This window comes from Streptomyces sp. NPDC079020 (genome assembly GCF_044542225.1).
In the GTDB taxonomy this organism is placed as follows: Bacteria; Actinomycetota; Actinomycetes; order Streptomycetales; family Streptomycetaceae; genus Streptomyces.
In genome coordinates this window covers 1-55,028 of the sequence record NZ_JBITUB010000001.1, presented here as the reverse complement: position 1 = coordinate 55,028, position 55,028 = coordinate 1, and the positions used below count along the sequence as shown (strand labels likewise).

General features: G+C 71.1%; 58 protein-coding genes, 1 pseudogene and 1 riboswitch (1 of these 60 running past the window's edge). Of the genes and pseudogenes, 36 read left to right on the top strand and 23 right to left on the bottom strand.

Annotated elements, in window-relative coordinates:
- From ACIGJO_RS00295 to ACIGJO_RS00285, 3 genes are all read right to left on the bottom strand, one after another.
- A protein-coding gene (locus tag ACIGJO_RS00295) for a cobalamin biosynthesis protein (protein ID WP_266929580.1) crosses the window boundary here: on the bottom strand, positions 1–469 show its beginning. Its footprint begins 476 nt before the window's first position; 469 of the gene's 945 nt are visible here — the first part of the coding sequence; the start codon lies at positions 467–469; its stop codon lies off the left edge, out of view.
- A 125-nt stretch (positions 470–594) separates the two neighbouring features.
- Positions 595–724, bottom strand: a riboswitch (cobalamin riboswitch).
- Between the two features lie 148 nt (positions 725–872).
- Positions 873–1,103 carry a hypothetical protein gene (locus tag ACIGJO_RS00290; RefSeq protein WP_266929578.1) on the bottom strand — a complete coding sequence of 77 codons (231 nt, stop codon included), beginning with the start codon at positions 1,101–1,103 and terminating at the stop codon, positions 873–875.
- 12 nt (positions 1,104–1,115) lie between these two features.
- Positions 1,116–2,375, bottom strand: coding sequence for an inorganic phosphate transporter (locus ACIGJO_RS00285; protein WP_266929576.1), 1,260 nt, complete (start codon positions 2,373–2,375; stop codon positions 1,116–1,118).
- A gap of 282 nt (positions 2,376–2,657) precedes the next feature.
- On the opposite strand from ACIGJO_RS00285, the gene ACIGJO_RS00280 reads away from it, so the two are divergent.
- From ACIGJO_RS00280 to ACIGJO_RS00270, 3 genes are all read left to right on the top strand, one after another.
- Positions 2,658–3,326 carry a class II aldolase/adducin family protein gene (locus ACIGJO_RS00280; RefSeq protein ID WP_399949746.1) on the top strand — a complete coding sequence of 223 codons (669 nt, stop codon included), beginning with the start codon at positions 2,658–2,660 and terminating at the stop codon, positions 3,324–3,326.
- A gap of 108 nt (positions 3,327–3,434) precedes the next feature.
- Entirely contained in the window at positions 3,435–4,562 is a 1,128-nt protein-coding gene (locus ACIGJO_RS00275; RefSeq protein WP_399949743.1) for an alpha/beta hydrolase, read from the top strand.
- A 185-nt stretch (positions 4,563–4,747) separates the two neighbouring features.
- Entirely contained in the window at positions 4,748–6,070 is a 1,323-nt protein-coding gene (locus ACIGJO_RS00270) for a hypothetical protein (protein ID WP_399951631.1), read from the top strand.
- Positions 6,071–6,286: 216 nt separating this feature from the next.
- On the opposite strand, the gene ACIGJO_RS00265 is transcribed toward ACIGJO_RS00270, so the two are convergent.
- A complete protein-coding gene (locus ACIGJO_RS00265; protein WP_399949740.1) occupies positions 6,287–6,700 on the bottom strand; it encodes a VOC family protein in 414 nt (137 codons plus the stop codon).
- Positions 6,701–7,025: 325 nt separating this feature from the next.
- On the opposite strand from ACIGJO_RS00265, the gene ACIGJO_RS00260 reads away from it, so the two are divergent.
- The 3 genes from ACIGJO_RS00260 (at position 7,026) to ACIGJO_RS00250 (ending at position 10,107) form a co-directional block, all read left to right on the top strand.
- Positions 7,026–8,624 (top strand): ABC-F family ATP-binding cassette domain-containing protein, encoded by a 1,599-nt coding sequence (locus ACIGJO_RS00260; protein ID WP_266929572.1) that lies wholly within the window; start codon positions 7,026–7,028, stop codon positions 8,622–8,624.
- A 319-nt stretch (positions 8,625–8,943) separates the two neighbouring features.
- A complete protein-coding gene (locus tag ACIGJO_RS00255) occupies positions 8,944–9,165 on the top strand; it encodes a helix-turn-helix domain-containing protein (RefSeq protein WP_007263382.1) in 222 nt (73 codons plus the stop codon).
- A gap of 150 nt (positions 9,166–9,315) precedes the next feature.
- Positions 9,316–10,107 (top strand): enoyl-CoA hydratase/isomerase family protein, encoded by a 792-nt coding sequence (locus ACIGJO_RS00250; protein WP_399949736.1) that lies wholly within the window; start codon positions 9,316–9,318, stop codon positions 10,105–10,107.
- 102 nt (positions 10,108–10,209) lie between these two features.
- Here the strand turns inward: ACIGJO_RS00250 and ACIGJO_RS00245 are convergent, their stop codons facing one another.
- Positions 10,210–10,974 (bottom strand): hypothetical protein, encoded by a 765-nt coding sequence (locus tag ACIGJO_RS00245; protein ID WP_399949733.1) that lies wholly within the window; start codon positions 10,972–10,974, stop codon positions 10,210–10,212.
- A 94-nt stretch (positions 10,975–11,068) separates the two neighbouring features.
- Here ACIGJO_RS00245 and ACIGJO_RS00240 point away from each other — a divergent pair, with 94 nt between their 5' ends.
- The 5 genes from ACIGJO_RS00240 to amaP are packed head-to-tail and all read left to right on the top strand — an operon-like array spanning position 11,069 to position 13,400.
- Complete coding sequence (locus tag ACIGJO_RS00240) at positions 11,069–11,560, top strand: Asp23/Gls24 family envelope stress response protein (protein WP_329942375.1); 492 nt, start codon at positions 11,069–11,071, stop codon at positions 11,558–11,560.
- Positions 11,561–11,591: 31 nt separating this feature from the next.
- On the top strand, positions 11,592–11,783 hold the full coding sequence (locus tag ACIGJO_RS00235; protein ID WP_266929565.1) for a hypothetical protein: 192 nt from the start codon (positions 11,592–11,594) through the stop codon (positions 11,781–11,783).
- Positions 11,780–12,133 carry a hypothetical protein gene (locus ACIGJO_RS00230; RefSeq protein WP_399949728.1) on the top strand — a complete coding sequence of 118 codons (354 nt, stop codon included), beginning with the start codon at positions 11,780–11,782 and terminating at the stop codon, positions 12,131–12,133. The genes ACIGJO_RS00235 and ACIGJO_RS00230 overlap by 4 nt, the downstream gene beginning before the upstream one ends.
- Positions 12,130–12,816, top strand: a complete 687-nt coding sequence (locus ACIGJO_RS00225) for a DUF6286 domain-containing protein (RefSeq protein ID WP_399949725.1) — start codon at positions 12,130–12,132, stop codon at positions 12,814–12,816. Before ACIGJO_RS00230 ends, ACIGJO_RS00225 begins: the two co-directional genes overlap by 4 nt.
- A 5-nt stretch (positions 12,817–12,821) precedes the next feature.
- Positions 12,822–13,400, top strand: coding sequence for an alkaline shock response membrane anchor protein AmaP (amaP, locus tag ACIGJO_RS00220; RefSeq protein ID WP_399949721.1), 579 nt, complete (start codon positions 12,822–12,824; stop codon positions 13,398–13,400).
- A 79-nt stretch (positions 13,401–13,479) separates the two neighbouring features.
- Here the strand turns inward: amaP and ACIGJO_RS00215 are convergent, their stop codons facing one another.
- From ACIGJO_RS00215 to ACIGJO_RS00195, 5 genes are all read right to left on the bottom strand, one after another.
- Complete coding sequence (locus tag ACIGJO_RS00215) at positions 13,480–14,235, bottom strand: SDR family oxidoreductase (RefSeq protein WP_399949718.1); 756 nt, start codon at positions 14,233–14,235, stop codon at positions 13,480–13,482.
- 4 nt (positions 14,236–14,239) lie between these two features.
- Entirely contained in the window at positions 14,240–16,033 is a 1,794-nt protein-coding gene (locus ACIGJO_RS00210; protein WP_399949715.1) for a glycoside hydrolase family 15 protein, read from the bottom strand.
- A gap of 94 nt (positions 16,034–16,127) precedes the next feature.
- Entirely contained in the window at positions 16,128–16,931 is an 804-nt protein-coding gene (locus ACIGJO_RS00205; protein WP_399949712.1) for an SURF1 family protein, read from the bottom strand.
- 78 nt (positions 16,932–17,009) lie between these two features.
- A complete protein-coding gene (locus ACIGJO_RS00200) occupies positions 17,010–17,243 on the bottom strand; it encodes a hypothetical protein (RefSeq protein WP_399949709.1) in 234 nt (77 codons plus the stop codon).
- A gap of 63 nt (positions 17,244–17,306) precedes the next feature.
- The gene (locus ACIGJO_RS00195) at positions 17,307–18,353 is read right to left on the bottom strand and encodes a DEDDh family exonuclease (RefSeq protein WP_399949706.1); all 1,047 of its coding nucleotides are present in this window, start codon (positions 18,351–18,353) and stop codon (positions 17,307–17,309) included.
- 138 nt (positions 18,354–18,491) lie between these two features.
- Here ACIGJO_RS00195 and ACIGJO_RS00190 point away from each other — a divergent pair, with 138 nt between their 5' ends.
- The 4 genes from ACIGJO_RS00190 to ACIGJO_RS00175 all read left to right on the top strand — a co-directional run bounded on the left by ACIGJO_RS00190 (position 18,492) and on the right by ACIGJO_RS00175 (position 22,191).
- Complete coding sequence (locus ACIGJO_RS00190) at positions 18,492–19,205, top strand: VIT family protein (protein WP_399949704.1); 714 nt, start codon at positions 18,492–18,494, stop codon at positions 19,203–19,205.
- 281 nt (positions 19,206–19,486) lie between these two features.
- The gene (locus ACIGJO_RS00185) at positions 19,487–20,431 is read left to right on the top strand and encodes a sterol desaturase family protein (RefSeq protein ID WP_399949701.1); all 945 of its coding nucleotides are present in this window, start codon (positions 19,487–19,489) and stop codon (positions 20,429–20,431) included.
- Complete coding sequence (locus ACIGJO_RS00180; protein ID WP_399949698.1) at positions 20,428–21,126, top strand: lysoplasmalogenase; 699 nt, start codon at positions 20,428–20,430, stop codon at positions 21,124–21,126. The genes ACIGJO_RS00185 and ACIGJO_RS00180 overlap by 4 nt, the downstream gene beginning before the upstream one ends.
- Positions 21,127–21,147: 21 nt before the next feature.
- Positions 21,148–22,191 carry a zinc-dependent alcohol dehydrogenase family protein gene (locus ACIGJO_RS00175; protein ID WP_399949695.1) on the top strand — a complete coding sequence of 348 codons (1,044 nt, stop codon included), beginning with the start codon at positions 21,148–21,150 and terminating at the stop codon, positions 22,189–22,191.
- Between the two features lie 114 nt (positions 22,192–22,305).
- Here ACIGJO_RS00175 and ACIGJO_RS00170 read toward each other — a convergent pair whose 3' ends face one another.
- Entirely contained in the window at positions 22,306–23,841 is a 1,536-nt protein-coding gene (locus tag ACIGJO_RS00170; RefSeq protein ID WP_399949692.1) for a S8 family peptidase, read from the bottom strand.
- A gap of 304 nt (positions 23,842–24,145) precedes the next feature.
- Here ACIGJO_RS00170 and ACIGJO_RS00165 point away from each other — a divergent pair, with 304 nt between their 5' ends.
- The 3 genes from ACIGJO_RS00165 (at position 24,146) to moaA (ending at position 27,324) form a co-directional block, all read left to right on the top strand.
- A complete protein-coding gene (locus ACIGJO_RS00165) occupies positions 24,146–24,511 on the top strand; it encodes a DUF485 domain-containing protein (protein WP_399949689.1) in 366 nt (121 codons plus the stop codon).
- Positions 24,508–26,148, top strand: coding sequence for a cation acetate symporter (locus tag ACIGJO_RS00160; RefSeq protein ID WP_399949686.1), 1,641 nt, complete (start codon positions 24,508–24,510; stop codon positions 26,146–26,148). Before ACIGJO_RS00165 ends, ACIGJO_RS00160 begins: the two co-directional genes overlap by 4 nt.
- Before the next feature lie 186 nt (positions 26,149–26,334).
- Entirely contained in the window at positions 26,335–27,324 is a 990-nt protein-coding gene (moaA, locus tag ACIGJO_RS00155; protein WP_399949684.1) for a GTP 3',8-cyclase MoaA, read from the top strand.
- A 26-nt stretch (positions 27,325–27,350) separates the two neighbouring features.
- On the opposite strand, the gene ACIGJO_RS00150 is transcribed toward moaA, so the two are convergent.
- Both ACIGJO_RS00150 and ACIGJO_RS00145 read right to left on the bottom strand, forming a co-directional pair.
- Positions 27,351–27,599 carry a hypothetical protein gene (locus ACIGJO_RS00150; protein ID WP_329942390.1) on the bottom strand — a complete coding sequence of 83 codons (249 nt, stop codon included), beginning with the start codon at positions 27,597–27,599 and terminating at the stop codon, positions 27,351–27,353.
- 238 nt (positions 27,600–27,837) lie between these two features.
- Positions 27,838–28,212: a DUF3099 domain-containing protein gene (locus ACIGJO_RS00145; protein ID WP_399949680.1), complete on the bottom strand. Its 375-nt coding sequence runs from the start codon at positions 28,210–28,212 to the stop codon at positions 27,838–27,840.
- Between the two features lie 252 nt (positions 28,213–28,464).
- Here ACIGJO_RS00145 and ACIGJO_RS00140 point away from each other — a divergent pair, with 252 nt between their 5' ends.
- Entirely contained in the window at positions 28,465–28,740 is a 276-nt protein-coding gene (locus ACIGJO_RS00140; RefSeq protein WP_399949677.1) for a GlsB/YeaQ/YmgE family stress response membrane protein, read from the top strand.
- A gap of 119 nt (positions 28,741–28,859) precedes the next feature.
- Here ACIGJO_RS00140 and tyrS read toward each other — a convergent pair whose 3' ends face one another.
- From tyrS to ACIGJO_RS00125, 3 genes are all read right to left on the bottom strand, one after another.
- Positions 28,860–30,128 (bottom strand): tyrosine--tRNA ligase, encoded by a 1,269-nt coding sequence (gene tyrS, locus ACIGJO_RS00135; RefSeq protein ID WP_399949674.1) that lies wholly within the window; start codon positions 30,126–30,128, stop codon positions 28,860–28,862.
- 88 nt (positions 30,129–30,216) lie between these two features.
- Positions 30,217–31,611: a metallopeptidase TldD-related protein gene (locus ACIGJO_RS00130; RefSeq protein WP_399949670.1), complete on the bottom strand. Its 1,395-nt coding sequence runs from the start codon at positions 31,609–31,611 to the stop codon at positions 30,217–30,219.
- An 82-nt stretch (positions 31,612–31,693) separates the two neighbouring features.
- The gene (locus tag ACIGJO_RS00125) at positions 31,694–33,217 is read right to left on the bottom strand and encodes a TldD/PmbA family protein (RefSeq protein ID WP_399949667.1); all 1,524 of its coding nucleotides are present in this window, start codon (positions 33,215–33,217) and stop codon (positions 31,694–31,696) included.
- A gap of 228 nt (positions 33,218–33,445) precedes the next feature.
- Here ACIGJO_RS00125 and fabG point away from each other — a divergent pair, with 228 nt between their 5' ends.
- The 3 genes from fabG (at position 33,446) to ACIGJO_RS00110 (ending at position 35,556) form a co-directional block, all read left to right on the top strand.
- The gene (gene fabG / locus ACIGJO_RS00120) at positions 33,446–34,165 is read left to right on the top strand and encodes a 3-oxoacyl-[acyl-carrier-protein] reductase (RefSeq protein WP_399949663.1); all 720 of its coding nucleotides are present in this window, start codon (positions 33,446–33,448) and stop codon (positions 34,163–34,165) included.
- Positions 34,166–34,170: 5 nt separating this feature from the next.
- Entirely contained in the window at positions 34,171–34,938 is a 768-nt protein-coding gene (fabI, locus tag ACIGJO_RS00115) for an enoyl-ACP reductase FabI (RefSeq protein ID WP_329942397.1), read from the top strand.
- A gap of 201 nt (positions 34,939–35,139) precedes the next feature.
- Positions 35,140–35,556, top strand: a complete 417-nt coding sequence (locus tag ACIGJO_RS00110) for a hypothetical protein (protein WP_399949659.1) — start codon at positions 35,140–35,142, stop codon at positions 35,554–35,556.
- A 52-nt stretch (positions 35,557–35,608) separates the two neighbouring features.
- On the opposite strand, the gene ACIGJO_RS00105 is transcribed toward ACIGJO_RS00110, so the two are convergent.
- Positions 35,609–36,283, bottom strand: a complete 675-nt coding sequence (locus ACIGJO_RS00105) for a FadR/GntR family transcriptional regulator (RefSeq protein WP_399949656.1) — start codon at positions 36,281–36,283, stop codon at positions 35,609–35,611.
- A gap of 121 nt (positions 36,284–36,404) precedes the next feature.
- Here ACIGJO_RS00105 and ACIGJO_RS00100 point away from each other — a divergent pair, with 121 nt between their 5' ends.
- From ACIGJO_RS00100 to ACIGJO_RS00085, 4 genes are all read left to right on the top strand, one after another.
- Positions 36,405–37,691: a CynX/NimT family MFS transporter gene (locus ACIGJO_RS00100; protein ID WP_399949653.1), complete on the top strand. Its 1,287-nt coding sequence runs from the start codon at positions 36,405–36,407 to the stop codon at positions 37,689–37,691.
- A gap of 17 nt (positions 37,692–37,708) precedes the next feature.
- A complete protein-coding gene (locus tag ACIGJO_RS00095) occupies positions 37,709–37,825 on the top strand; it encodes an SGM_5486 family transporter-associated protein (protein WP_266929518.1) in 117 nt (38 codons plus the stop codon).
- 213 nt (positions 37,826–38,038) lie between these two features.
- Entirely contained in the window at positions 38,039–38,245 is a 207-nt protein-coding gene (locus ACIGJO_RS00090) for a hypothetical protein (RefSeq protein ID WP_399949650.1), read from the top strand.
- 90 nt (positions 38,246–38,335) lie between these two features.
- Positions 38,336–38,854: a SixA phosphatase family protein gene (locus ACIGJO_RS00085; protein WP_399949646.1), complete on the top strand. Its 519-nt coding sequence runs from the start codon at positions 38,336–38,338 to the stop codon at positions 38,852–38,854.
- 146 nt (positions 38,855–39,000) lie between these two features.
- Here the strand turns inward: ACIGJO_RS00085 and serB are convergent, their stop codons facing one another.
- Entirely contained in the window at positions 39,001–40,257 is a 1,257-nt protein-coding gene (gene serB / locus ACIGJO_RS00080) for a phosphoserine phosphatase SerB (RefSeq protein ID WP_399949643.1), read from the bottom strand.
- A gap of 406 nt (positions 40,258–40,663) precedes the next feature.
- Between serB and ACIGJO_RS00075 the strand changes: the two genes are divergently transcribed.
- Positions 40,664–43,207 carry an FHA domain-containing protein gene (locus ACIGJO_RS00075; protein WP_399949640.1) on the top strand — a complete coding sequence of 848 codons (2,544 nt, stop codon included), beginning with the start codon at positions 40,664–40,666 and terminating at the stop codon, positions 43,205–43,207.
- Between the two features lie 100 nt (positions 43,208–43,307).
- On the opposite strand, the gene ACIGJO_RS00070 is transcribed toward ACIGJO_RS00075, so the two are convergent.
- Positions 43,308–44,093 carry a transglycosylase SLT domain-containing protein gene (locus ACIGJO_RS00070; RefSeq protein WP_399949636.1) on the bottom strand — a complete coding sequence of 262 codons (786 nt, stop codon included), beginning with the start codon at positions 44,091–44,093 and terminating at the stop codon, positions 43,308–43,310.
- A 651-nt stretch (positions 44,094–44,744) separates the two neighbouring features.
- On the opposite strand from ACIGJO_RS00070, the gene ACIGJO_RS00065 reads away from it, so the two are divergent.
- The 3 genes from ACIGJO_RS00065 (at position 44,745) to ACIGJO_RS00055 (ending at position 46,928) form a co-directional block, all read left to right on the top strand.
- Complete coding sequence (locus ACIGJO_RS00065) at positions 44,745–45,890, top strand: GAF domain-containing sensor histidine kinase (RefSeq protein ID WP_399949633.1); 1,146 nt, start codon at positions 44,745–44,747, stop codon at positions 45,888–45,890.
- Positions 45,883–46,527 carry a response regulator transcription factor gene (locus ACIGJO_RS00060; RefSeq protein ID WP_266929505.1) on the top strand — a complete coding sequence of 215 codons (645 nt, stop codon included), beginning with the start codon at positions 45,883–45,885 and terminating at the stop codon, positions 46,525–46,527. Before ACIGJO_RS00065 ends, ACIGJO_RS00060 begins: the two co-directional genes overlap by 8 nt.
- A gap of 149 nt (positions 46,528–46,676) precedes the next feature.
- Complete coding sequence (locus ACIGJO_RS00055) at positions 46,677–46,928, top strand: chaplin (RefSeq protein ID WP_399949630.1); 252 nt, start codon at positions 46,677–46,679, stop codon at positions 46,926–46,928.
- 137 nt (positions 46,929–47,065) lie between these two features.
- Here ACIGJO_RS00055 and ACIGJO_RS00050 read toward each other — a convergent pair whose 3' ends face one another.
- Positions 47,066–47,854, bottom strand: a complete 789-nt coding sequence (locus ACIGJO_RS00050; protein WP_399949627.1) for a hypothetical protein — start codon at positions 47,852–47,854, stop codon at positions 47,066–47,068.
- A 123-nt stretch (positions 47,855–47,977) separates the two neighbouring features.
- Between ACIGJO_RS00050 and ACIGJO_RS00045 the strand changes: the two genes are divergently transcribed.
- The 4 genes from ACIGJO_RS00045 to ACIGJO_RS00030 all read left to right on the top strand — a co-directional run bounded on the left by ACIGJO_RS00045 (position 47,978) and on the right by ACIGJO_RS00030 (position 51,285).
- On the top strand, positions 47,978–48,775 hold the full coding sequence (locus ACIGJO_RS00045; protein ID WP_399949624.1) for an ABC transporter ATP-binding protein: 798 nt from the start codon (positions 47,978–47,980) through the stop codon (positions 48,773–48,775).
- A 122-nt stretch (positions 48,776–48,897) separates the two neighbouring features.
- Positions 48,898–49,326: an NfeD family protein gene (locus tag ACIGJO_RS00040; protein WP_399949620.1), complete on the top strand. Its 429-nt coding sequence runs from the start codon at positions 48,898–48,900 to the stop codon at positions 49,324–49,326.
- 150 nt (positions 49,327–49,476) lie between these two features.
- A complete protein-coding gene (locus tag ACIGJO_RS00035) occupies positions 49,477–50,409 on the top strand; it encodes an SPFH domain-containing protein (RefSeq protein WP_399949617.1) in 933 nt (310 codons plus the stop codon).
- Positions 50,410–50,511: 102 nt separating this feature from the next.
- Positions 50,512–51,285 (top strand): sulfite exporter TauE/SafE family protein, encoded by a 774-nt coding sequence (locus tag ACIGJO_RS00030; RefSeq protein ID WP_399949614.1) that lies wholly within the window; start codon positions 50,512–50,514, stop codon positions 51,283–51,285.
- A gap of 61 nt (positions 51,286–51,346) precedes the next feature.
- Here the strand turns inward: ACIGJO_RS00030 and ACIGJO_RS00025 are convergent, their stop codons facing one another.
- The 3 genes from ACIGJO_RS00025 to ACIGJO_RS00015 all read right to left on the bottom strand — a co-directional run bounded on the left by ACIGJO_RS00025 (position 51,347) and on the right by ACIGJO_RS00015 (position 53,385).
- Positions 51,347–51,853 (bottom strand): HNH endonuclease, encoded by a 507-nt coding sequence (locus tag ACIGJO_RS00025; protein WP_329942411.1) that lies wholly within the window; start codon positions 51,851–51,853, stop codon positions 51,347–51,349.
- Positions 51,854–51,999: 146 nt separating this feature from the next.
- Positions 52,000–52,527 carry a YbhB/YbcL family Raf kinase inhibitor-like protein gene (locus ACIGJO_RS00020; RefSeq protein ID WP_399949610.1) on the bottom strand — a complete coding sequence of 176 codons (528 nt, stop codon included), beginning with the start codon at positions 52,525–52,527 and terminating at the stop codon, positions 52,000–52,002.
- A 75-nt stretch (positions 52,528–52,602) separates the two neighbouring features.
- Positions 52,603–53,385 carry a sporulation protein gene (locus ACIGJO_RS00015; RefSeq protein ID WP_399949607.1) on the bottom strand — a complete coding sequence of 261 codons (783 nt, stop codon included), beginning with the start codon at positions 53,383–53,385 and terminating at the stop codon, positions 52,603–52,605.
- Positions 53,386–53,600: 215 nt separating this feature from the next.
- On the opposite strand from ACIGJO_RS00015, the gene ACIGJO_RS00010 reads away from it, so the two are divergent.
- Positions 53,601–54,212, top strand: a complete 612-nt coding sequence (locus ACIGJO_RS00010; RefSeq protein ID WP_399949603.1) for a DNA-3-methyladenine glycosylase — start codon at positions 53,601–53,603, stop codon at positions 54,210–54,212.
- A gap of 195 nt (positions 54,213–54,407) precedes the next feature.
- Positions 54,408–54,579 (top strand): annotated as a pseudogene (locus ACIGJO_RS00005) (3-methyladenine DNA glycosylase); the annotation flags it as partial.
- Positions 54,580–55,028: the final 449 nt, after the last annotated feature.

Genomic DNA, 55,028 nt, shown 5'->3' with positions numbered 1-55,028 from the left:
GGGCGCCGACGACGGCGTCCGAGGTGTTCTCGGCGACGGACTCGACCACGGCGCGGGCGATCTGCTGCCCGTCCAGCGAGTGGGGGTCGCGGCCGCACAGATGGGGCAGCCGTTCCCGGGCCACGTCGAGGTCCCCGGCGGCGAGCGCACCGGAGACGGCGCGCGCCTCACGGCCCAGCGACGTACCGCCGATCACGGACCAGGTGGTGGCGGCGGTCAGCGCGACGGCCAGGGCGGGGCGGTCCCGTACGGCGCGGGCGGCCAGCGCGGCGGCCCCCACGGCGCCGCCGGCGCAGACGAGGGTGTGCAGGGCGCCCCATCCGCGGTGGTCGCGCCAGAGCAGGCGTTCGGCCCTTGCCGCGGCCCGGCCGAATCCGGCCACGGGATGTCCCCGGCGGGGGTCACCGAGCAGGGAGTCGGCGATCAGGCCGGCCGTGGCGCCGTACGCGAAGATGCGGTCGGCACGCATGGCTCAGCCGGCCGGGGTACGGGAGGTTCCCGCAAGGGGTGACACAGGTTCCGGCGCACGGCAGCCAGGCATGGCGTATGTCCTCACTCAGGGTCCGCGCCCTGGTTCGACGTGACCGGCGACGAGAGTCTCCTGGCTTCCGGATCCGCAGTTCCCCCGGCCTTCCAGTCCGCGTGGGCGGACCGTGACTTCCGATGGGGGACTGCTCCCCGGTGACAGTGGCGGGACCGCGCCGGATTCGCACCGGCTTCCTCTGCTGTCGCCGTAAACGGCTCCGGCAGTCCACCACGCTGTGAGAACGCCCGTCAACTTGCCGTTGACCTGCGGAGCCGCAGTGTGCGCAGACGCACACCGGGCCGGACACACAGTGTGTGTCCGGCCCGGTGGAGGTGCGGTGTTCCGGTCAGGCGACGATCAGATAGATCCCGTACGTGACCGCCGCCGCGCACAGCGCGAAGCAGAGGTACGCGCCGGCGCGGGCCGGGGTGAACGAGCCGCCGGAGGCGCCGTTCCGCGCCGTCGACGCCTGCTTGGAGAGGCCGACGATGCCGAGGGTGAAGAGGCCGACCAGCGCCACGGTGACCACGAGGCTGACGCCGAAGACGGAGGCGAGAGCTGCCCAGTCGATGTTCATACGGATCTGTCCTTACACCGTGGCGGGCCGCGCCGGATCGGCGGGCGTACCGGCCGGAGCCGGGATGGTGGACGTGAGGTCGGGACCCGTGGTGCCGACGGGCGGCGGGGTGACGGCGGCGATGGCCGTGGTGACGACGCCCGCAGGCTCGTCCTCCGGGCCGCCGCCGGTGACGTTGGTGTGGTCGACCGGCTTGCGGCGCGACAGCAGCCAGATGGCGCCGGAGCCCGCGACGAGCAGGACGGCGACGACGCCGACGCCCCAGCCGCCCTGCTTGGTCAGGAACTCCGCGCCCGCGCCGACCAGGCCCGCGGCCGGCAGGGTCAGTCCCCAGGCGACGAACATCCGGGTGGCCGTGGACCAGCGGACCACGCCCCCCTGACGGCCGAGGCCCGCGCCCATCACGGCGCCGGAGCAGGACTGGGTGGTGGAGAGCGAGAAGCCGAGGTGGGAGGAGGCCAGGATGACGGTGGCCGCACTGGTCTGGGCGGCGAAGCCCTGCGGCGGCTTGAGGTCGGTCAGGCCGCTGCCCATGGTGCGGATGATGCGCCAGCCGCCGAGGTACGTGCCCAGGGCGATGGCGACACCGGCGGAGACGATGACCCAGACCGGCGGGTTGGAGCCGGGGGCGAGGACGCCGCCGGTGACCAGGGCCAGGGTGATGATGCCCATCGTCTTCTGCGCGTCGTTGGTGCCGTGGGCGAGCGAGACGAGACCGGCCGAGGCGATCTGCCCGGCCCGGTAGCCCTTGGCGGTCGACTTCAGCTGTCCCTCATCGGTGACCTTGCGCCCGATGCGGTACGTCAGCTTCGTGGCCAGCAGCGCGGCGAGACCGGCGACGACCGGCGCGGCGATGGCGGGCAGCAGCACCTTGGTGACGACGGTGCCGCCATTGATCGAGGACCAGCCCGCCGACATGACCGCGGCGCCGATGAGGCCGCCGAACAGGGCGTGCGAGGAACTGGAGGGCAGGCCGACCAGCCAGGTCAGCAGATTCCACAGGATGGCGCCGACGAGCGCCGCGAAGATGACCTCGGTTCTGAGGCCGTCCTCGTTGACGATCCCGCCGGAGATCGTCTTGGCGACCTCCACCGACAGGAACGCGCCGATCAGGTTGAGAACGGCGGACATCGCCACCGCTGTCTTGGGCTTCAGGGCGCCGGTCGAGATGGTGGTGGCCATCGCGTTGGCGGTGTCGTGGAAACCGTTCGTGAAATCGAACACGAGAGCTGTCACGATCACAATCGCGAGCAGCAGCGTGATGTGTTCCATTTACCCAGGCAATCGTTCGACGTCAGTGGCTCGTGGACCGTAGGCAACCTGGGTGAACGGAAGATGAACTGGGCGGGGCGCTGTGGTGACTCCAAGCGGATTGGATCCCCTCCGCTTGTCTGCTCGCGAGGTGGAACGACGCACCTGGGGCGGTACGAGGACTGCGCTTTGCCGGGCCTTGGTGAACATTTGAGGACGCGTTTTTTCACCCGGAAGAGATTCCGGTCACCCGGCGCCCGGTATCACCCCCGCCGCCCCGGCGCAGCCCTTAGGGTGCCCCGCATGAGCGTGAGCGGTCAGCCTCGGGAAGAAGCGATCGAACGGGCCTGGCGGGGCGTGGTCGACACCGCCCGCCGGTCCGCGGCCGACGGGCTGGTCGTCGGGACCTCGGGCAATGTCTCGGCACGTGTCGGCGGGACCGTCCTGGTCACCCCCAGCGGGGTGCCCTACGACCGGCTCGGCCCGACGGACGTGGTCGGCGTCGACCTCGAAGGGCGCCGGGTCCTCGGCGATCTCGCCCCGACCAGCGAACTCCCCCTCCACCTGGCGGTCTACCGCAACAGCGACGCGGCAGCCGTCGTGCACACCCACGCGGTGCACGCCACCGCCGTCTCCACCCTGGTCGAGGAGGTCCCGCTGGTGCACTACGCGGCGGCCATGCTCGGCGGCCCCGTCCGCACCGCTCCCTACGCGCGCTACGGAACGCGGGAGCTGGCCGACAACATGCTCGCGGCCCTGCGCGACCGCACCGGCTGCCTCCTGCGGAACCACGGCACCGTCACCTACGGCGACAGCCTCGACCAGGCGTACGACCGCACCGCGCAGCTCGAATGGCTGTGCAGGCTCTGGCTCACCGCGAGCTCCGTGCCGGGCCGGAGCCCGGCCCTGCTCTCCCCGGCCCAGCTGCGCGAGGTGACCGAGGCCCTGAAGGGATACGGCCAGCCCGGCTGACCCTCCCGCGCCCGCACCGGACCACGCCGGGCCCGCCCGCCGCCGCGCCCCGCACCGGACGGCCCCCGCCCGCTGGCACCGGACCGGGCCCGCCACGACACTGAAGCAGTGCGCCCGGCAACAGCGACGGCAGCGGCCGTCACCACGATTCTCGGCGTCGGCGCGGCTGCGGTCGCGGCCGGCCGGTACGCCAGCGACGCCGCCCTCAAGGTGCCGTCCGGCCGTGCCCTCCCCGCCGACCGCAGACTCACCGTGCACGCCACGGCGGCCGGACAGGTCACCCTGACCCGCTCGTTCGCCGCGCTCCGGCCCGGCACGTACGGGCTGAGGGGCCCCGGTGTCCACGCCGTCGTCGGACCGGTCGTCGAGCAGGCGCCGCACGCCCCCGACACCGTCGTCCGCAGACTGGAACGGGTCGGCCAGGGGGTCCTGGAACCGGGCGCCAGGGTCCGCATCACCCCCGAGCTGTACAGCGGCGACCCGGGCAGCGCCCTCGGCCTCGGCCACAAGGAGGTCGAGATCCCCGGCGAACTCGGTCTCCTGCCCGCCTGGTTCGTCCCCGGCGCCCGCGACACCTGGGTGATCACCGTGCACGGCCTCGGCACCACCCGGGAACACCCCATGAACCTGATGGGCTTCCTGCACGCCCAGCGGCTGCCCGTGCTCGGCCTGGCCTACCGCGGCGACGCGGGCGCCCCCCGCCCCACCGACGGCCTCGGCCACCTCGGCGCGTCCGAATGGCGCGACCTGGACGCCGCCATCCGCTACGCCGTGCGCTACGGCGCCCAGAACGTCATCCTGTACGGCTGGTCGACCGGCGCCTCGATGGCGCTGCACGCCGCCGTCAACTCCGCGCTCCGCGACCGCGTCAGCGGCCTCGTCCTGGACTCCCCGGTCATGGACTGGCAGGCCACCCTGAGCGCCCTGGCCGTGGCCCGCGGCGTACCGGCCGCCCTGCTGCCGCTCGCCGTCCGGGCCGCCCAGGGCCAGACCGGGCTGCGCGACGCCCCGCTCCTGGACACCTCGCTGCCGGCCGCCCTGCGCGCCCCGACACTGATCTTCCACGGCCCGGACGACACCCTGGCCCCCTGGCAGCCGACGCGCGAACTCGCCGCGCGCCGCCCCGACCTGGTCAGCCTGCACCCCGTACCGCAGGCTCCGCATGCGGCGATGTGGAACGCCGGTCCGGCACGGTACGAGGAGGCCCTGCGGCGCTTCCTCACGCCCCTGATGTGAGGCTATGGGCGGAACCCGCCCGGTCGCCGGCGGGCGGACGAGCGCCCGCGCGGACCGGTGAACGTGCTTCCGTTTGGGCTTTCGGGCCGTCAGAGGCAAGACTGCTCCCCGTGACGTCCCGTACCCCGCGCGACTCCAGGCTGCGACTTGTCCGCCCGCGACCCCTTGCCACCGCCCGCAAGGCCGTGACCACCCGGCGCACCAGGCCGGCTCCCCGGCCTCCCGAGGGCACCCCGCCACGGACGGAGCTGGCCCGCCAGGCCAGGGCGGTCCTCGCCGATTCCGTACGGATCGCCCACTGGGCCGCCGACGGCGCGAGCCCCGGCGCCGCCCCGCTCGCCGCCCAGGCCCTGGAACGGGCCGCGGCCGCACTGGAACTCTCCCCGGCCCAGGTGCGCACGGGCTGGGACCGCGCCAGGCTGGCCGGACTCGTCGAACTCCACGGCGACACCGCGCGCCCCGGCTGGCGGCTGCGCGCCTGGGACCGCGACGACTCCGCCGTGCTCCGCGGCTGGGTGGCGCTCTTCGACGCCTGGTCGCTCGTCCACGCCGCACCGGAGGGCATCGAGGCCACCGCTGTCGCCGAGGCCGTCGAGGCCGTACCCCAGGTGCTCTCCCTCCTCCAGCTCTCGGCGGGCCCGGTCACCGTGCCCGCACTCCTGGACCTCCTGGGCCAGCGCGTCGCGGAACTCCACGAGGAGCGGTGCGAGGTGCCCTACGGCCCCGAACAGCCGCCCGCGCGGAGCGCCCCGGCCATCGAGCACACCGACCCGGCACAGGACGCGGATCTCAACGCGCTCCTGCTCGACTGGGCGCTGGAGGGGCTGGCCGAGGTCGGGGCCCTCACCCTCGGCGCCGGGCACGCCACCCTGACCCCGCTCGGCAACTGGGCGGTCTGGGTCAAGCTGGAACAGATCTGCGTCGCCGCCCAGAGCCCCGCCGGGAACATCGAGCAGTCCGCCGCGGACATGCTGCTCGGCTGCGCCCGGCTCACCCCGGGACCGGCCCGCGACGAATACCGGGCCTGGCTCGCCGCCCGCCCGGTCGGCAGCGCCGTCACCGAACTGCTGGCCGTCGCCCGCGGCGAGGACGCGCTGCTGCGCGGCCTGGCCTTCGAGGCGCTCCGTGTCGTCGGCGCCCCCGCCGAACCCGTGGTGCGCTCCGTGGCCACCGACACGGCGCTGCGGCCCTACGCGCTCCTCTGGCTCGCCGAGTACGAGGGCGCCGACCCGGACGACGCCCAGGAGGTGCTGAGCCGGGAGGAAGCCACCTGGCTCTGGATCGACACCGCCGCGGCCGTCGCCGACCACGGGGAGACGGGGCTGCTGGTCCGCCACCTCGACTCCGCCGTCCAGGGCACCGTCCCCGCCCTGCTCGACGAGGTCAGGGCCGTCGGCCACCCGCGCACTGTCCAGGTCCTGGTCGCCCTGGCCGCCGCCCACCCCGACCCGGCCCTGGCCAAGGCGGTACGCCGCGCGGCCTTCCAGGTCCACACGGGCGGCGCGTAGACGTATCGGGCCGGACGAGTCCCGCCCGCCGTCCGGAGGCCCGGACCGCACCGTCGCCGGAGCGGTCCGGGCCTCGGGGCGTCAGGGAACCCGCGAGTCCGGGCGTCGGGGAGGCGGGGGTCTCCGGACGCAGCTCCCGCCCGGCCTCCGGCCCCGTACGCCCGACGTCCTGTGCCCCAACGCCGGTGTGTCCGAGGGCCCCCGACGCCCGAGGAGTCAGTCGGCGGATCCCGGGGCGTACGTCCCGAAGCTCCAGATGTTGCCCTCCCCGTCGCGCGCCATGTAGTCCCGCGAGCCGTAGTCCTGGTCCGTGGGCGGCATCAGGATCTCCACACCGTGCGCCACCGCCCGCGCATGGTGCTCGTCCACCTCGTCCACGACCACGTACACCCCGGCCGGGCCCGCGCCCGCCATCGCCTTGGCGAAGACGCCCTCGCGGCCCTTGGAGCCGAGCATCACCCGGCCGTTGCCGCAGGACAGCTCGGCATGCAGCACGCTGCCGTTCTCCCCCTCGTACACCGCTTCCTCGGTGAAGCCGAGCCCCTGCGTCAGTGTCCTGATCGCGGTCTTCGCGTCGTCGTACAGAATCGTCGGATAGATCGTCGGTACGCCCTTCGGCACGCCTGCCATCACGCTCACCCACTTCTGCCGTTCACATCGCATCGTTGTGATCTGCGTCTCAGTCTTTCATCGACCACTGACAACGCCCTCCCGGAGGGCATCCGTGCAGGTGGCGTCGCCGAACTGACGGGATGCCCCACCCCCGGCCCCGGCGGGCGAGGACCGTGCCGTTCCGGGCCCGGCGCCGGGCGGTTCGTCCCCACGAGCACGCGGAAAAGCAGTTGCACACCACCAGTAGAATGGGCCGTATGGCCATTCTCCTTGTGCATTAGCGGCGTCGAGAGACCTCCGCCCTCGTCCCTCCGCCGTCCATCACTGCCCTGGAGTTTTTCCCGTGATCACCGCTTCCGGCATCGAGCTGCGCGCCGGCGCCCGCATCCTCATCGAGTCCGCCTCCTTCCGTATCGCCAAGGGGGACCGCATCGGCCTGGTCGGCCGCAACGGGGCGGGCAAGACCACCCTCACCAAGTGCCTCGCGGGCGAGGGCACCCCCGCGGGCGGCACCATCACCACGTCCGGCGAGGTCGGCTACCTCCCGCAGGACCCGCGCACCGGCGACCTCGACATCCTCGCCCGGGACCGCATCCTCTCCGCCCGCGGTCTCGACGAGATCCTGCGCAGGATGCACGAGAACGAGGACCGGATGGCGAACGGCAAGGGCGCCACCCGCGAGAAGGCGATGAAGCGGTACGAGCGCCTGGAGACGGAGTTCCTCACCAAGGGCGGGTACGCCGCCGAGGCCGAGGCCGCCACCATCGCCGCCGCGCTCAACCTGCCCGACCGGGTGCTCGGCCAGCCGCTGCATACGCTCTCCGGCGGTCAGCGCCGCCGTGTGGAGCTCGCCCGCATCCTCTTCTCGGACGCGGACACCTTGCTCCTCGACGAGCCCACCAACCACCTGGACGCGGACTCGGTCGTCTGGCTGCGTGACTACCTCAAGTCCTACCGCGGCGGCTTCATCGTGATCTCCCACGACGTCGAGCTCGTCGAGACTGTCGTCAACAAGGTGTTCCTCCTCGACGCCAACCGTGCGCAGATCGACATCTACAACATGGGCTGGAAGCTCTACCAGCAGCAGCGAGAGGCCGACGAGAAGCGCCGCAGGCGCGAGCGCCAGAACGCCGAGAAGAAGGCCGCGACCCTCAACGCCCAGGCCGACAAGATGCGCGCCAAGGCCACCAAGACCGTCGCCGCCCAGAACATGGCCAAGCGCGCCGAGCGCCTGCTGTCCGGCCTGGAGGCCGTCCGGGTCTCCGACAAGGTCGCCAAGCTGCGCTTCCCCGAGCCCTCCCCGTGCGGCAGGACCCCGCTCATGGCGGAGGGCCTGTCCAAGTCGTACGGCTCGCTGGAGATCTTCACCGACGTCGACCTCGCCATCGACAAGGGCTCCCGCGTCGTCATCCTCGGACTCAACGGCGCGGGCAAGACCACGCTCCTGCGCCTCCTCGGCGGTGCCGAGAAGCCCGACACCGGCGAGATCATCGAGGGCCACGGCCTCAAGCTCGGCTACTACGCCCAGGAGCACGAGACCCTGGACCCCGAGCGCACCGTCCTGGAGAACATGCGCTCCGCCGCGCCGGACCTCGACCTGGTCGAGGTCCGCAAGACCCTCGGCTCGTTCCTCTTCTCCGGCGACGACGTCGACAAGCCCGCCGGGGTGCTCTCCGGTGGCGAGAAGACCCGGCTCGCCCTCGCGACCCTGGTCGTCTCCTCGGCCAACGTCCTGCTCCTCGACGAGCCCACGAACAACCTCGACCCGGCCAGCCGCGAGGAGATCCTCGGCGCGCTGCGCACGTACAAGGGCGCCGTCGTCCTCGTCACCCACGACGAGGGCGCGGTCGAGGCGCTCCAGCCTGAGCGGATCATCCTGCTCCCGGACGGGGTCGAGGACCTGTGGGGTGCGGACTACCGGGACCTCGTCGCCCTGGCCTGATCCACCGGGGATAGATCATTCGGCCTAGGCGTGATCCATCATCTGAGTGAGTGCGTCTCATACCCCGGCGTGGCGCCCGGCAGATAGCTGCCGGGCGCACCCATTTCACCTTCATCTTCCCGTACGGCCCTGACCTGGCAGTTCTTTCGGGCGGTGCTCCCAGAGGCCGCCACGGCCGCAGGGAATTCGCGATTCCGATTGTGTCGGCCGCCTCCCGGGCGGGGAATCCGCTCGCACCGACCTTGCCGAATGGCTGGCCAGGAAGCGCGGGAGGGGTGATCATGAGAGTCCAGAGCGCACTTCCCATGAGGAGGCACGGGTGGCCGAGACTCTGAAGAAGGGCAGCCGGGTGACCGGCGCCGCGCGCGACAAGCTCGCGGCAGACCTGAAGAAGAAGTACGACTCCGGTGCGAGCATCCGGGCGTTGGCCGAAGAGACCGGCCGCTCCTACGGATTCGTCCACCGGATGCTCAGCGAGTCCGGAGTGACGCTGCGGGGACGCGGCGGAGCTACGCGCGGCAAGAAGGCCGCTGCGGCCTGAGGGCCGGAAGCGGTCGGGGCAGCCGCGGGGCAGGCCTCGGGGCTCACCGGAATACGTGGTGGCCACCCGGCCGGTCGTACGGCCGACCGGGTGGTTACTGTTCAGTCACTTAACTGTGAGTGCTGACTGCACCCGATCCGGAGGCGCCCCATGACCTCGCTCGACTCTGTGCTCGACAAGGATGGCGTACGGCTCACCGTCGATGACGCGGTTGCCACGGTGACTCTCACCAACCCGGCCAAGCGCAACGCTCAGTCTCCCGCTCTGTGGCGGGCGTTGACAGAGGCCGGACGGGGACTCCCCGGCAACGTGCGGGTCGTGGTGCTCCGCGGCGAGGGCAAGTCCTTCTCCGCGGGCCTCGACCGGCAGGCGTTCACCCCGGAAGGGTTCGACGGTGAGCCGTCCTTCCTCGACATGGCGCGCGGCCCGGACGACGAGCTCGACGCGATCATCGCCGAGTACCAGGAGGCGTTCACCTGGTGGCGCCGCAACGACATCGTGTCGATCGCGGCCGTCCAGGGCCATGCCATCGGTGCCGGTTTCCAGCTCGCCCTCGCCTGTGACCTGCGGATCGCCGCCGAGGACGTGCAGTTCGCCATGCGCGAGACCAGCCTCGGTCTCGTCCCCGACCTCACGGGCACCCACCCTCTGGTGAGCCTCGTGGGGTACGCCCGCGCGCTCGAAATCTGCGCCACCGGGCGCTTCGTGCACGCCGAGGAGGCCGAGCGCACCGGCCTCGCCAATCTCGTCGTCCCGGCCGACCAGCTCGACGCGGCCGCACGCGACCTGGCCGCCGCCCTGCTGGCCGCCCCGCGCGACGCCGTCATCGAGACCAAGGCCCTGCTGGGCGGCGCCGTCTCCCGCGGTTACGAGGAGCAGCGCACGGCCGAGCGGGCCGCCCAGGGCCGCAGGCTGCGCGATCTGGCAGGCCTCAGCGACTGAACCGGCGCGGACCCGGGCACGGGCGCGGACCCGGACACGCGCACGCGCACCGGCAACCGGCACAGACCCGGGCACCGGCGCCGACCCCGGCCGGTGCCCGGGTCAGTCCCGCTCCACCACGGCTGTGACCAGTACGGCGACCGGCGGGTGGCCCTCCACGGCCGCCGCCACCGCCGTGCGCACCGCCCGCGCCACATCGAGGGCCCGGTGGTCCCCGGCCGTCGCCACCTCGACCCGGAGATGATCCGCGCCGCTGTGCACCGCACTTCCCAGCTCCCGGGTCAGCGCGACGACACCGGGCACTGCGGCGGCGGCGTCCGCCGCCGCCCCGTCCGCCTTCGCGGCCCGTACCTCGTCCGCCGGGACGCTCACCCGGTCGGGCGCACCGTCCTCCAGCAGTGCTGTGACCCGTAGGTCCACCTCACCGACCACCAGGCCGAGCCGGGCGGAGGCCGCGCTCAGCAGTGCGGCGCGCAGGGTGTGGGCGGTGTCGGGCAGCGGCCGGTCCGCGGAGGCCGAGAACTCCGCCTCGATCCGCAGCGGTCCGGACGGCAGCGCACTCGGCGGCGCCGGAACGGCCTCGTGCGCGGGGGACGCGTGTGATCCCGAGGGCGGCGCGTCCGCTTCCGGCCCTGCCCCGGCCGTGTCGCGGCCCGGCCCGTCCGGGTCCGCCGCGCCGATCCTGAGCCTGCCCAGGACCGTGCCGGGGCCGGCCGCGGCGCTCCGCAGCACCGAGGCCGCCGCCCGCTCCGCGATCCATGCCCCGTCGGCCGGATCCCCCAGGGGGAGCAGCCGGCCGAGGCCGAGCCGTTGCCGTACCGCCGCGGTCCATCCGTCGGCCTGCTGCGGGCTGTGCGACGTTGTCATTGCTCCACCCTGCAGCATTCATGGCGCGAGTCGGGGCAAGCGCACCTAATGTGGGCAACGAAGTCCAACCCTGCCCCCGAAGGGAAGAGTGGCGATGACTGACACCCCACAGCGGAACCGGCCCGAGAACCCCGGCAAGGATGCGGGTGACGACCGGGGCAGGAATCCGCTCACCAAGCGCGGCGGGGGAGACCCCGCCACCCGTGGCCGCACCACCATCGCCGATGGTGTGGTCGAGAAGATCGCCGGAATGGCCGCACGTGACGTGGTCGGTGTCCACGCGATGGGCAGCGGGCTGTCCCGGACGTTCGGGGCGGTGCGCGACCGGGTCCCCGGCGGCGGCAAGTCCGTCACCCGCGGGGTCAAGGCCGAGGTCGGCGAATCGCAGACCGCGCTGGATCTGGAGATCGTCGTCGACTACGGCGTGTCGATCTCCGATGTCGCCCGCGATGTACGGGAGAACGTCGTCGCGGCGGTCGAACGCATGACCGGGCTCGAAGTCGTCGAGGTCAACATCGCGGTGAGCGACGTCAAGCTGCCCGATGAGGACGACGACGAGGACGAGCCCGAGCCACGTCTCCAGTAGGTCTCCGCCGAAAGGCAGTTGAGGAGTCACGATGAGCATGGCTGTGGCCGGTCTGTTGGCCGGCATGGCGCTCGGTTTCGCCGGGTACTTCGGCGGGTTCGGGGCCTTTCTGCTGGTGGCAGCCCTGGGGGCGGTCGGCTTCGTCGTCGGCCGCTTCCTGGACGGCGACCTGGAGCCCGGCGACTTCTTCCGGAGTCGCGAGCGCGGCGACCGGCGACGGTGACGGCGGTGACCGGCCGGGTCGCCGCCGCCGAGCGCGGGGAGACCCGGATCGCCGACCGGGTCGTCGCGAAGATCGCCGCGCAGGCGGCCAGGGAAGCGGTCGACGAGCCGCCCGAGGACGGTTCCTCGCCGCGCGCCACGGTCACCGTGCGCCGGGACAGCGCCCGGGTACGGGTCACCCTGGAGCTCGGATATCCCAGTGATATCGGCCGCCAGTGCGGCGCGGTGCGTCGCCATGTCGCGGAGCGGGTGAGGACATTGGCGGGCATGGAGGTGCCCGAAGTGGCGGTGCGGGTCGAAAAGCTGCACCCCGCGGGACCGGGCGCCGCGGCACAGGGGAGGATCCGATGACCGAGCCCCAGGAACCGACGGGCAGCACCCGGCATCTGTCCCGGGCCGGCGGACCGGACGCGCCGGATGCGCTCGAACTCGACCAGAGCGCGTCGTCCGCCGCGTACGACCCCGTGCCCACCCAGGGCAAGGACGGCGGCCGGGCGGGCAGATTCTGGTCCGCGCGCCGCGTCCCCGCCGCGCTGCTCGCCCTGGTGGTCCTCGGCGGCGCCGGTCTGCTGCTCTACGACATCGCCGCGGTACGGGCCGACCACCCGGCGATGCGGTGGCGGCGTTCACTGGCCGACGAGCTGGCCGAGCGGCCGCTGGACGACGTCTGGGTCCTGGCCGGGGCCGCTCTCGCGGCCGCGATCGGCCTCTGGCTGATCCTGCTCGCCCTCACCCCGGGACTGCGCGATCTGCTGCCGATGCGCCGCGACCGCGCGGAGGTACGGGCCGCGCTCGACCGGACCGCGGCGGCACTCGTACTGCGCGACCGGGCCGTGGAGGTGTCCGGGGTGCAGTCCGTGCGGGTCCGGATGGGCCGCGGCAAGGCCGCCGTGCGCGCGGTCTCCCACTTCCGGGAACTCGACGACGTACGCGCCGACCTGGACACCGCACTGGGGGCGGGAATCAAGGAACTGGGCCTGACCAGGCCGCCGAGCCTGTCCGTCCATGTCCGCCGTCCGACGAAGAAGGGGTGAACGGTGTGCTCAGGACCGTCAACCGGGTACTGCTGGGCCTTGCCGGGCTGGTGCTGATCGCCGTCGGCGGCGCCGTACTGGCCGTCGGCCTCGGCGTGTCTCTGCCTTCCTGGTGGCCATGGGACGGACAGCACGACGTGCTGCTCAGCGAGGCCGACCGGGACCGCTGGCGGGACGACGGCTGGTGGTGGCCGACCGTCATCGCGGTCCTCGCCGTCCTGGTCGTCCTCGCTCTGTGGTGGCTGCTGGCCCAACTGCGCCGCGGCCGGCTGGCCGAGGTGCTGGTCGACAGCGGTGACGGCGAGGGGGCGCTGCTGCGGGGCCGGGCGCTGGAAGGCGTCCTCTCCGAGGAGGCGGGCACCCTGGACGGGGTGGCCCGCGCCCAGGTCGCGCTGCGCGGCCGCCGTTCCGCGCCACGGGCCGGGCTCCGGCTGCTGATGGAGCCGCACGCCGCCCCCGAGCAGACGTTGCGGGGTCTGGCCGACGAGGCGCTGGCCCACGCCCGGGACTCGGCCGGGCTGGCCGAACTGCCCGCCGAGGTCCGGCTGAAGGCAGTCAAGCACCGCGCGGAACGCGTCTCCTGACGGCTTCACGGGCCCCGCGCCCCTTCATGACCCCCGCGCCCTTCATGGACCCCAGGGGGCCCTTCACGGACCCCCGGCTTCAGAAGCCGTGCCGTGAGCCTCCGTCGACCGGCACCATGATGCCCGTCAGATACGACGCGGCGGGGGAGAGCAGGAAGGCCGCGGTCTTCCCGAATTCGTCCGGCGTGCCGTAGCGCCGCAGCGGGATGCGCGCCTCACCGGCCCTGCGGGCGGCCTCCGCGTCGCCGGACAGGGCGTCCAGTTCGCGCACCCGGTCCGTGTCGATCCGGGCGGGCAGCACCCCGACGACCCGGATGCCGCGCGGGCCCAGCTCGTCGGCGAGGGACTTGGCGAAGCCGGCCAGGCCGGGGCGCAGTCCGTTGGAAATGGTCAGTCCGGGGATCGGCTCATGGACCGAGCCGGAGAGCACGAAGCCGATCACCCCGCCCTCGCCGAGTACGGCGGCCGCCGTCCGGGCCAGCCGTACCGCACCCAGGAAGACCGAATCGAAGGCCGTCTGCCACTGGTCGTCCGTGTTGTCCGCGACGAAGCCGGGTGCCGGGCCGCCGACGCTGATGAGGATGCCGTCCAGCCGGCCGAACCGTTCGACCGCTGTGTCCACCAGGTGCCGCGCCGCACTCGGATCGGCGTTGTCGGCGGCGATTCCCACCGCGTCCGGCCCCAGCGCGGCGGCGGCCTCCACGGCCCCCTTCTCGTCCCGGCCGCTGATGACCACCTTCGCGCCGTCGGCGGTCAGGGCGCGCGCCGTGGCGTTGCCCAGGCCGCGGGTGGCGCCGGTGACGATGTACACACGGTCCTTCAGTCCAAGATCCATAGCCCTATCCTGCCGCGTCCTGGGCGGAGAGGGCGACAGCGGTGTTCACCAGCCCGATATGACTGAAAGCCTGCGGGAAGTTGCCCAGCTGGCGCCCCGCGGCCGAGTCGTACTCCTCGGCCAGCAGCCCCACGTCGTTGCGGAGCGCCAGCAGCCGCTCGAACAGCTCCTCGGCCTCGGCCCTGCGCCCCGTCAGGAAGAGCGAGTCGGCCAGCCAGAACGAGCAGACGATGAAGGCGCCCTCGTCCCCCGGCAGGCCGTCGACCGCGGTGCCGTCGGTGCTGTAGCGGCGGACCAGCCCGCCGTTGCCCAGCTCGGCGCGCACCGCGTCGACGGTGCCGATGACCCGGGGGTCGTCCGGCGGCAGGAAGCCGGTCCGGAGGATCAGCAGCGTCGCGGCGTCCAGCTCCCGTGAACCGTAGGACTGGGTGAAGGTGTTCCGTTCGGGGTCGTACCCCTTGGCGCAGACCTCGGCGTGCACCGCCGACCGCATCGCCCGCCAGCGCTCCGCGTCGCCCGGCAGCGTGGGGTTCTCCTCCAGGGTGCGCACCGCGCGGTCGGCGGCGACCCAGGCCATCACCTTGGAGTGCACGAAGTGGCGGCGCGCCCCGCGGATCTCCCACAGCCCCTCGTCCGGTTCGCGCCAGGTGGACTCCAGGAAGCCCAGCAGACTGAGCTGGAGCTTCCAGGCGTGCGGCTTGTCGTCCAGGCCCGCCTCCCGGGCCAGCCGGAGCGAATCGATGACCTCGCCGTACACATCGAGCTGGCGCTGGCGGACCGCGGCGTTGCCGGAGCGGACCGGCCGGGAGTTCTCGTATCCGGCCAGCCACGGCAGCTCCGCCTCCGGGAGCCTGCGCTCGCCGGCCAGGCCGTACATGATCTGGAGATCGGCGGGATCACCGGCGACCGCCCGCAGCAGCCAGTCCCGCCAGGCGGCCGCCTCCTTGAGGTAGCCGGCCGACAGCAGGGCGCCGAGCGTCAGGGTGGCGTCCCGCAGCCAGCAGAAGCGGTAGTCCCAGTTCCGTACGCCGCCGATCTCCTCCGGCAGCGAGGTGGTCGGGGCCGCCACGATGCCGCCGGTCGGTCCGTAGGTGAGGGCCTTCAGGGTGATCAGCGAGCGGAGCACGGCGTCCCGGTGCCTGCCCCGGTACGTGCATCTCGCCGCCCACTTCTCCCAGTCGGCCAGGGCGTGCTTCAGCGCCTTGTACGGGTCGATCAGCTTCGGGCGCGGCGAGTGCGAGGGGTGCCAGGTGAGGACGAAGGCCACCTTCTCGCCCTCCGCGACGGTGAAGGAGGAACAGGTGCTGAACTGCTGCCCCCATGTCTTGACCGGCGGATCGCTGCGCAGCCAGACGGAGTCGGGACCCGCGACGGCCACCCGGTGGCCGTGCGAGCGGCGCATCCAGGGCACGACCGATCCGAAGTCGAAGCGCAGCCGCAGTACGGAACTCATGTCGACGCTGCCGCTGACGCCCTCGATGATCCGCATGACGTCGGGCGACTTGTCGCGCTGCGGCATGAAGTCGATGACCTTGACCGTGCCGGTCCGGGTCTCCCAGTACGTCTCCAGGACGAGCGAGTTGCCCGCGTAGCCGCGCCGGGTGCAGGTGTCCGTGGTGTCCGTGCCCTGGGGTGCGATGCGCCAGTGGCCGTTCTCCTCGTCCCCGAGCAGGGCCGCGAAGCAGGCGCCGGAGTCGAAGCGGGGCAGGCAGAGCCAGTCGACAGAACCGTTCCGGCCGACGAGCGCGGCAGTCTGGAGATCGCCGATGAGGGCGTAGTCCTCGATGCGTGGGGTCACGTTCTGGCGTGTTCCCTCACCTGCGCCTCGCTAAGCAGGACGGCCCGCGCGGGAGGTACGTCCGGGCCCGCCGTCCGGACCGCGTCCGGTGTTTCTACGCGGTCGCCGGCTCGGGCTGTCCGGTCGTCTCGTCCTGCGCCGCCGCCTCGGCCGCCTCCCGGCGGTCGCGCTTCTCGCGGCGTACGAGAATCAGCCAGCCCACCGGTACCCCGGCGGCGAACAGCCACCACTGCACGGCGTACGCCATGTGCGGGCCGATGGAACTGTCGTCGGGGGAGGCGATCTGCTCGGGGGTGTTGCCGGGCGAGGCGGGCGCGGTCTGCTCGATGTACCCGCCCAGCACCGGCCGGGAGAGCAGCTGGGACTGCTGGGAACTGTTGATCAGCATCACCTGGCGGTCAGGCAGCCCCTCCAGGTCCTTGATGCCGCTGCTGCCCGTCGTCTCGTCCGCCTTGAGCCGGCCGACGACGGTGACCTCGCCGTGCGGCGCGGCCGGAACCTTCGGGTAGGACTGCTGGCTGGGGGCGGCGGGGATCCAGCCGCGGTTGACCAGGACGGTGCCGCCGCCCTTGAGGTCGAACGGGGTCAGGACATGGACACCGATCCGGTCGTCCTGCGAGGTGCGGCGGCGCACCACCACTTCGTGCGCGGTGTCGAACGTCCCCGTGGCCGTGACGGCGCGCCAGTAGTCGGCGCGCGGAACGGTGTGCCCCGGGGAGGTGATCCTCGCCACGGGTACCGGATCGGCCTTGAGGTTCCGCGAGATCAGGGCGTTCTGCTCGACCCGGTGCTGGTGCCGGTGCAACTGCCAGAAGCCCAGCTCGACCATGGTGGGAATCAGCACGAGGGTGAGGAGGGTGAGAATCACCCACTGCCGGGTCAACAGGAAGCGGTACACCCCATGACCGTACAACCGGGGTCATGGGGTGCGGCACTCAGGGGTGGGGCGGGCGCGGTCCCGGGGCGGGGTGTTCCGTCATGCTTTGTCCACGATGCCCGCCTTCCCCTCGGCGCGGGCGCAGTGCCCTCCGCAGTACCAGTGACCGTCGGCCTCCACGCCCTGGCCGATGACCTGGACGCGGCAGTGCTCACAGATCGGCGCCATGCGGTGAATGGCGCAGGAGAAGCAGTCGAAGACATGCACCGCGCCCTGCGCGTGCACCTCGAAGGACATGCCGTAGTCGTTTCCGCAAACCTCACAACGTGCCATGCGCCACAGGGTGGGACGCGGGGCGGCGGCGGGCGAGCGGATACCGGGCGAGTCGCGCCCGGTTCACTCCGATGACGGTGCGGGCGCCTGGGCGGGCCGTGCCGGTGACGGGAGGTCCGCCGCGGGCGGCGCGGCGGGCGCGTCCGCCGGGGCCACGTCCCGCAGCAGATGGGTGAAGGCACTCTCCTCCAGCACCGGCGTGCCGAACGACTTCGCCTTCAGCGTCTTGGACGTCGCCGCGTCGGGATCGTTGGTGACCAGCAGGCTGGTCAGCCGGGACACACTGGTCGCCACGTGCAGCCCGGCCTCCACGGCGCGGTCCTCCAGCAGCTCGCGGTCGATCGAGGTGTCCCCGGAGAACGCCACCCGCATGCCCTGCCTGAGCGGCTTGTCCTTCTCGTACCGCCCCGGATTCGGATACGGGCAGGCCGGCCGCTTCCGTGAGGGCCGCCAGCTGTTCTGCTGGTACGAGGCCTGGTACCCGATCCGCGGGGTGACCGGGGAGTCGGACCACTCGGTCAGCGGCCGGCATTCCAGCAGCGGCAGCCGCACCCCGTCGCGGGCGGCGGCGTGCAGACTCGGCCGGAACGCCTCGGCCAGCACCCGGGCATCGTCCAGGGCGTGGTGGGCGTGCTGCTGCACGACGCCGAAGTGGGCGGCGAGCGAGGACAGTTTGTGGTTGGGCAGCGGCAGCCGCAGCTCCTTGGCGAGCGCGATCGTGCACAGCCGTTGCTCGACAGGTGCGATCACCGCCGCACGGGCGTACTCCCTGGCGAGCATCGACCAGTCGAAGGCCGCGTTGTGCGCCACGAGCACCCGGTCCGCGAGCCGTTCGGAGAGCGCGGCGGCCACCTCGGGGAAGAGCGGCGCGCCCTCCAGTACCTCGCTGGTCAGCCCGTGGATCCAGACGGGGCCCGGGTCCCGCTCCGGATTGACCAGGGTGTACCAGTGGTCCTCGACATTGCCCTGGGCGTCGAGGCGGTAGACGGCAGCGGACACTATCCGGTCGTCGCGGGCGAGTCCGGTGGTCTCCACGTCGACGACCGCGTACCCCCGGGGGTAGGCGGTCGGCCACGTCGCTGCGGTCTGGCGGTCGTCGAGCATGGTCACAGAGAATACGGGCCGCCACTGACAGTTCCCTATTCGGCCGTCCCGGCGGCCGGCGTCCCGCTCCGCGGCGCGCGCGGCGGCCCTCGCCCCGGGCGGGTCGGCCCGGGGTCGCGGCCCGGCGGATGAGACCCTCCCCGGGTGACGGACGGACAGGTTCACGACGAACCCCACAGCAATGGACTCGGTGCCCGGCTGAACTGGCTCCGGGCCGCGGTCCTCGGCGCCAACGACGGGGTGGTCTCCACCGCCGGCCTCGTCGTCGGCGTCGCCGGAGCCACCGGCGACCGCGGCGCGCTCCTCACCGCCGGGCTGGCCGGACTGCTGGCCGGGTCGATGTCGATGGCGGCGGGCGAGTACGTCTCGGTCTCCACCCAGCGCGACTCGGAGAAGGCCGCGCTGGCCACGGAGAAACAGGAGCTCCAGGAGGCGCCCGAGGCCGAACTGCGCGAGCTGACGGGTCTGTTGCAGGGCAAGGGGCTGAGCGAGGAGGTCGCCCGCGAGGCGGCCCTCCAGCTGACCGAGCGCGACGCGCTGCGCGCCCACGCGGAGGTCGAGCTGGGCATCGACCCGGACGACCTGACGAACCCGTGGCACGCGGCGGGGGCGAGCTTCCTGGCGTTCACGGTGGGCGCCCTGCTGCCCCTGCTGGCGATCGTGCTGCCGCCCTCCTCCCTCCGGCTCGCCGTCACCGTGGCCTCCGTGATGGCGGCGCTCGCCCTGACCGGCTGGTGGAGCGCCCGGCTCGGCGAGGCGTCACCGGGACCGGCGGTGCTGCGCAACATGGGCGGGGGAGCGGTGGCGATGGCGGTGACCTATGTCGCGGGGACGCTGCTGGGGGCGGTGGGGGTGTAGCGCGCCACGGGGCGGCCCTCGCGGGAGGTGGGCGAAGCGCCCCGGCGGGAAGAGTCCGGTGCCGGGGGGCCGGGGGCCGGGGGTCGGAGGCCGGAGGCCGTGGCCGGACGGGGGCAACTTCCCCGCGGGGCACGTGCGTTCCATCCCCGGCCGGCGCGCGTGCCGGTAATCCCGCGGTGGGTCCATTGGTGGAAGGTGCCAAATACTGCTGACGCCACGTCTCGCATACTTGTGGGTAACAACGTCTAGCCCTGGCCGGCCGGCGGCTCTACGGTGCTGGGATGGAGCCGAACCTGCCCGATGTCGTGCTGTGGTCGATACCGGCCTTCGTCCTGCTCACCGTGATCGAGATGGTCAGCTACCGGATCCATCCGGACGACGAAGCCGCCGGATACGACACCAAGGACGCCGCCACCAGCGTCACCATGGGGATCGGCAGCATCGGCTTCGATCTGCTGTGGAAGCTGCCCATCGTGGCGGTCTACATGGCCCTGTACGAACTGACCCCGCTGCGGGTGCCCGTCCTGTGGTGGACGATCCCGCTGATGCTGCTGGCCCAGGACTTCTTCTACTACTGGTCCCACCGGGGCCACCACGTCATCCGGATCCTCTGGGCCTGCCACGTGGTCCACCACTCCAGCCGGAAGTTCAACCTCACCACCGCGCTGCGCCAGCCCTGGACCTCCGCGACCGTCTGGCCGTTCTACCTCCCGCTGATCGCCTGCGGGGTGCACCCGGCGGCGCTCGCCTTCTGCCAGTCGGCCAACCTCGTCTACCAGTTCTGGGTGCACACCGAGCGCATCGACAAACTGCCCAGGCCCTTCGAGTACCTCCTCAACACGCCCTCCCACCACCGGGTGCACCACGCGTCGCAGGGCAGCTATCTGGACCGCAACTTCGGCGGCATCCTGATCGTCTGGGACCGGCTCTTCAAGTCGTTCACCGCCGAGACCGAGCGGCCGGTCTTCGGGCTCACCAAGAACATCGCCACCCACAACCCGCTGCGCGTGGCGACGCACGAGTACGCGGCCATCGCCCGCGACGTACGGGCGGCCGGCAGCTGGGGCGAACGGGCCGGGCGGGTCTTCCGCGGCCCCGGATGGCAGCCCGCGGCCCGGCCCGGCACCGCGTCCGGCCGCGCCCCGGCACCCGCCTCCGCCACCGCCGCTCCCGGCACCCCGGTGCCCGCCGCGAAGCGCACCGCCACCCCCGGGAACACCCGATGACCGGCCCCGGGCCGGCGCGGACGCCCGGCCGGGGGCAGCGGTTCGCCCGGCCCCTGCTCATCGCCTTCCTCGTCGCCGCGGCCGTCGACCTCGCCGGACTCCTGGCCGGTGCCGAGACCGCCCACCTCGTCGCCAAGCCCCTGCTGATGCCGCTGCTCGCCGCGTACGCCATGGCCCGCGGCGGCCCCAGGACGCTCATCGCCGCCCTGCTCTTCGGCTGGGGCGGCGACACCCTCCTGCTCCCCGATCACGACCTCGCCTTCCTCGCCGGCATGGGCTCCTTCGCCGCCGGCCACATCTGCTACCTCCGGCTGTTCGGACGGACCCGCCCCTCGGTGCCCGCGGGCCTCGGCTACGCGGTCGTCCTGACCGCCTTCCTCGTACTGATCTGGCCCGATCTGCCGGCCGATCTGCGCATCCCGCTGACCGGCTACAGCCTGCTGCTCACCGCCATGGCCTGGCGGGCGGGTGCCCTCGGCCGTCTCACGGCGCTCGGCGGCGCGCTCTTCCTGCTGTCGGACGCGCTCATCGCCACCGGCATCGCCGACTGGCCGCAGCTGCCCGCGCCCGACTTCTGGGTCATGCTCACCTACATCGCGGCCCAGGCCCTGCTGACCGCCGGGATCCTCGCGACGGGGGCGAAGGCATCCGATGACGGACCCGGGGCGTACCGTGAGCGGCGTATCAGCGGATGAAATGAGCAAGGACCCCCACGCATGCGCGCCACCGTGATCCACGCCCCCCACGACATACGGGTGCGGGAGGTGCCGGACCCGACGATTCAGCAGCCCACCGATGTGGTGGTGCGGGTCCTGCGGGCCTGCGTCTGCGGCAGCGACCTGTGGGCGTACCGCGGTGAGTCCGCCCGGCAGCCCGGCCAGCGCATCGGCCATGAGTTCCTCGGCCTCGTCGAGGAGGCGGGCTCCGGGGTCAACGGCTTCGCCGTCGGCGACCTCGTCGTCGCCCCGTTCGTCTGGTCCGACGGCACCTGCGCCTACTGTGCGGAGGGCCTCACCACGTCCTGTCCGCGGGGCGGGTTCTGGGGCTCCGCGGGTTCCGACGGCGGACAGGGCGAGGCAGTCCGGGTGCCGTTCGCGGACGGCACCCTGGTGAAGCTTCCGGCCGCCGCCGTGTCCGACGACCGGCTGCTCACCGCGCTCCTCACGCTCTCCGACGTGCTGGGCACGGGCCACCACGCCGCCGTCGGCGCGGATGTGCGGCCCGGTGCCACCGTCGCGGTCGTCGGTGACGGCGCGGTCGGCCTGTGCGGGGTCATGGCCGCCAAGCGGCTCGGTGCCGGACGGATCATCGCGCTGGGCCGGCATCCGGCCCGTACCGGCATCGCCCGCACCTTCGGTGCCACGGACGTGGTCGCCGAACGCGGCGAGGAGGCCGTCGCCGCCGTGCACGAGCTGACCGGGGGCGAAGGCGCCCACTGCGTGATCGAGGCGGTCGGCACCGAGCAGTCGATGCGCACCGCCCTCGGCATCGTCCGCGACGGCGGCTCCATCGGTTACGTCGGTGTCCCGCACGGCAGCGGCACCGGCCTGGACCTCGGTGTCATGTTCGGCCGGAACATCGCGCTGCGCGGCGGCGTCGCCCCCGTCCGGGCGTACATTCCGGAGCTGCTGCCCGATGTGCTGGACGGCACGATCGACCCGTCGCCCGTCTTCGACATGACCGTCGGCCTGGACGAAGTGCCCGGCGGCTACAAGGCGATGGACACCCGGACGGCGCTGAAGGTGCTCATCAAGCCGTAGGCGCGACGCCCGCGGCGAACGGCGGGAGCGCCGGCCGGAACGGCGGGAGGGGCCGCGGGCATCTGCTCGCGGCCCCTTTGTGCTTCGTGCGGTGTCAGTCCCGTCGGTGCGGGGTCAGCGGCGGACCGCGTCCAGCGCGTCCACGATTCCGGCTCCGTAGAAGCCGTTGTACTGCTTGCCGCCCTCGCAGACCGCGTCGATCGTGCCGTCACCGTTGTAGTCGTACGGCGCACCGCACGCGGTGGCGTCGGCCTGCTGCGTCAGCATCCGCTTCACCTGGGCCGGAGAGGCGTACGGGTGCGTCGACTTGATCAGCGCCACGACGCCCGCGACATGCGGGGAGGCCATGGACGTACCGGCCTTGTAGCCGAACTTGCCGCCCGGCAGCGTGGACAGGATCAGTCCGCTGGTGGCCGGCGGTTCCGGGGCCTGGTAGACCGTCGAGTCGCCGCCCGGGGCGGACACGTCGATGATCCCGCGGCCGTAGTTGGAGTACGAGGACTTGAGGCCCTTGGCGCCGGTGGCGGAGACCGTCACGACTCCCGGCAGCATCGTCGGAATGTCCAGGCACTCGCGCGGGTTGATCGTGCGGGTGACCGTCTCCGTGTCGTTCGGGCTGGTCACGTCCTCGATCTCGTCGGCGGCGAGGTCGTGCTTGGAGTTGCCGGCCGCGGCGACGTTGACGGTTCCGCGGCGCTCGGCGTACTTGGAGGCGCGGCCGACCGCCTCGACCAGGGCGCCCTGGTCCGGGTCGTTCTTGCAGTTGAACAGCCACGGGTCGGTGTAGTAGCTGTTGTTGGTCACATCGACACCGTGCTCGGCGGCCCAGACGAAGCCGCAGACGACGGACTCGGCGTAGAAGAAGCCGCCCGGGTTCGACACCTTGATGCCGGAGACCTTCACACCCGGCGCGACACCGGTCACGCCGACGCCGTTCTTCGCCGCGGCTATGGTGCCCGCCACATGCGTGCCGTGGTCGCTCTCGCCCGCCGCCGGACGCCAGGATCCGGCGGTGGTGTCCGGCGCACCGGAGACACAGTTGGCCGAGGCCGCGCGGTCGAAGTTGGGGGCCAGGTCCGGGTGCGTGTCGTCGACACCCGTGTCGATCACGGCGACGGTCACGCGCTTGGAGCCGAGCGACTTCTCGTGCGCCTTGTCCGCCTTGATCGCGGGCAGGTCCCACTGGAGGGGCTCCAGCGGGTCCTGCCCGGCGGTCGCCTGTCCGGCGGCGGCCGCCGCCTGCGCCGCGGTGAGCGGCTGCGCGACCGCGCCGACGTCCTTCGTGGCCTGCGGCACGATCGGGTTGGTGCGGGTCGCACCGGCCGACTCGACACCCCGGGCCCGCCGGATGGTGTCGCCGAAGTCGGGGTTCTGCGAGTGGACGACGATGACGCCTATCTGCTCGTAGGCGATCACGATCGTGCCACCGGCCTTGGCTATCGCCTTCTTCACCTGCTTGACGGTGCCGTGACCGCCCTTGGTGTTGACGACGTAGGACAGCTTGGGCCCGTCCGCCGGGACGGCCGCCGACACCTCGCCCGTGGGAGCGGCCGTGGCCGTCGCAGCGGGGAGGAAGCCGATCGAGGCCGTGAGTGCGAGTCCGACGGGCAGCGCGAGTGCGCGGGTCCGTCTGGATGCCAGATGAGCCATGGGTTCTCCACATCATCCGTGCCAGTCGACCGGACACCTGGCGTGTTCGGTCGAGTACATGACGAGTGAAGTTATCGCTGATCATCCCGGGACATCAATGCATATGGGTAAGTGAGTTCGAAGAGTGTGCCGGTCGGTGTGGTGCGAACAGGTGAGCAGGAGACGGAGAAAGCGGCGGTGAACCGCTTCGTCGTCCTCTCCGTGCCGTTGTCAGGGGAGTCGCTCCATCCTCTCCCGGACCGAGGTTCCCCCTGTGAAAACCACCGTCACCCCCACCACCGCACCCGCGTCGCGAGGAGATTCCGTGGCTACCGATGCACCGCCGCCCAAGGGCAGTACGGACGACAGCCCTGCCCAGCCCACGACCGAGGCGTTCGTCGCGGTGCAGGACAGCGCGGAGTTCTCCGAACTGCGCCGGGCGCACCGTTCGTTCGCCTTCCCGCTGACCATCGCCTTCGTCACCTGGTACCTCCTCTACGTGCTGCTCTGCAACTACGCGGGCGGCTTCATGAGCACCAAGGTCGTCGGGAACATCAACATGGCGCTCGTCTTCGGGCTCGCCCAGTTCGCCACCACGTTCCTCATCGCCTGGCTGTACTCCCGCCACGCCGCCCGCAGTCTCGACCCGAAGGCCGAAGCGATCAAGTCCCGTATGGAGGCCGACGCATGAGCGCCGCCCATGTCGCGTACCCCACCGTCCAGCTCGCCGCCGAAGGGGCGAGCGAGCACCGGACGCTGATCATCACCCTGTTCGCCGTCTTCGTCGTCGCCACCCTCTTCATCACGGTGTGGGCCGGCCGCCAGACCAAGAGCGCCGCCGACTTCTACGCGGGCGGGCGGCAGTTCACCGGATTCCAGAACGGCCTCGCGGTCTCCGGCGACTACATGTCCGCCGCGTCCTTCCTCGGCATCGCGGGCGCCATCGCGCTCTTCGGCTACGACGGCTTCCTGTACTCCATCGGCTTCCTCGTCGCCTGGCTCGTCGCCCTGCTCCTGGTCGCGGAACCGCTGCGCAACTCCGGCCGCTACACGATGGGCGACGTCCTCGCGTACCGCATGCGCCAGCGCCCCGTCCGGACCGCCGCCGGCGCCTCCACCATCGTCGTCTCGATCTTCTACCTGCTGGCACAGATGGCCGGTGCCGGTGTCCTCGTCTCGCTGCTGCTCGGCATCACCAGCGACGGCGGGAAGATCGCCATCGTCGCGCTGGTCGGCCTGCTCATGATCGTGTACGTCACCATCGGCGGTATGAAGGGCACCACCTGGGTGCAGATGGTCAAGGCCGTCCTGCTGATCGTGGGCACCCTGCTCATCACCTTCCTGATCCTGCTGAAGTTCGACTTCAACATCTCCGACCTGCTCGGCACGGCCGCGAGCAACAGCGGCAAGGGCTCGGCGTTCCTGGAACCCGGCCTCAAGTACGGTGCCACCGGCACCTCGAAGCTGGACTTCCTCTCGCTCGGCATCGCCCTGGTCCTCGGTACGGCCGGCCTGCCGCACATCCTGATCCGCTTCTACACGGTCCCCACCGCGAAGGCCGCCCGTAAGTCCGTCAACTGGGCGATCGGCATCATCGGCGCCTTCTACCTGATGACGATCGTGCTCGGCTTCGGCGCCGCGGCCCTGCTCAAGCCCGGCGACATCATCGCCTCGAACAAGGCCGGGAACACCGCGGCCCCGCTGGCCGCACTGGAGATCGGCGGCGGCTCCGGATCCACGGGCGGAGCCATCCTGCTCGCCGTGATCTCCGCCGTCGCCTTCGCGACCATCCTCGCCGTCGTCGCCGGACTGACCCTGGCCTCCTCGTCGTCGTTCGCGCACGACATCTACGCCAACGTCATCCGCAAGGGGAAGGCCACCGAGAAGGAAGAGGTCCGCGCCGCGAAGTGGGCCACCGTCGCCATCGGCATCGTCTCCATCGCCCTGGGCGCCATGGCCCGCGACCTGAACGTGGCCGGACTCGTCGCCCTGGCCTTCGCGGTCGCCGCGTCGGCCAACCTGCCGACGATCCTGTACAGCCTGTTCTGGAAGCGCTTCACCACCCAGGGCGCCCTCTGGTCCATCTACGGGGGCCTCGCCTCGTCCGTCCTGCTGGTGCTGTTCTCGCCGGTCGTCTCCTCGAAGCCCTCCTCGATGTTCCCCGGCGTCGACTTCGCCTGGTTCCCGCTGGAGAACCCCGGCCTGATCTCCATCCCGCTGGGCTTCCTGCTCGGCTGGATCGGCTCACTGATCTCCAAGGAGGAGCCCGACCAGGGCAAGTACGCCGAGCTGGAGGTCAAGTCCCTCACCGGCGTCGGAGCCCACTGAGCGCGGAGATTCACCGGAACGTTCGGCCCATCGGCCACCGTCCGGCGACGGCCGCGTCGTAGAGTCCTACGACGCGGCCGCGCCGCGCCTCGTGCCAATCGGGCCCTGTCGATGTCACAGGTCTCACGTAGTCTCGGAAGAGTCAGAAACCGTAACCGCGCACACCGCCGGGGGAGGGGGCCCACAGTGCTCATCGACACATACGACAGGGTCGCCACCGACCTGCGCGTCTCACTGACCGACAAGTGCAACCTCCGCTGCACCTACTGCATGCCCGAAGAGGGCCTGCAGTGGCTGGGCAGGAGCGAACTGCTCTCCGACGACGAGATCGTCCGGCTGATCCGCGTCGCCGTCACCGCGCTGGGCATCACCGAAGTCCGCTTCACCGGCGGCGAGCCGCTGCTGCGCCCCGGCCTCGTCTCCATCGTCGAGCAGTGCGCCGCGCTCACCCCGCGCCCCCGGATGTCGCTCACGACCAACGGCATCGGACTCAAGCGGACCGCCGCCGCCCTGAAGGACGCCGGACTCGACCGGGTCAATGTCTCGCTGGACACCCTGCGCCCCGATGTCTTCAAGACGCTCACCCGCCGCGCCCGGCACCAGGACGTCCTGGACGGTCTCGACGCCGCCCGCGAAGCCGGACTCGCCCCGGTCAAGGTCAACTCCGTCCTGATGCCCGGACTCAACGACGACGAGGCCCCCGACCTGCTCGCCTGGGCCGTGGACAACGGGTACGAGCTCCGCTTCATCGAGCAGATGCCGCTGGACGCCCAGCACGGCTGGAAGCGCGACGGCATGATCACCGCAGGTGACATCCTGGCCTCGCTGCGTACGCGCTTCACCCTCACCGCCGAGGAGGCGGATGCCCGCGGCTCCGCCCCCGCCGAGCGCTGGACGGTGGACGGCGGCCCGCACCGCGTCGGTGTGATCGCCTCCGTGACCCGCCCGTTCTGCCGGGCCTGCGACCGCACCCGGCTCACCGCCGACGGACAGGTCCGCACCTGTCTCTTCGCCCGCGAGGAGACCGATCTGCGGGGCGCCCTGCGCTCGGGGGCACCGGACGAGGAGATCGTCCGGCTCTGGGAGCTCGCGATGTGGGGCAAGAAGGCCGGCTCCGGACTCGACGACCCGTCCTTCCTCCAGCCCGACCGGCCGATGTCGGCGATCGGCGGCTGAGGCGGGCGGGCAGCGGCGCCCGGCGATCACTGATCCGTGGCCGAGGACTCCCACTCCTCCAGCGTGACGACGTCCTTCAGGAATCCCCGCACACCGAGGAACGAGGACAGATGCTCCCGGTGCTCGTCACAGGCCAGCCAGGTCTTGCGGCGCTCGGGGGTGTGCAGCTTGGGGTTGTTCCAGGCGAGCACCCACACCGCGGCGGAGCGGCAGCCCTTGGCGGAACAGATCGGTGCACCGGCGGCGCTTTCGGCGGAAGTCCGGAGGAAGTTCACGGATCAACCCTAACGGCCTCGCTCGGCCGCACATCAGGGCCATGGAGCGACTTCTGACGCATCCCCGCCGGAGAAAGGGCGACGCCGAGCAGCCACGGGGGGAGCTGCCCGGCGTCGGTCCGTCGCTCCGACGGGGGATGCGGAGCGCCTACAAAGTATGTCATGGGGACCAGGGTGCGGTGCACCGGAACGTCATGATTGATCTGAGGATTTCCTGAGCTTCGCGGGACTTACGGGCTCAACTGTGCTCGTGCGGATGCCGGGCCTGGCCGGCCACTCCGTCCGGACCGCCGGATTCCGTCGAACCGGCCGCCGGAGCCGTCTCGACGGCGGGCAGCACGGGCGCCGGTACGAAGGTCGACGGCAGCGAAGGAGCGTTCTCCCGGCCCGCGTTGGCGATGACCACCGCGATGTACGGCAGCAGCACCCCCAGGACGAGACCCACGATCGCGACATGCCGCTCGACGTTCCACAGCACCGCCGCCAGCACCACCGACACGGTGCGCACGGACATGGAGATCACATAGCGACGCTGTCTGCCGCGCACGTCGTCGGCCAGCCCCTGACGTGCCCCCGTGATCCGGAAGACCTCCGCACCGTGCTGCTTCCGCATCCTGTTCCACCGCCAGATCGCTGTGCCGGACTCTCCCGGACCGGGCCGCGTCCACGGTACGCCGGGCACCCGCCGGGCACGAGACCGGGGCGCGCCAAATGGCCCACGGCAGCCCCGCCGCCCCATCCGTCCACCCGCCGCCTGTCTCCCCGCCCCGTGTCCCCGCCCCGTTCGGGCCCTTCCGGAATGCGGCGTACCGGGGAGCGGCCGAGACTGGGCGGACGCGCACACCGCGCCGCACGAGGAGGCGAAATGAGCTGGTTGTGGGCAATCATCGTGGGTCTGGTGCTCGGTCTGATCGCCAAGGCGATCCTCCCGGGCAAGCAGAACATCCCGCTCTGGCTGACGACTGTCTTCGGCATCCTCGGCAGCATCCTCGGCAACGCCGTGGCGACCTGGATCGGTGTCAACGACACCAAGGGCATCGACTGGACGCGCCATCTGCTCCAGCTGATCGGCGCCGTGGCCGTCGTCGGGGTCGGCGACATGCTCTGGGCGTCGATCCGGGGCAACAGACAGAGGACCTGACCCGCACGGGCCGGCGGCGGCCGTACCGCGCCCGACGGCACCGCGCCCGACAGCACCGCGGCCGGTACACGCCTCAGGCGTGTACCGGCCGCGGTGCCGTGCGCGCATGCCCTGCGGGCTCAGCCGCCCGTGACCTCGACGGCCGCCAGGTTCTTCTTGCCCCGGCGCAGTACCAGCCAGCGCCCGTGCAGCAGTTCCTCCTGGGCCGGGGCGCTCTCGCCGTCGGTGACCTTGACGTTGTTCACGTAGGCCCCGCCCTCCTTGACCGTACGGCGGGCCCCCGACTTGCTCGGCGCCAGGCCGACCTCCACCAGGAGGTCCACCACCGGGCCCAGCTCGGTCACCCGGGCGTGCGGCACCTCGGAGAGCGCCGCGCTCAGCGTCGCCCCGTCCAGTTCGCCCAGCTCACCCTGGCCGAACAGCGCCTTCGACGCCGCGATGACCGCCGCGCACTGCGCCTCGCCGTGCACCAGGGTGGTCAGCTCCTCGGCCAGCGCGCGCTGTGCCGAACGGGCCTGCGGCCGCTCCTCGGTCAGCCGCTCCAGCTCTTCGAGCTCCTCGCGGCCGCGGAAGCTGAGGATGCGCATGTACCGGGAGATGTCCCGGTCGTCCACGTTCAGCCAGAACTGGTAGAACGCGTACGGCGTCGTCATCTCCGGGTCGAGCCAGACGGCACCGCTCTCGGACTTGCCGAACTTGGTGCCGTCCGCCTTGACCATCAGCGGCGTCGCCAGCGCGTGCACGGTGGCACCCGGCTCCAGGCGGTGGATCAGGTCGATGCCCGCGGTGAGGTTGCCCCACTGGTCGCTGCCGCCCTGCTGGAGGACACAGCCGTGGCGCCGGTACAGCTCCAGGAAGTCCATGCCCTGGAGCAGCTGGTAGCTGAACTCCGTGTAGCTGATGCCCTCCTGCGACTCCAGCCGGCGGGCGACCGAGTCCTTGGTGAGCATCTTGTTGACCCGGAAGTGCTTGCCGATGTCCCGCAGGAACTCGATCGCGGACATCCCCGCGGTCCAGTCCAGGTTGTTCACCATCGTGGCGGCGTTGGGGCCCTCGAACGCGAGGAACGGCTGGATCTGCTGCCGCAGCTCCTGCGCCCACCGGGCGATGGTCTCCGGGTCGTTCAGCGTGCGCTCGGCGGTGGGCCGGGGGTCACCGATCTGACCGGTGGCCCCGCCCATCAGGGCGATCGGACGGTGACCGGCCTGCTGGAGCCGGCGCATGGTGAGCACCTGCACGAGATGGCCGACATGCAGACTCGCCGCCGTGGGGTCGAAGCCGCAATAGTAGGTGACAGGACCGTCCGCGAGAGCCTTGCGCAATGCGTCCTCGTCAGTGGACTGGGCGAACAGCCCGCGCCACTTCAGCTCGTCGACGATGTCCATCACGGTCCTGTGTCTCCCTGCCTGTATGGATGGTGCACCGGCCAGTCTAGAGGGCCGGTCCGTCCGCGATGACGGACCGGCCCCGGGCGGCTCACACGCCCGGACTGACCGAGCTCATGTTGAAGTCCGGGATGCGCAGCGCCGGCATGGCCGCCCGGGTGAACCAGTCGCCCCACTCGCGCGGCAGCGTCTTCTCTGTGCGCCCCGCCTCGGACGCCCGGGACAGCAGATCGACGGGCGACTCGTTGAAGCGGAAGTTGTTCACCTCGCCGATCACCTCGCCGTCCTCCACCAGATACACCCCGTCCCTGGTCAGCCCGGTCAGCAGCAGCGTCGCCGGGTCGACCTCCCGGATGTACCAGAGGCAGGTCAGCAGCAGGGCCCGCCCGGTCGTCGCGGCCACCATCTCCTCCAGCGACCGCTCACCGCCGCCGTCGAGCAGCAGGTTGTCGATGGCCGGGGCGACCGGCTGCCCGGTCAGGCCCGCGGTGTGCCGGGTGGTCGTCAGCCGCTCCAGCCGGCCGTCCTTCACCCAGTCCGTCGGCGCCAGCGGCAGCCCGTTGTCGAAGACCGAAGCGCTGTCCCCGGAGGAGTGCGCGATCACGAACGGTGCCGCCTCCAGGCCCGGCGCGTACGGATCGCTGCGCAGGGTCAGCGGCAGCGGCGACAGTTTCTCGCCGAGCCGGGTCCCGCCGCCCGGCTCGGAGAAGACCGTGCGGCCCTCGGCGGCATCCCGCGCCGTGGACGACCAGAGCTGGTAGATCAGCAGGTCGGCCACGGCGGTCGGCGGCAGCAGCGTCTCGTACCGCCCGGCGGGCAGCTCGATACGGCGCTCGGCCCAGCGGAGCCGCTGCGCCAGTTCCGCGTCCAGGGCCGCCGGGTCGACGTCCTTGAAGTCCCGCGTCGCCCGGCCCGCCCAGGCGGACCTGGTCCGGTCGGGGGACTTGGCGTTCAGTTCCAGCGTGCCGTTCGGCTGGTCGTGGCGCAGCCGCAGCCCCGTCGACGTACCGACGTACGTCGAGGTCAGCTCGTGGTTGGCGAACCCGTACAGCTCCCGGCCGCCCGACCGGGCGCGGGCGAAGGCGTCGCCGAGCGCCGGGGCGAAGTCGGCGAAGACCTCCGAGCCCGTCTCGGCCGGCGCGTCCGTGAAGTCGGGGGAGGCGGGAACACCGGAGACCAGCGGCTGCGCGTCCTCGGCCGGACCGGCCCCGCGTGCGGCGGCCTCGGCGGCGCGGACGAGCGGCTCCAGGTCGTCCGCGGTGACGGCGGACCGGGACACGACACCGGAGGCCGTCCCCTCGGCGCCGTCGACCGTCGCGATGACGGTCAGGGTGCGTCCCCGGGTCACGCCGTTCGTGGTCAGCGCGTTGCCGGCCCAGCGCAGATTGGCGGAGGAGTTCTCGTCCGCTATCACGACGCACCCGTCGGCGGTGGACAGACCGAGGGCCCGCTCGACGATCTCGTGCGGCTTGCTGACGCGGCTCATCGTCCGGCCTCCTGCGTCGTGTTGGGACGGTGCTGCTCCGGGGGGCGACCCCCGGGCCCCCGGCCGGTTCCGTGGTGAACGCTCATCGTCCGGCCTCCTGCGTCGTGTTGAGGATGTTCACGCCCCGGAAGAGGGCGGAGGGGCAGCCGTGCGAGACGGCCGCGACCTGACCCGGCTGGGCCTTGCCGCAGTTGAACGCGCCGCCCAGGACGTAGGTCTGCGGGCCGCCGACCTTCTCCATCGAGCCCCAGAAGTCCGTGGTCGTCGCCTGGTAGGCCACGTCGCGGAGCTGGCCGGCCAGCCTGCCGTTCTCGATCCGGAAGAAGCGCTGCCCGGTGAACTGGAAGTTGTAGCGCTGCATGTCGATCGACCAGGACCGGTCGCCGACCACATAGATCCCGCGCTCCACCCCGCCGATCAGGTCCTCCGTGGACAGCCCGCCGGGATCCGGCCGCAGCGACACGTTCGCCATGCGCTGTACGGGGACATGGCCCGGCGAGTCCGCGTACGCGCAGCCGTTGGACCGGCCGAGCCCCGTCAGCTTCGCGATCCGCCGGTCCAGCTGGTAGCCCACCAGCGTGCCGTCCTTGACCAGGTCCCAGGACTGGGCCTCGACGCCCTCGTCGTCGTACCCGATGGTCGCGAGCCCGTGCTCGGCGGTGCGGTCGCCCGTCACATTCATCACGGGGGAGCCGTACGCCAGCTTGCCCAGCTGGTCGAACGTGGCGAACGAGGTCCCGGCGTACGCCGCCTCGTACCCCAGCGCCCGGTCCAGCTCGGTGGCGTGGCCGATCGACTCATGGATGGTCAGCCAGAGGTTCGACGGGTCGACGACCAGGTCGTACGTCCCCGGTTCGACGCTCGGCGCCCGCATCTTCTCGGCAAGCAGCCCCGGGATCCGCTCCAGCTCCGCGTCCCAGTCCCAGCCGGTCCCGGTGAGGTACTCCCAGCCCCGGCCCGCCGGCGGGGCGATCGTCCGCATCGAGTCGAACTCGCCCGTCGTCCCGTCCACGGCGACCGCCGTGAACTGGGGGTGCAGCCGCACGCGCTGCTGGGTGGTGACGGTACCGGCCGTGTCCGCGTAGAACTTGTTCTCGTGGACGGTCATCAGGGACGCGTCGACATGCGCGACCCCGTCCGCGCCGAGGAGCCGGCCGCTCCACTCCGCGAGCAGCCCCGCCTTCTCCTCGTCCGGTACGGAGAAGGGGTCGACGTCGTACGCGGAGACCCAGGTCCGCTCACCGTGCACCGGCTCGTCCGCCAGTTCGACCCGCTCGTCCGAACCCGCCGCCGCGATCACCTTCGCCGACAGCTTCGCCATGGCGACGGCCTGCGAGGCCACCTTCGCCGCCGCGTCCATCGTCAGATCGACACCCGAGGCGAAGCCCCACGCCCCGCCGTGCACGACCCGGACCGCGTACCCGAGATCCGTAACGTCCGAAGCCCCGGCGGGCCGGGCGTCCCGCAGCCGCCAGGACGCGCTGCGCACCCGCTCGAACCGGAAGTCGGCATGCACGGAACCCAGCGCGCGGGCGCGGGCCAGCGCCGCGTCGGCGAGGGCGCGCAGCGGCAGGGCCAGGAACGACTGATCTACCTCATGAGGCACAGGGGATTCCCTTCTCGATACACCACGGCAGTGAACCACGCCGGAGGGTGACCGCACGGTGGTTATCGGCCGGTGCCCGCACGCTCCCCGTCGCGGAGCCGGCCGGAGACCGATCTGTAGGAACCCCACAGCACCCTGGACAAGCCACTGTCAGGGCCCGATTCCTCGATCGGTGCGTGGTACCGATAGGTTTTCGAGGTACCAGACAGCCAAGGAAAGGGTGATCCGTTGAGCCGCTCGGTTCTCGTCACCGGAGGAAACCGGGGCATCGGCCTCGCCATCGCCCGCGCTTTCGCCGACAACGGCGACAAGGTCGCGATCACCTACCGCTCCGGCGAGCCGCCCCAGGTCCTCACCGAGGCGGGCTGCCTCGCGGTCCGCTGCGACATCACGGACACCGAGCAGGTGGAGCAGGCCTACAAGGAGATCGAGGAGAAGCACGGTCCCGTCGAGGTGCTGGTCGCCAACGCCGGTATCACCAAGGACCAGTTGCTCATGCGGATGTCCGAGGAGGACTTCACGTCCGTCCTCGACACCAACCTCACCGGCACCTTCCGGGTCGTCAAGCGCGCCAACCGCGGCATGCTGCGCGCCAAGAAGGGCCGCGTTGTCCTGATCTCCTCGGTCGTCGGCCTCCTGGGCTCGGCGGGCCAGGCGAACTACGCCGCCTCCAAGGCCGGTCTGGTCGGTTTCGCCCGGTCGCTGTCCCGCGAGCTCGGTTCGCGGAACATCACCTTCAACGTCGTCGCCCCCGGTTTTGTCGACACCGACATGACCCAGGCACTCACCGAGGAGCAGCGCAAGGGCATCGTGTCCCAGGTGCCGCTCGGCCGCTACGCGCAGCCCGGGGAGATCGCCGCCGCGGTGCGCTTCCTCGCCTCCGACGACGCGTCGTACATCACTGGAGCCGTCATCCCCGTTGACGGCGGATTGGGCATGGGTCACTGATCACCATGAGCGGAATTCTCGACGGCAAGCGCATCCTGATCACCGGGGTGCTGATGGAGTCGTCCATCGCGTTCCACACCGCGAAGGTGGCCCAGGAGCAGGGTGCCGAAGTCATCCTGACCGCCTTTCCCCGGCCCACGCTCACCGAGCGCATCGCCAAGAAGCTGCCCAAGCCGGCCAAGGTCATCGAGCTGGACGTGACCAGCACGGAGCACCTGGACCGCCTCGCCGGTCTGGTCCGCGACGAGCTCGGCTCGCTGGACGGCGTCGTCCACTCCATCGGCTTCGCGCCGCAGGACGCGCTCGGCGGCAACTTCCTCAACACCCCGTTCGAGTCGGTCGCCACGGCGATGCACGTCTCGGCGTTCTCGCTGAAGTCGCTGGCCATGGCCTGCAAGCCGCTGATGAGCGAGGGCGGTTCGATCGTCGGCCTGACCTTCGACGCCCAGTACGCCTGGCCGCAGTACGACTGGATGGGCCCGGCCAAGGCCGCGCTGGAGGCCACCTCCCGCTACCTCGCCCGTGACCTGGGCAAGGACGGTCTGCGCTGCAACCTGATCTCGGCCGGACCGATCGGCTCCATGGCCGCGAAGTCCATCCCCGGCTTCTCGGAGCTCGCGGACGTCTGGAACCACCGCTCCCCGCTGGCGTGGGACATGTCCGACCCGGAGCCGGCCGGCCGCGGTGTCGTGGCGCTGCTCTCGGACTTCTTCCCGAAGACGACGGGCGAGATCATCCACGTCGACGGTGGCGTGCACATGATGGGTGCCTGACGCCCAGCCCGCCTCCGCGCATCGATGACGGCCTTCGGCCGCGTACCGCAGCACCCGGATTCCCGGGCCGGTACGCGGCCGAAGGCCGTTTCCGCCGGGTTCCGGGTGAGGGCGCCCCCGCGCTCAAGTCGAAAAGATGGTCGATCCACCGCAGAATATGGAGGAACCGGACTTCTGTCAGGCTGCGGGAGGGAGATCGCTGTGCGCCCCACGCGTCGCCGGACCCGTCGCCCCCTGCTGCCGCGGCGCCCCCTGCTCCCGCGCCGGACCCGTGTCCTGCTCGCGGCCTCGCTGGCCGCCGTCGGACTGGCGGTCCCGCTCGGCGTCCACGCCGCGAGCGGGGCCTCCGTCCCCCCGGCACCGGCCGCTCCCGTCCCCGAACCCGCCGGATCCGAGTGCCGTACGACGGTCGACGGCTCCCGGGTCATCGCCCACTGCCACAACCCGTACCCCTCCACCGACCTGGTCCAGCTGCACACCGAGTGCGCCCGCTGGTGGGACGTCGACGCGGACGGTGCGGCGGTCGCGGTGGAGCCGGGGCGGACCGTACGGCTGGAGGACCGCTGCTGGAAGGAGGTCGCCACCGCGTGGGTCAGCCATCGGCCCGGCCCGGCCTGAGAGCGCGCGCCCCGTGCGGACCGCGCGCCCACCAGGGATCACGGGGCAGCGTTCAGACCCGGTCCGCGAGACAGTTCAGCGCGTGCCCCGCGGCCTCGGCCGCCGCCGTCCCGGCGTCCCCGGCCCGGATCGCCTCGACCAGCCGGCCGTGGTCCACGTGGTTCTCCGGCCGCAGCTCCGGGCCCACGTCGTCGCGCAGATACTCGCGCAGCACATCGCCCAGATCCGCGTACAGCCCGGTCAGTACCTCGTTGTGCGAGGCGGCCACCACGGCCAGATGCAGGGTCGCGTCCGCCGCGACGAACGCCTCCGCGTCACCCGCGGCCCAGGTCTCCTCACGCCGCGCCATCAGCGTGTCCAGCTGCTTCAGATCCCGCTCGGTGCGCCGCTCGGCCGCCAGCCGGGCCGCCGAGGACTCCAGCGTCGAACGCAGCTCGGCGATATGGCGGGGATCGGCCGAGGCGAACCGGCGGTGCATCACCCCGGCCAGCTCACTGGTGGCGACCACATACGTGCCGGAGCCCTGCCGGATGTCCAGCAGCCCGTTGTGCGCCAGGGCGCGCACCGCCTCGCGGACGGTGTTGCGGGCCACTCCCAGCTGCTCGACCAGCTCGGGTTCGGTGGGAATCCGCGCACCGACGGGCCACTCGCCCGAGGTGATCTGATTCCTCAGCTGGGCAATCACCTGGTCGGCGAGTGCCGAACGCCGTGGAGACGTCAGCGCCATGCTGCTCCTTGTTCGTGATCCGTGAGGCGTGATCCGTGAAGCCGGGGCCCGATTCTCTCAGGCGGGCGGACGACACCGGAGGATTGGACAATCAATCATCCCATGATTCTATGATGACCTCATGCCCGACGACGACATCCGGACTCTGAGCCACACCACCGAGACCCGCAGCTCCTCCGCCACCCCGGCCGCGCAGTCCCTCCGGACCGCCGACGGGCCCAGCCCATGGCTGCTGCGTCTGGTCGCCCTCGGGCTCGTCCTGGCCGCGCTCAACCTCCGCCCCGCCATCACCAGCCTCGGCGCCCTGCTCGTGGAGGTGCGCGACGGACTGCACATGAGCGGCAGCGTCGCCGGTGTCCTCACCTCCGTACCGCCGCTCTGCTTCGCGGTCTTCGGCGTCATGGCGCCACGCCTCGCCCGCCGGTTCGGCGCGGGCGCCGTCGTCTGCGCGGGCATGGTCGCGATCACCGCGGGTCTGGTGATCCGGCCCTTCATCGGCGGCACGGCGGGCTTCCTCGCCGCCAGCGCCCTGGCCCTGATGGGCATCGCCGTCAGCAACATCCTGATGCCGGTGATCGTCAAGCGCTGGTTCCCGGACCGCGTCGGCAGCATGACCGGCCTCTACTCCATGGCCCTGGCCCTGGGCACCGCGCTCGCCGCGGCGGTCACCGTGCCCCTGACCGACGGACTGGGCGGCAACTGGCAGACCGGGCTGGCGATCTGGGCCGTGCTCGCCGCCGTCGCGGTCCTGGTCTGGATCCCGCTCGCAGGGGACCGGCGCGAGGCCCCCGGACAGGGCGCCCACCGGCGGCAGCAGGCCGCTCCCGTCCTGCGGATCACCCGCAGCCGCACCGCGTGGGGCCTCGCCTGTTTCTTCGGCCTCCAGGCCACCGCCGCGTACATCACCATGGGCTGGATGCCGCAGATCTTCCGGGACGCCGGGGTCTCGGCCGGTACCGCGGGTGTCCTGCTCGCCGTGACCATGGCCATGGGCGTACCGCTCGCCTTCGTCATCCCCCGGGTCGCCGGCCGGATGAAGCACCAGGGCCCGATCGTCGTCGTGCTCGGATTCTGCGGCCTGGCGGGCTACGCGGGCCTCTACCTCGCCCCCGCCGCCGGAGCCTGGGCCTGGGCGGTGCTGCTCGGCATCGCCAACTGCGCCTTCCCGCTCGCCCTCACCATGATCGGCATGCGGTCCCGTACCGGCGCGGGCGTGGTCAGGCTGTCCGCCTTCGCCCAGTCCACCGGCTACCTCATCTCGATCCCGGGCCCGCTGCTCGTCGGCGTGCTTTACCAGCACAGCGGCGGCTGGGGCCTGCCGATCGCCCTGATGGCGGGGCTGATGATTCCGCAGATGGTGGCGGGAGTGCTGGCCGGCCGGGACCGGACGATCGAGGACGAATGCTGAGATGCGAGACTGGCCCCATGCCAGTGCTCGATCCGAATCCCCAGAACGGTCAGAAGAAGTTCCTCCTCGTCCTCGGGGCGATGCTCCTCGTGACGGTGGTCATCGGAGTGATCGCCTCGATCGCCTCACCCTGACGTGGTCACTCCCCCTGATGTGATCGCTTCACCCGACGTGATCGCCCCATCCCGATGCGGTCGCCCGACTCCGGCGGCGTCCGGGGGTGGGGCCAGCACCCCCATCCCCTAGGGGGCCAGGGTCAGGGTGAAGTGGGTGGGTCACCGGATGGGACCGGCGCCGTGCGGTCCGTAGGTTCTGAGTATCAGAACCGATGATCCACGGAGGCGGACATGCCGGCCCGTACACCCACCAGCTCCCGGCCCCCGGCGACGGCCGGCGTCGAGGTACGGCTGCCCTGGTGGGCCGTCGCCCTGCCCGCCGTGGCGTTCGCCGCGCTCCTCATGCTGATAGTGAACCCCGGACAGGCCCAGGCGGCCTCCGGCGACCCCGCGATCGGACAGCTGATCGAGCGCCTCATCAGCGTGCTGTCCCGCTGAGAGCCCGGGGCGCGCAAGCCCCCGGGGCCGTATCGGCCCGTACGTCAACACCCTGCGCCAGAGGCCGCATTTCGTGCGAAGCTGAGGTGTATGAGCGTCGATACACCTCGCAGGATCGTTCTTCTCCGGCATGCCAAGGCGGAATGGTCGCAAGCGTCCGATCACGAGCGGCCGCTCGCCGAGCGCGGCCGCAAGGACGCACCCGTGGCCGGCCGAAAGCTCGCCGACTCCGGCATCGACTTCGATCTGGCCCTGTGCTCGACCGCCACCAGGACGCGGGAAACCTGGAAGCTGGCGGTCCACGAGTTCGCACAGCGCCCCAGGACCGTGTACGAGGAGCGGCTGTACGATGCGTCCCTCGGCGAACTGATCGCCCTGTTCAACGAGACCCCCGACGAGGTGCGCAACCTCCTGGTCATCGGGCACAACCCGGGCATGCACGGCGCCGCCGACGCGCTCTCGGGGTCCGCGGACGGGGACAGCCTGGCCCGGATGACCAGGGACGGCTTCCCGACCGCCGCCTACGCCGTGGTCGAGTTCCCCGGAACCTGGAAGACCGTGGAACACGGCGTCGGCAGGCTCACCGAGTACTGGACGCCGAACGGCTGAGCACGGCAGAGCACGGCAGAGAACGGCTGAGCACGGCAGAGAACGGCTGAGAACGACTGAAGAAGGGCCCCGGGGCGCGCACGGCGCGCTCCGGGGCCCTTCTTCCTTTCCGCTCCACGGACCCGGGGGCCCGGCGGCGGTGCCGGTCAGCCGACGAGACCGTCCGCCGCCTCGACCTCCTCGCGCGTGATGCCGAGCAGATACAGCACCGTGTCCAGGAACGGCACGTTCACCGCCGTGTGCGCGGCCTCGCGGACCACCGGCTTCGCGTTGAACGCGACCCCGAGGCCGGCCGTGTTCAGCATGTCCAGGTCGTTCGCGCCGTCGCCGATCGCCACGGTCTGCGCCAGTGGCACCCCCGCCTGCTCGGCGAAGCTGCGCAGCAGCCGGGCCTTCCCGGCCCGGTCCACTATGTCGCCCACGACCCGGCCGGTGAGCTTGCCGTCCACGACCTCCAGCGTGTTGGCGGAGGCGAAGTCGAGGCCCAGACGCTCCTTGAGGTCGTCCGTGACCTGCGTGAACCCGCCCGAGACGACACCTACTTGGTAGCCGAGCCGCTTCAGCGTACGGATCAGGGTGCGGGCCCCGGGCGTCAGCCGCACCTCGGCCCGCACCTTGTCCACCACCGACACATCGAGGCCCGCGAGGAGCGCGACCCGGGCGTGCAGCGACTGCTCGAAGTCCAGTTCCCCGCGCATCGCCTGCTCGGTCACCTCGGCGACCTGCTCCTCGCAGCCCGCGTGCGCCGCGAACAGCTCGATGACCTCGTCCTGGATGAGCGTGGAGTCCACGTCCATGACGACCAGCCGCTGGGCCCGGCGGCTCAGCCCGGCCGATACGACGGCGATGTCCACGCCGATCTCCGCGGCCTCGGTGGCCAGCGCGGTCCGCAGTTCCCCGGTCGCCGTGCCGGACACCGCGAACTCGACGGCGGTGACCGGATACTTGGCCAGCCGGAAGATGCGGTCGATGTTGCCGCCGGTCGAGGTGATCCTGGCCGCTATGGCAGCGGTCGACTCCGCGGTGAGCGGGTGGCCCAGCACGGTCACATGGGAACGGCCGTCACCGCGGGGCCGGTTGTCACCGATACCCGAGATGATCTCGGCCTGGAGCTTCAGCGAGTCGGCCCAGCTGTGCACGGTCGCCCGCAGGTCGCCCTCGGTCGTACCGCCGGCGGTCGGGGCGGTGACCAGTGCGCACAGGACGATACGGCCACGGGTGACGACCTGCTCGATGTCCACGACGTCGACGGAGTACGCGGCGAGAGTGTCGAAGAGTCCGGCGGTGATGCCGGGGCGGTCCTTCCCGAAGATCTTGACGAGAAGAGTGGGTTCGTCGCTGCCCCGAGGGGACTCGGGCAGCTCAGGGGAGTGGGGAGGCTGAGGGGGCTGAGATGCGCTCATGGTGTTCCCACCGTATCGGTCCCGCGGCGGGGCCCGGCGGCCCGTCCCGCGTACCGGACGGAAAGCCGTTTCCGTACGGAGACCGCCCCGGAGACCGCCCCGACATGCCGAGACCACCCGGAGACCACGGACGGTATGCCGGGCCGGGCCGCGGTGCGGCCGGGGGGAGGGACCGCGCGGGGCCGGTGCCGGGGGGCCGCGCGGGAGCGGCGCCGGGCCGGGTGGCTCCCCTGGGCGCTTTCTCCCCTCCGGGCCCCTTTCTCCCGGGGGCGGAGCGCGTCCACGCAGGTCTCCGCGCTGTCTTCACCCGCCCGGCTTTCGGATCGGGGACTGCTCCTGGAATAGTTCCCCACGATGTTCAGCATCCCTAGACTCCCTGCAACGGGGGTAACTCGGGGGACAACTAGTGGGGCGCGGAGTGCCGGAACTCGTACTGGAATTGAATGGAAGGACCTGGACGCTCGATCCGTCCAGGTCGTACACCCTCGGACGCGATCCGCAGGGCGACCTGATGATCGACGACGCCAGGGTGTCGTGGCGGCATGCCACGATCAGCTGGGGGGGACGTAGCTGGTTCATCGAGGACCACGGCAGCACCAACGGCACCTATGCGCAGGGGCAGCGGATCCATCAGCTGGAGCTCGTGCCCGGCTCCGCCGTGCACCTGGGCAACGCCACCGACGGACCCCGGCTGAGCCTCACCGGCGCGGCCGCACCGGCGTCCGCCGGCGTCCACGGGGGCCAGGCGGCGGGAGCCCAGCAGCCCCCCGTGCAGCAGCAGGCTCCGCAGCAGTGGCCGGGTCAGCAGGCCCCGGTCCAGCAACAGCAGCAGGCGTGGCAGCAGGCCCCGGGCCGGCCTCAGGTCCCGCACCAGCAGGCCCCGGCACAGTCACCCGGTCAGGGACACGGCGGCGCTGCGGGGGCGCCGCCGGTCTACGGGGACCGCAGCCCGACCACGTTCCACCAGCTGGACCTCGGCCGGGTGATGCGGATCGGCCGTGCGCTGGAGAACGAACTGGTCGTCTCCGACCTCCAGGTCTCACGCCACCACGCGGAGTTCCACGCGACGCCGGACGGCCGCTTCGAGATCCGTGACCTCGGGTCCCACAACGGTACGTACGTCAACGGTCTGCCGCTCAACAAGTCCGGCTCCGCGCTCATCGGCCCGAACGACATCGTCGGTGTCGGTCACTCCACGTTCCGCCTGGTCGGCGACCGGCTTGAAGAGTTCGTCGACACCGGTGAGGTCTCCTTCTCCGCCCGCCACCTCACGGTGACGGTCGACGGCGGGAAGCAGATCCTCAAGGACGTCTCCTTCGGTGTCCCGGAGAAGTCGCTCATCGCGGTCATCGGCCCCTCCGGGTCCGGCAAGTCCACCCTGCTCAAGGCGCTCACCGGCTACCGGCCCGCCAACGAGGGCGACGTCCTCTACGACAACCGGAATCTCTACAAGCAGTTCGCCGAGCTGCGCCAGCGCATCGGACTGGTCCCGCAGGACGACATCCTGCACAAGGAACTCACCGTCACCAAGGCGCTCAAGTACGCCGCGAAGCTCCGCTTCCCCGCGGACACCACCGAGGCCGAGCGCCAGGCCCGGATCCTCGAAGTCCTCGCCGAGCTCAAGCTCGACATCCACAAGGACAAGAAGATCACCTCGCTCTCCGGCGGCCAGCGCAAGCGCGTCTCGGTCGCCCTGGAGCTGCTCACGAAGCCCTCGCTGATCTTCCTGGACGAGCCGACCTCCGGTCTCGACCCGGGCATGGACCGCGATGTCATGCAGCTGCTGCGCGGTCTCGCGGACGACGGGCGTACGGTCCTGGTCGTCACGCACTCCGTGGCCGAGCTGGCGATCTGCGACAAGCTCCTGGTCATGGCGCCGGGCGGCTCCGTCGCCTACTTCGGCCCGCCGGAGGAAGCGCTCAACTTCTTCGGCTACACCAGCTGGGCCGATGTGTTCTCCGCTTTCGAGAACTACCGCGACTACGACTGGGCGGGTCGCTGGCGCGGCTCGCAGCACTACCAGATGTACGCCGCGGACATCGACGCCGTCGCCGCGCAGTCCGTACATATGCCGCCGCCGCAGCAGATGCGCCCGCCGAAGCCGCAGGGCTGGATGACGCAGCTGTGGACGCTGATCCGCCGCTATGTCTCGGTGATCGCGTCCGACAAGGGCTTCATGGGCCTGATGGTGATCCTGCCCGCGGTGCTGGGTGTGGTCAGTGTGGTCATTCCGGCGGAATTCGGGCTGGCGGAACCCACCCCGCCGTCCCGGTTCAACGGAAAGGCCGGGACGATCATGCTGATCCTCGCGGTCGGCATGTGCTTCTCCGGCGCGGCCAACTCCGTACGAGAACTGATCAAGGAACGCGTCATCTACGAGCGGGAACGGGCCACCGGCCTGTCCCGTTCCGCGTACCTGATGTCCAAGGTGATCGTCCTCGGCGTGATCACGGCCCTTCAGGGCGTCATCATCTGCGGCATCGGCTTCGCCACGCGTGATCTGCCGGAAGAGGGCCTGATCATGCCCCCGGCCGTCGAGATCTGCCTGTCCATCATCGCGCTCGGCTTCACCTCGATGATGTTCGGTCTGGTGATCTCCTCGCTGGTGAAGACCTCCGAGAAGACCATGCCGCTGCTGGTCATGTTCGCGATCATCCAGGTCGTCTTCACCGGGGTGCTCTTCCAGGTGTACGGGTCGCCCGGCCTGGAGCAGTTCGCCTGGCTGATGCCGTCCCGCTGGGCCATGGCCGCCGCCGGTGCGACGCTCGACCTGGCGCACCTCATGCCGCCGTGGGACCCGCAGAAGCCGGGCGACCTCGACCCGCTGTGGGAGCACACGGTGGGCCAGTGGGGGATGAACATCGCGGTGCTGGTGGCACTCGGTCTCATCTGCGGCTTCGCGGTCGCGCGCCTGCTGCGCCGTCACGAGCCCGAGGTCATGCGCAAGTAACGCGCACGGTGCGCACGACGAAGGAGGGCGGCACCCCGCACGGGGTGCCGCCCTCCTTCGTGAGACCCGGGCGCGCCGGGTGGGCGCCGCGCGAGGTGGCTCAGTAGGCGCTGTTGACGTTGTCGATCGAGCCGTACTTGTCGGCGGCGTAGTTGGCCGCGGCGGTGATGTTGGCGACCGGGTCGTACTGGCTGTGCGGGGTACCGGAGACGTGGTACGCGTCGAAGGTCGGCTTGATGATCTGGAGCAGACCGATCGAGGGGACGCCGTTCTGGGCGTTGATGTCCCAGCCGTTGATGGCGTTCGGGTTGCCGGTGGACTCACGCATGATGTTGCGGTGCAGCCCGTCGTACGAGCCCGGGATGCCCTTCGCCTTCATGATGGAGAGGGATTCCTTGATCCAGCCGTCCAGGTTGTTGGCGAAGACGGGGGTACGGGCGGCCGAGCGGCTCGCGGCCTCGGCGGAGCGCTTCTCCGCGTCGGCCTTGGCCTTCGCGGCCGCCTTCACCTTCGCGTCGGCCGCTGCCTTCACCTTGGCCTCGGCGGCGGCCTCGGCCTTCGCCTTCGCCTGCACATCGGCCATGGCCTTCGCCTTGGCCGCGGCGGCCTCGGCCTTGGCGGCATCGGCGGCCTTCACCAGCTGCTCGGCGGTGGAGTGCTGTTCGATGATGCTGGCCTGCACCGTCTTGGCCTGCGGGGATCCGGCCGCCGAGGTGAACGCCACGGGAGCGGCGGACAGGGTCGTGGGGGCGCTCTCGGCCTCGGCGCTGGACGGCACGAGGGAGAACACGAGCGCGGCGGCACCGAGTGCGGACACACCGGCGACGGAGAGCTTCTGGGTCTTGTTCAGACGGCGGCGACGGCCGGAAATGCTGGACGCGGACATGCAGACGTACCTCTTCGAATAGCAGGTGCCCTCACGGAGGACGGGACGGGAAGCGGCTTCGCCTCTCCGTCGGGGACAGATGCAATTCTTAGCGCCAGCAAAAATCCATGGCAAAGGTGTGACGTACGAAGCCGGTTAGTGGATCGGGTGGCCGCTCGTACGTGACGATGCCCGCTCATGCCCACCCAATTGCCCCTTGGGTATCCACTAGCAGGCTTCGTAAGTGACGTGGGTCCTATGCGCGGGCTCACATCGGCGGAGTATCGGTTTCACCACCCGTTGCTCCGGCAATCCGGAGCGTGAGCTTCCTCCTTCGGAAGGAGGAGGTGGACGCCTCCGGACTCCTGCCGGAGGTGCAGCCGGCCCGCGGCCTCGCCATACCCGGGACGCAGTGCCCCACGCCCCGGGGCACCGCCGGCCCCACGCCGTCGCGCCCCGTACTCCGCCCCCGCTGCCCCGCTGCCCGCTGCCGATGCCCGGCCGCCCCCGCTGTCCGCCGCCCGGCCGGCCCCGATCCCGGGGCGTCGGCCCGGTTCCCCGGTCCTAGGGCTCAGGACCGAGGACCGGCCGGAAAAGTCCTGGTCCCCGCGGCTCCGCCCGGCCGTCCACAGCCCGATACGGCTGTCGGACCCCGCCGGTACCGTGAGGCACATGAGCCATCGCCCACCGTCCGCCCTCGCCGCGGTGAGTGCCGCGCTGCTCGCCATGAGCCGGCATCTCGAAATGCGTGACGTCCTCAAGACGATCGTCACGTCCGCCCGCGAACTGCTCGACGCCGAGTACGCGGCCCTGGGTGTCCCCGACGACCACGGCGGCTTCGCCCAGTTCGTCGTCGACGGCATCACCGACGAGCAGTGGAAGGCCATCGGACCGCTGCCCCGGCAGCACGGCATCCTCGCCGCGATGCTCCACGAGGCGAAGCCGGAGCGGCTCGCCGACGTACGCAAGGACCCCCGGTTCGGCGGCTGGCCCGACGCCCACCCCGATATGTCGGACTTCCTCGGCCTGCCCATCCAGGACGGCGACGAGATCATCGGCGCGCTCTACCTCGCCAACAAGAAGTGCCCCAAGCCCGAGGGCAGCTGCGGCTTCACCGCCGAGGACGAGGAACTGCTGTCGATGCTCGCCCAGCACGCGGCGATCGCCCTGACCAACGCCCGCCTGTACGAACGCAGCCGCGAGCTCACCATCGCCGAGGAGCGCTCACGCCTCGCCCATGAGCTGCACGACGCGGTCAGCCAGAAGCTCTTCTCGCTCCGGCTCACCGCACAGGCCGCCGCCACCCTCGTGGACCGCGACCCGGCCCGTGCCAAGGGAGAGCTCCAGCAGGTCGCCGCCCTCGCCGCGGAAGCCGTGGACGAGCTGCGCGCCGCCGTGGTCGAGCTACGCCCCGCCGCGCTCGACGAGGACGGCCTGGTCGCCACCCTCCGTACGCAGATCCAGGTCCTGGACCGGGCCCACAGCGCGGCGGTCACCTTCGAGAGCGCCGGTGTACGGGCGCTGCCCGCAGCCCAGGAGGAAGCGCTGCTGCGGGTCGCCCAGGAGGCTCTGCACAACGCCCTGCGCCACTCCGGCGCCGGGTACGTCACCGTCACCCTGGCCCGCCGCGGCCCCGCGGCGGTGCTGCGGATCACCGACGACGGCAGCGGGTTCGATGTCACGGCGGTCCGGCGGGCGGGCCGTCATCTCGGCCTCGTCTCGATGCGCCACCGGGCCAGCAGCGTCGGCGGAAAGCTCACCGTTGAATCGGAGCCCGGCAAGGGCACCACGATCGAGATGGAGGTACCCGGTGGCTGACAAGATCATCAGGGTGCTGCTGGTCGACGACCACCAGGTGGTCCGCCGCGGGCTGCGTACGTTCCTGGAGATCCAGGACGACATAGAGGTCGTCGGCGAGGCCGCCGACGGCGCCGAGGGCGTCGCCAGGACGGAGGAGCTCCGGCCCGATGTCGTACTGATGGACATCAAGATGCCCGGCACCGACGGCATAGAGGCCCTGCGCAAGCTCCGCGAGCTGGACAACCCCGCCAAGGTCCTCATCGTCACCAGCTTCACCGAGCAGCGCACGGTGGTCCCCGCCCTGCGCGCCGGAGCCTCCGGCTATGTGTACAAGGACGTCGACCCGGACGCCCTGGCCGGGGCCATCCGCTCCGTCCACGCGGGCCATGTGCTGCTCCAGCCGGAGGTCGCCGGGGCCCTGCTCGCCCAGGACGACGCGGGCGGCGGCACGGGCCGGGGGAGCACCCTCACCGAACGGGAGCGGGAAGTGCTCGGTCTCATCGCCGACGGCCGCTCCAACCGCGAGATCGCGCGAGCCCTGGTCCTCTCCGAGAAGACCGTGAAGACACATGTGTCGAACATCCTGATGAAGCTCGACCTGGCGGACCGTACCCAGGCCGCCCTCTGGGCCGTACGCCATGGAGCGGCCGGCTGAGACGGGGCCGGGCGGAACGTTCCCGTCCGGGCCGAGATTCATACTGTCGGGTGTATGTCACTCACACGGCGTAACCCGTTGTGGTCCGTGACGTTCTCCAGGGCGTGCCGCGGCCGGTCGGCCGCGGCGTTTCCAAGGAGGAGCCTGAAGTGAAGAACCTGAACAAGGCCGCAGCCGTCGCCATGATCGCCGGTGGAATCGTCGCCGCCGGTGCCGGTGCTGCCTCCGCGACCGGTCACAGCGGCGCGGACGCCCACGCCACCGCCGCCCACTCCCCGGGCGTGGGCAGCGGCAACGCGGTCCAGGTCCCGGTCCACGTCCCGGTGAACGTGGTCGGCAACACGGTCGACGTGATCGGCCTGCTCAACCCGGCGTTCGGCAACTTCGGCCTGAACCACTGACCGACAGCCGCTGACCGGCCCCGGTCCCGGAGAGCCGGACGGTCCCACGAGGGGTGGACCGTCCGGCTCTCGCGTTCCTGCTCCGGCCGGCGCGCTCCGGCTCTCGCACGGGCAGGAGCCCCGGGGGCGTGGGGGACCTACCCGCGCCCCCGCTCCGCTTCCTCCACATACGCGTTGTACGCCGCCACCTGGGCCCGCCGCGCCACCCGCTCCACCGGCCGGAGCGCCTCGCCCCGCGCCGCGATCTCGGACGCGCTCACCGCACCGCCGTGCCCGTTCTCGTACGCCACCGAGACCAGCAGCCCGACCCGCTGCGCCAGCTCCAGCACCCGCACCGCCCGCGGCGGATACCCGGGCGCCAGCACCTCGCGCCCCCGCTCGGCCCGCGCCCGGTACGCGTCCAGGGCGGCCTCCGCCACCGGCCCGGACCCGGCCACGTCCAGCCGCGACAGCACCGCCGTCGCGTCCCGCAGCGCCTCCGCGAGCTCCCGCTCCGCCTCACCCAGCGACGGCACATCGGCCGGCGGCGCCTCCCGCACCGGCAGAACGCGCCACACGACCTCGACGTGCCGGTCCCCGGCCGGCCCCGCCCCGCTCACCTCCGGCACCAGCCCGTACGGCACCCCGGACGTGACCACCGCCTCCTCGGCCTCCAGGGCCCGCGCGTTGAACTCCGGGGGCCCGCTCAGCCCCAGCGGATGCCCCGGCACCGGCAGGGCGACCCGGAATCCGGTCGCCCCCAGCCGCCGCAGCCGGCCGAGCGCCAGCGTGAGCCCGACCGGCCCCGCCTCACCCGGCAATCCCTCGACGCGGTGCACCGCGTCCTCCCCGACGATCGCGAGGGCGGCGTCGTCCGGCGATACGAGTCCGGCCAGAAGCGCGTTTCCCCAGGCGGCCAACAGCCCTGAGCGTGGTTCCGAAAGCATGGGAACAGCCTAGGGAACGGACCTCGCGCCTGAAGCACTCCGGCGGTGGCGTAGGTTTTCCCTGGGAGCTGTGCCCACAGGCACGCGACGATCTCGACACTGCATGAGGGAGACAACGCGCTCATGAGCGATGTACTGGAGCTGGTGGACGTATCCGTGGTCCGCGACGGACGCGCTCTGGTGGACGACGTCTCCTGGTCGGTCAAGGAGGGGGAGCGCTGGGTCATCCTCGGTCCGAACGGCGCCGGCAAGACGACCCTCCTCAACATCGCGTCCAGCTACCTCTTCCCGAGCACCGGTACGGCCGTCGTCCTCGGCGAGCGGCTGGGCGGCGTCGGAACCGACGTCTTCGAGCTCCGCCCCCGGATCGGCATCGCGGGCGTGGCCATGGCCGACAAGCTGCCCAAGCGCCAGACCGTGCTGCAGACGGTGCTCACCGCCGCGTACGGGATGACCGCCACCTGGCACGAGAACTACGAGGCCGTCGACGAGGAGCGCGCCCGCGCCTTCCTCGACCGGCTCGGCATGACCGATTACCTGGACCGCAAGTTCGGCACGCTCTCCGAGGGCGAGCGCAAGCGCACCCTGATCGCCCGCGCGATGATGACCGACCCCGAACTGCTCCTCCTGGACGAGCCCGCCGCCGGGCTCGACCTCGGCGGCCGCGAGGACCTGGTCCGCCGCCTCGGCCGGCTCGCCCGCGACCCGTACGCCCCGTCCATGATCATGGTCACCCACCATGTCGAGGAGATCGCGCCCGGCTTCACCCACGTCCTGATGATCAGGCAGGGCAAGGTGCTCGCGGCCGGACCCATGGAGACCGAGCTCACCTCCCGCAACCTCTCCCTCTGCTTCGGTCTCCCGCTCGTGGTCGAGCACGTCGGCGACCGCTACACGGCACGCGGTCTGCCGCTCTCCTGAGACCGGTAACCGGCCACCGGGAGTCGGTCATCGGCCTTTCGCAGCACCCCAGTTGACGGATCCGGGCACTCCGACCGCCCGGCGCCCTGTCCGTGCGCGGCCGACAGTCCTACGATGACCATGTGGACATCGACGCGTGGGTGTGGTGGCTGATCGGCGCGGTGGGACTGGGCATCCCCCTCGTCCTGACCGCGATGCCCGAGTTCGGGATGTTCGCCGTCGGAGCGGTGGCGGCAGCGGTCGTCGCGGCCCTCGGCGGTGGCATCGTCGCCCAGGTACTGGTCTTCGTCGTGGTCTCCGTGGCGCTCATCGCCGTGGTGCGCCCGATCGCCGCCAGACACCGCGCGGGCCAGGCCCAGTACGCCACGGGCATCGACGCGCTGAAAGGCCGTCAGGCCGTCGTCCTGGAACGGGTCGACGCCGGCGGCGGGCGCATCAAGCTCGGCGGTGAAATCTGGTCCGCCCGCACCCTGGACAGCGACCAGAGTTTCGAACCCGGCCAGCAGGTCGATGTCGTGGACATCGACGGGGCGACGGCCGTCGTTATGTGACCGAACCCCGCACGCGGCGGGCCACGGTCTGCCAAACTCGAAGTCGATCATGTCGATCATCATGAGAACCGCGGTCACCGGACCCCGGCTCAGGGAGAGTTCGGCACGGTCATCGCGATCCGTCGGCAACTGAAGGGCACGAGACACACGATGCAACCGATCATCATCGTCCTGATCATTCTGGTGGTGCTCGTCTTCATCGCCCTGATCAAGACGATCCAGGTTATCCCGCAGGCCAGCGCGGCCATCGTGGAGCGATTCGGGCGCTACACACGCACCCTCAACGCGGGCCTGAACATCGTCGTCCCGTTCATCGACTCCATCCGCAACCGGATCGACCTGCGAGAACAGGTCGTTCCGTTCCCGCCGCAGCCGGTGATCACCCAGGACAACCTGGTCGTCAACATCGACACCGTCATCTACTACCAGGTGACCGACGCGCGTGCGGCGACCTACGAAGTCGCCAGCTACATCCAGGCGATCGAGCAGCTCACCGTCACCACCCTGCGCAACATCATCGGCGGCATGGACCTGGAGCGGACCCTCACCTCCCGCGAGGAGATCAACGCGGCCCTCCGCGGTGTCCTCGACGAGGCCACCGGCAAGTGGGGCATCCGCGTCAACCGCGTCGAGCTCAAGGCGATCGAGCCGCCCACCTCCATCCAGGACTCGATGGAGAAGCAGATGCGCGCCGACCGTGACAAGCGCGCCGCGATCCTCACCGCGGAAGGCATCAGGCAGTCCCAGATCCTCACCGCCGAAGGCGAGAAGCAGTCCGCGATCCTGCGCGCCGAGGGTGAGTCGAAGGCGGCGGCGCTGCGCGCCGAAGGTGAAGCACAGGCCATCCGTACGGTCTTCGAGTCCATCCACGCCGGGGACCCGGACCAGAAGCTCCTCTCGTACCAGTACCTCCAGATGCTCCCGAAGATCGCCGAGGGCGACGCCAACAAGCTCTGGATCGTGCCCAGCGAGATCGGGGACGCCCTCAAGGGCCTCAGCGGAGCCTTCGGCAACCTCGGCGGCGGAGTCCCCGGCTTCGACACCACCGCCAAGGAGCGCCGCGAGGTACCCCCGGTCGACTGACCGGAATCACCCCGGCCCCCTGTTTCCGGACCGGACTTCGTGCATGATCAGTGAGGCCCCTCGACCTTCATGGCGGGGAGGCATCACTGACCATCGAAGGAGATGGCCTTGTCCATCTGGGAAATACTCGCGGTCTTCGCGGCCGGTGTCGGCGCGGGCACGATCAACACGATCGTCGGCTCAGGCACCCTGATCACCTTCCCCGTACTGCTCGCCACCGGTCTGCCGCCGGTCACCGCCACCGTCTCCAACGCCCTCGGTCTGATCCCCGGCTCCATCAGCGGGGCCATCGGCTACCGCAAGGAGCTCGCCGGACAGCGCCGTCGCGTACTCCGGCTGAGCATCGGAGCCGCGATCGGCGGCCTGACCGGGGCGACCCTCCTGCTGGCCCTGCCCTCCACGGCATTCGAGACGATCGTGCCGGTCCTGGTGGCCCTGGCCCTCGTTCTCGTCATCCTGCAGCCCCGCATCAGCAGGACGGTCCAGCGCCGCCGCGAGCGGAGCGGAACACCGGCCCGCCCGGACGGCGGCCCGCTCCTGTTCACCGGCCTGATGCTCGCCAGTGTGTACGGCGGCTACTTCACGGCGGCCCAGGGGATCATCTATCTCTCCCTGATGGGCATGCTGCTCGACGACACCATGCAGCGTCTCAACGCGGTCAAGAACGTCCTGGCCGCCGTCGTGAACAGCATCGCCGCACTGTTCTTCCTCTTCGTCGCGGACTTCGACTGGACGGCCGTCCTCCTGATCGCCGTCGGCTCGGCCATCGGCGGGCAGATAGGGGCCAAGGTCGGCCGCCGCCTCAGCCCCACCGTGCTGCGTGTCCTGATCGTCGCGGTCGGCACGGTCGCCATCGTCCAGCTGGTGCTCCGCTGACATACGGAAGCCCGCCTCCCCCTGGAGGCGGGCTTCCGGTACGTCACCAGGCGTACGGGGCTCACGCGGCCGAGCGGTCCAGCCACTCCGGCAGCGCCGAGCGGTCACCGGCCCCCATGGCCAGCAGCATCGCGTCGGCGGGCGTCGGCACGAAGGGCTGCCGCAGCAGTGGCATGTCCGCCTGCTCCGGTGTCCGGGCCGCCTTGCGGTGGTTGTCCTCGGCGCACGAGGCCACCGTGTTCAGCCAGGTGTCCTGACCCCCCTGGGCACGCGGCACCACATGGTCGACGGTGCTGGCCCGCCGCCCGCAGTACGCGCACCGGTGCTGGTCCCGTATCAGCACGCCCCTCCTGGACCAGGGGGCATGTCTTCGGAACGGCACCCGTACGTACCGGCAGAGCCTGATCACCCGGGGCACCGGAATATCCACGGCGGCACCGCGCATACGGAGTCGGGGGTGCGACTGCTCGACGACGGCCTTGTCGGTCAGGACCAGGACCACCGCACGGTTGAGAGTCACCGTCGACAGCGGCTCGAAGCTCGCGTTGAGAACCAGCGTGTCACGCATTCCGCCCACCTCCCGTGTGCCGCCCGCCCCCTGGCAGGCCCGGATCAACTCTGGCTGGGCGGGCCGCGATGGACAACGCAATAAAAAATGCCCTGCCCTGGTCTCTCCAAGACCAGGGCAGGGCAAACAACAGAAGAACTCATCGCCTACGGGCCCGTGTACTCACCGATCAGCTGGGCACGGCCGAGCGTGTGGAACCGCAGATTGAATCCGGCCACCGCCGGAGAGACATCGCTGTCGATGCCGAGCTTCTCCGTGTCCACCGCGTACACGGTGAACACATAGCGGTGGTTCTCCCCGGCCGGTGGCGCGGCACCGCCGAACTCCTTCGACCCGTAGTCGTTACGGGCCTGGACGGCACCCGCCGGCAGGCCCTCGAACGACCCGCTGCCCGCACCGGCCGGCAGTTCCGTGACGGACGCCGGGATGTCGAAGACCACCCAGTGCCAGAACCCGCTGCCCGTGGGGGCGTCCGGGTCGAAGCACGTCACGGCGAAACTCCGGGTCTCCGCCGGGAAACCCTCCCACCGCAGCCGCGGCGAGGTGTTCCCCTCGGCCAGCACCTGCGCGTCCGCCAGCACGGCCCCCGGCGCGAGGTCCTCGCTCACCACGGTGAACGAGGGGACCTCGGGATGGAAGTCGTGGGGCAGCGGCGCCCTCTTCGGGTCGGTCACGTCAGCACCTCTCCTGGTCGGCACAATCGGCTGTCGGCAGGTCTCCCCGCCGACCCTAGTCCGCCGGGACGGCCTTCAGAGCCAGTTGCGCTGCCCGCCGACCTGGGACAGCCACTGGTTCAGGTACGCGGCCCAGTCGGTCTGCTGGAAGTCGGTCAGCGAGACCTTGAACGCCCGGTACGAATCGCTGCCCTCGCTGAAGAGCCCCGGCTTCTTGTCCATCTCCAGGATGACGTCCATCTCGCGGTCGTCGGAGACGAAGGTGAGCTCGACCTGGTTCAGGCCGCGGTACTGCTGCGGCGGGAAGAACTCGATCTCCTGGTAGAACGGCAGCCGCTGACGCGTACCGCGGATGTGACCACGCTCCATGTCCGCGCTGCGGAAACCGAAGCCCAGCTGCCCGAAGGCGTCCAGGATGGCCTGCTGGGCGGGCAGCGGGTGCACATTGATCGGGTCGAGGTCGCCGGAGTCCACCGCGCGGGCGATCTCCAGCTCGGTGCGCACGCCGATGTTCATGCCGTGCAGCTGCCGGCCGGCGAACATCGTGATCGGCGTCTCCCACGGAATCTCCAGGCCGAACGGCACCACATGCACGGCACCGGCCCGCACCTCGAAGGCACCGCCGAGGCTCAGCTTGGTGAACTCGATGTCCTGCTTGGTCTCCTGGTCGTGGCCCTCGACCTCGACCCGGGCCTGGAGACCGACGGAGAGCCCCTCGATCTGCTGGTCCACGGATCCGCCCTGGATCCGCACCTCGCCCTGGACGACCCCACCGGGGACGACGTTGGCCTCGGTGAGCTCGGTCTCCACCGAAGCACCACCGGCACCCATGCTCGCGAGCAGCCGCTTGAAGCCCATGTTTACTCCTTCTTGGTCCTGACCCCTACATACGCGCCACGACCGTAGCCGGTTCCCGGAACGACGATGCCAGTACCCTCGGGCGCCATGAACGAGGGCCTGGACCGTACGCCGCTGACGCGGGACCCTTTCGACCGATCCGTACTCGATGCCGCCCCCGATCCGAAGGGCCACAGCCATGTCCGTGTCACCTGCGGGACGCCGAGGAGGTCAGCGTGAACGCCGACCTCCTCGCCCGTTCTGCTGAAGAGGTCGCCCCCGGGCTGCTCGGGAGCGTCCTCACCTGCAGGACCCCCGAGGGAACCGTGAGCATCGCCATTACGGAGACCGAGGCGTACTCCGGTACGGCCGACCCGGCTTCCCACGCCTACCGGGGCCGGACATCCCGTAACGCCGTCATGTTCGGACCCGCGGGACATCTGTACGTCTACCGGTCCCACGGCCTCCACTGGTGCGCCAACGTCGTCACCGGGACGGACGGCATCGCCTCGGGTGTCCTCATCCGGGCAGGCAGGGTCATCGAGGGGGAAGACCTGGCACGCGGGCGACGAGGGGAGAAGGTCGAGAGTCCGCGCCTCGCCCGAGGCCCGGGGAACTTCTGCCGGGCACTCGGCATCACGGCGGAGCACAACGGCGCGGACCTCCTGACAGGTACCTCGGTCGTGTTGTCCGAAGGAGAGCCGGTACCCGCCGTGCTCATCCAGGCCGGTCCTCGGGTGGGCGTGAGCAGGGCCCACGACTGGCAGCACCGGTTCTACCTCGCCGGTGATCCGACGGTTTCGGCGTACCGGCTGAGCCCGCGAGCCAAGCCGTCCGACGGATCCTGAGCGGCTGTGCGCCGTGCTCCCGGCCCGCCGGCGCCACTCGGCCCACCACTCTTCCCTGCCGTGCGGCGGGAGCAGTTCACGGGCGCCCGCCCTTCGAGACGGACCGGGGGGAGACATCGGTCAGGACATCCCGGTACGCCTGTCTGCGGCAGGGCTTCCGCCTCTGCCCCACGGCGCCTGCCCTCACGCTCGAAGCCGCTCGGGCGAGTACTGAACGGCACTCCGCCACCACGCGACCGGGTACGCAGTGGTCCCCGCACGGGCGTCGGCGTCGATGGGGCCCATCAGCCCTGGCCCTTCTGGACCGACGGGGACTCCACGGCGAAGTCCCTACCGGGCCCACGCATCCCGCCGCCGGGCAACTTGACGGCGTCCTGGCCTACGCCTAATGTGGTCCGAGCCGCTTGACACGGGCACTGCTGTCGGAACGGTCCATCGGACCGGATCGAGCAGCCCGAAGCGGCCAAACCACTACCTACGAATCACCCTGACGGGTGCGAATTCGGCATGCCGTAATTCGTCCGGTCGGCTCGATTATGAGTCGTCAAGGGAATCGGCTAAAGTAGTGGACACGCCGAAAGGCAAAGGCCACTCCGCAGGCCGCTGGAATCGAATTCGGACCGGAAACGGAACGGAAAAGAGTCTGGTAAAGTCGGACTCGCCGGAAAGGGAAACGCGAAAGCGAAGAACTGGAAAGCGAAGAAAGTTTGACCCGCTTCGACCGGGAATCGGACACGAAAGAGTCTGATAGAGTCGGAAACGCAAGAACGAAGGGAAGCGCCCGGAGGGCCCCGGTGAAACGGGACCGAAGGAAGC

What these genes read in the sequence shown, in the direction of transcription:
- fabI (WP_329942397.1), top strand. Translation starts at nt 34,171, where the DNA reads ATGAGCGGAATTCTCGACGGCAAGCGCATCCTGATCACCGGGGTGCTG.
- ACIGJO_RS00170 (WP_399949692.1), bottom strand. Translation starts at nt 23,841, where the DNA reads ATGGCTCATCTGGCATCCAGACGGACCCGCGCACTCGCGCTGCCCGTC.
- ACIGJO_RS00085 (WP_399949646.1), top strand. Translation starts at nt 38,336, where the DNA reads ATGAGCGTCGATACACCTCGCAGGATCGTTCTTCTCCGGCATGCCAAG.
- ACIGJO_RS00175 (WP_399949695.1), top strand. Translation starts at nt 21,148, where the DNA reads ATGCGCGCCACCGTGATCCACGCCCCCCACGACATACGGGTGCGGGAG.
- ACIGJO_RS00290 (WP_266929578.1), bottom strand. Translation starts at nt 1,103, where the DNA reads ATGAACATCGACTGGGCAGCTCTCGCCTCCGTCTTCGGCGTCAGCCTC.
- ACIGJO_RS00145 (WP_399949680.1), bottom strand. Translation starts at nt 28,212, where the DNA reads ATGCGGAAGCAGCACGGTGCGGAGGTCTTCCGGATCACGGGGGCACGT.
- ACIGJO_RS00250 (WP_399949736.1), top strand. Translation starts at nt 9,316, where the DNA reads ATGACCTCGCTCGACTCTGTGCTCGACAAGGATGGCGTACGGCTCACC.
- ACIGJO_RS00245 (WP_399949733.1), bottom strand. Translation starts at nt 10,974, where the DNA reads ATGACAACGTCGCACAGCCCGCAGCAGGCCGACGGATGGACCGCGGCG.
- ACIGJO_RS00100 (WP_399949653.1), top strand. Translation starts at nt 36,405, where the DNA reads ATGCCCGACGACGACATCCGGACTCTGAGCCACACCACCGAGACCCGC.
- ACIGJO_RS00090 (WP_399949650.1), top strand. Translation starts at nt 38,039, where the DNA reads ATGCCGGCCCGTACACCCACCAGCTCCCGGCCCCCGGCGACGGCCGGC.
- ACIGJO_RS00065 (WP_399949633.1), top strand. Translation starts at nt 44,745, where the DNA reads ATGAGCCATCGCCCACCGTCCGCCCTCGCCGCGGTGAGTGCCGCGCTG.
- ACIGJO_RS00035 (WP_399949617.1), top strand. Translation starts at nt 49,477, where the DNA reads ATGCAACCGATCATCATCGTCCTGATCATTCTGGTGGTGCTCGTCTTC.
- ACIGJO_RS00130 (WP_399949670.1), bottom strand. Translation starts at nt 31,611, where the DNA reads ATGAGCCGCGTCAGCAAGCCGCACGAGATCGTCGAGCGGGCCCTCGGT.
- ACIGJO_RS00225 (WP_399949725.1), top strand. Translation starts at nt 12,130, where the DNA reads ATGACCGAGCCCCAGGAACCGACGGGCAGCACCCGGCATCTGTCCCGG.
- ACIGJO_RS00050 (WP_399949627.1), bottom strand. Translation starts at nt 47,854, where the DNA reads ATGCTTTCGGAACCACGCTCAGGGCTGTTGGCCGCCTGGGGAAACGCG.
- ACIGJO_RS00185 (WP_399949701.1), top strand. Translation starts at nt 19,487, where the DNA reads ATGGAGCCGAACCTGCCCGATGTCGTGCTGTGGTCGATACCGGCCTTC.
- ACIGJO_RS00265 (WP_399949740.1), bottom strand. Translation starts at nt 6,700, where the DNA reads ATGGCAGGCGTGCCGAAGGGCGTACCGACGATCTATCCGACGATTCTG.
- ACIGJO_RS00015 (WP_399949607.1), bottom strand. Translation starts at nt 53,385, where the DNA reads ATGGGCTTCAAGCGGCTGCTCGCGAGCATGGGTGCCGGTGGTGCTTCG.
- ACIGJO_RS00030 (WP_399949614.1), top strand. Translation starts at nt 50,512, where the DNA reads ATGGCCTTGTCCATCTGGGAAATACTCGCGGTCTTCGCGGCCGGTGTC.
- ACIGJO_RS00025 (WP_329942411.1), bottom strand. Translation starts at nt 51,853, where the DNA reads ATGCGTGACACGCTGGTTCTCAACGCGAGCTTCGAGCCGCTGTCGACG.
- ACIGJO_RS00280 (WP_399949746.1), top strand. Translation starts at nt 2,658, where the DNA reads ATGAGCGTGAGCGGTCAGCCTCGGGAAGAAGCGATCGAACGGGCCTGG.
- ACIGJO_RS00140 (WP_399949677.1), top strand. Translation starts at nt 28,465, where the DNA reads ATGAGCTGGTTGTGGGCAATCATCGTGGGTCTGGTGCTCGGTCTGATC.
- ACIGJO_RS00105 (WP_399949656.1), bottom strand. Translation starts at nt 36,283, where the DNA reads ATGGCGCTGACGTCTCCACGGCGTTCGGCACTCGCCGACCAGGTGATT.
- ACIGJO_RS00215 (WP_399949718.1), bottom strand. Translation starts at nt 14,235, where the DNA reads ATGGATCTTGGACTGAAGGACCGTGTGTACATCGTCACCGGCGCCACC.
- ACIGJO_RS00160 (WP_399949686.1), top strand. Translation starts at nt 24,508, where the DNA reads ATGAGCGCCGCCCATGTCGCGTACCCCACCGTCCAGCTCGCCGCCGAA.
- ACIGJO_RS00070 (WP_399949636.1), bottom strand. Translation starts at nt 44,093, where the DNA reads ATGTCCGCGTCCAGCATTTCCGGCCGTCGCCGCCGTCTGAACAAGACC.
- ACIGJO_RS00095 (WP_266929518.1), top strand. Translation starts at nt 37,709, where the DNA reads ATGCCAGTGCTCGATCCGAATCCCCAGAACGGTCAGAAGAAGTTCCTC.
- ACIGJO_RS00200 (WP_399949709.1), bottom strand. Translation starts at nt 17,243, where the DNA reads ATGGCACGTTGTGAGGTTTGCGGAAACGACTACGGCATGTCCTTCGAG.
- ACIGJO_RS00180 (WP_399949698.1), top strand. Translation starts at nt 20,428, where the DNA reads ATGACCGGCCCCGGGCCGGCGCGGACGCCCGGCCGGGGGCAGCGGTTC.
- ACIGJO_RS00285 (WP_266929576.1), bottom strand. Translation starts at nt 2,375, where the DNA reads ATGGAACACATCACGCTGCTGCTCGCGATTGTGATCGTGACAGCTCTC.
- ACIGJO_RS00045 (WP_399949624.1), top strand. Translation starts at nt 47,978, where the DNA reads ATGAGCGATGTACTGGAGCTGGTGGACGTATCCGTGGTCCGCGACGGA.
- ACIGJO_RS00240 (WP_329942375.1), top strand. Translation starts at nt 11,069, where the DNA reads ATGACTGACACCCCACAGCGGAACCGGCCCGAGAACCCCGGCAAGGAT.
- ACIGJO_RS00235 (WP_266929565.1), top strand. Translation starts at nt 11,592, where the DNA reads ATGAGCATGGCTGTGGCCGGTCTGTTGGCCGGCATGGCGCTCGGTTTC.
- serB (WP_399949643.1), bottom strand. Translation starts at nt 40,257, where the DNA reads ATGAGCGCATCTCAGCCCCCTCAGCCTCCCCACTCCCCTGAGCTGCCC.